Genomic DNA, 56,281 nt, shown 5'->3' with positions numbered 1-56,281 from the left:
GGCTGATCGGACAGCACTATTTCCGCAACGACACATACGTCTATGTCGTGGATGACACCCGCCATCTGCTCCATCACCCGGACAGCAACCGGATCGGCACCGAAGTCACCTTTCCCAATCCTGCCATCGATACTGTCTTGCAGGGCTTATCGGGCGCGCAGCGCATCGTCAACAGCCAGGGCATCGACATGCTGGCGGGCTTTTCCTACGTTCCCGCAGCCAAATGGGGCATCGTCGTTCAGCGCCCCACCCAAGCGACCCTGGCGCGGCTGGATGACCTGATGCACCGGACGCTATGGCTGTCCCTGATCCCGGCGGGCCTGCTGCTGACCGTGCTTTGGTTTCTATCAGGCTGGGTCTCTCGTCCACTGGGCGAATTGGCGCTCATTGTGCAGGACGGCTACAAAGACAGCATGGCGGGCCGCATCCGCTCTGTGCCGTGCTGGTATTTCGAGGCGCAGCGCCTGCAGCGGGCCTTGCTGTTGGGACTGGGAACGGTCGAAGCGCAGCTGGGGCAGCTTCACGACGAGGCTTATCAGGACCCCCTGACGGGCCTGGGCAACCGGCGCGGGCTCAGACTGGCCTTGCAGACTTTCCAGACAATGGACCAGGCCTTTACCGTCATCACGCTGGACATCGATTTCTTCAAGCGCATCAACGACACCTATGGCCACGACACGGGGGACGAAGTGATCCGCCAGATCGGCGACTGGATGCGGACCCAGGCCCGCGAAAGCGACGCGCTGTTTCGCATGGGCGGCGAGGAATTCCTGGCGCTGCTGCCCGGAACGCATCTGGACACGGCGGCGGGCATCGCCGAACGGCTGCGGGCCGGCATCGAACAAGCCAATATCCTGCCTGGGGAGATCGTGACGGTTTCCATCGGGGTGGCCGCCTGGTCGCCCGAGGACGCGACCGACACCACATCTGCCCTGAAAGCCGCCGACCAGGCCCTGTATCGCGCCAAGCAGACAGGCCGCAACCGGGTCGTGGTCAGCGACGATAGTGCTGCACAGACCTAGCCCGTATCTGCAGCCCCAAACGCAAAGGCCCCACCTTTTGGTGGGGCCCTACTGCCACTGGAGCAGTAAGCACTGCATGGGCGCAGTGCAAAGTCGACGCCGTTGAGGCGAAGAATCACTACCACTTGGTAGCGATTCCAGTATAGGCACCTGCCTTTCCAAATACAAGACAGCAAGATCAGGAATTACCCTGACTCAATGTATCCGTGCGTAATCCAGCGCAGCCCGTACCGCCGCCGCCTGGGCGTCATTGCACTGTTCCGGCGTTGCCTGCGGGCTATCCGGGTAGACCTCGGTCGTCGTCCGGTAAGGCGCATCGGTCATGCCGGCACACAGGCCCAGAGGCCGCAAGGCATAGCGGATCACGCCGGGCGACACGACAGGCGAACCGATGATCAGCCCTTGCTCATCGGCGGGGGCGATATGCGTGACCTGGGCAACGGCATCAATGATGGCCTGTTGAAACGCCGGCTGCGGGGCATCCGCATCATCCACCAGGTAAAAGCCGTCGGGAATCCCGCCGGACATGAAGGGCTTGCCGTCGCGCGCCGCCAGGGCGGGACGGAACTCGGACTCGTCCGTGTCGGTCGTCTCGTGCAGATCGATATGCACGCGCACCCGCGCAGCGAAGGGGGCCACCAGATGCATCAGCGCGGCGGATTCCGGCGCCGGGCTGTGGTCGCGGAAAGACCGGTTGGGATCCAGCGCCTGCGGATTCCAGCGATGGATGCGCTCGAACCCCCAGGGGCTGACACACGGCGCGATCAGCAGGTCGAAATGATCTTCGTAAGCCGCTGCATGCTGCGCGGCGAACTGCAAGGCCCCCATGACGCCGCTGGTTTCATAGCCATGCACCCCGCCCGTGACCAAGGCCACCGGGCGATCGCCCTGCCAGCGGCGGCTGCGCAAAGCCATCAGCGGATAGGCATCAGGCGCATAGTCCAGCTCGCCGTATTGGACGATATCGAACAATTCCCGCAGCTCATCAATCCGGCGCAACACCAGGTCTGCGTAACTGCGCTGCCGCGTCCGGCGCCCCAGCCAGGCGGCGATTTCATCCGGCCCCCAGGGAACGCCGGGGGTGCCAATGGGGTAAAAGGACGTCGACATATGCGAGACTCCAGGGCAAAAATTCGGCTGCCACTGTAGCACAAGGGTTCAGGCGGCAGTATCAGGCATCAGGCTCGGGGCGCTTGCCGGCGGCGGGCTTTGCCGAACGCCAGATACCACATCAGGCTGTCGGGATTGGCCATGGCGTCGGGACTGATGATCTTGTCCAGCGATTCGCCCAACAGCAAGCGCTTGATGGGCAGTTCCATTTTCTTGCCGCTCAGGGTGCGCGGCACGGCTGGGACGACCAGGATTTCATCGGGCACATGGTGAACGGACAACTGCGCCCGAATCGCGGCCTTGATCCGTTGGCGCAGATCATCGCCGAGTACCTGGCCGCGACTCAGCGCCACGAACAGTGGCATATAGGATTCGCGCCCCAGGTATTCCAGATCGACGATCATACAGTCCAGGATTTCGGGGAAGGATTCCAGCACCCGATAGAGCTCGGCTGTGCCCATGCGGACACCCTGGCGATTGATGACCGTATCCGAACGACCGTAGATGACGGCGCCGCCATGCGGGGTGATGCGGATCCAGTCGCCATGGCGCCAAACGCCAGGAAAGACGCTGAAATAACTGTCGTAATAGCGGCTGCCTTCCGGATCGTTCCAGAAATACAGCGGCATGCTGGGCATGGGTGCGGTGATCACCAATTCGCCCACCTGGTCGGCGAGCGGACGGCCTTCATCATCATAGACTTGCAGTGCCGCGCCCAGATAACAGCACTGCATCTCGCCCGCGTAAACGGGCAGCACGGGGCATGGCCCCACATAGCCGGCAGCCACGTCGGTCCCGCCGCTCAGGGCGGCGATCAGCACACCCGGAAACTGCTGCGCCAGCCAGCGATAGCCCAGATCAGGCAGCGGCGACCCGGTGGAGCCGACCGTCTTCAGTCGCCCCGGCCGCACCCGCTCGCCCGCCTGGACGCCTGCCTCGCGACACGCTTGGAAATAGGCCGCTCCTGCGCCAAAGAATGTCAGATCCGCTTGATCCGCCACGTCCCACAGCACATTCATGTCCGGGTAACTGGCACTGCCGTCATACAGACAAATCGTGGCGCCGACCAGCAGACCCATCATCTGGACATTCCACATGATCCAGCCGGTGGTGGTGAACCACATGAACCGGTCCTGCGGGCCGATATCCATTTGCAAAGCGATATCCTGCAAGCCTTTTAGCAGAACGCCGCCATGACCATGCACGATGGGCTTGGGCAGGCCGGTGGTGCCCGAGGAATACACGACCCACAAAGGATGGTCGAACGGCACCTGCTCGAAGCGCAAGGCTGCATTGGTATGCGCCGACAGTTCACGCCACGACAGCGCCCTGTCCAGATGCGCATCGGGATTCAGATAAGGCAGCAGCACGACCTTGTTCAAGGTCGGCAAGGCAGCGCGCAATTCCATCACCACCGCCAGGCGATCGAAGTCCTTGCCGTCATACCGGTAGCCATCGACCGCCAGCAATACCTTGGGACCGACCTGACGGAACCGGTCAAGCACGCCGCTGACGCCCATGTCCGGCGAACAACTGGACCAGATGGCCCCCAGGCTGGCCGCCGCCAGAAACGCAACCATGGTTTCAGGCAGATTGGGCAAATAGGCGGCCACGCGGTCCCCCGGCCCCACTCCCAGGGCTTGCAAGCCCTGCGCGACGGCGGCCACCTGGATACGCAAGTCGCCCCAGGACAGCGTCTGCTGGGGCCTGATTTCCGACCGCGACACAATGGCCGGGCGGCCCGGTTCGTCCAGATGAAAACGAAAGACCTGCTCGGCAAGATTGAGACGGGCGCCCTCGAACCACCGCGCCCCCGGCATCACACGACGGTCCAGGACACGCTGATGAGGCGTGGAGCTGCGCAGATCGAAGTATTCCCAGATCGACTCGTAAAAGTCCTCCAGGTGATCGACGGACCACTGCCACAGCGCCGGATAATCCTGAAAGACCTGACTCTTTCGTCGGTGCAGCCACTGCTGATAATCCGTGATGCGAGCCTGGGCGATGCGATTGGCGTCAGGCGTCCACAGGGGGTCGAGTTCAGTGCTGCTCACCGGGTTCTCCTCGCGCCGCACACAGTTTAAGTGACAAGCTTATACCGAATGCATGCATTTCGCCCCTGCCTTGCATTGGCCGCCGCGCCGGTTGCATACTGATCTCTTCTGGAACCGATCTGGAATCGGGCATGGCACACGAACACATCACGTTGGAACAGCGCGCCAGGGGCGCGCTCATGGGCGCTTATATCGGCGATGCGCTGGCGCTGGGGCCGCATTGGTACTACGACCTGGACGCCTTGCGCCACGACTACAGCAGCTGGATCACGGACTACACCGCCCCCCGGCCCGACCGCTACCACGGCGGTCTGAAGGCCGGACAGTCCTCGCAGGCCGGCTACATCCTGGACTTGCTCACGCAGTCTCTGGTCGATCGCGACGGCTACGACGAAGCCGATTTTTGCCGACGGCTGGACCAGGATCTGTTCCCGCAACTGGACGGCACTCCCATGCACGGCCCAGGCGGCTACACCAGCCAATCGATCCGCGAAACGTGGCGCTTGCGGATACGCGAACACCGCCCCTGGGGCCAGGTATCCGGACTGGCCGACACGACCGAGGCCGCTGAACGCACGCTGGTCCTGGCCATCCGCTACGCGCATCAGCCCGCCGAACTGGCGCGACAAATATCCGCCAACACGGCCTTGACTCAGCATGACGCCACGGTCATGGCCATGACCGTGGCCTACGGTTGCGTCCTGGGCAGTCTGGTGCGCGGCGAGCCGCTGGATACCCAGACATCCGCGCGCCTGATGGCGCTGGTGCGCGATGGCGCCCTGCCCTTTCATTCGGTCACGTCCACCGGGGAACAGGTCCCGCCGCCCGGCCCCGAAGCCCCCCGGCACGCCGGTCAATTCCCTTCCCCCGATGCCTTGCTGACCGCCTCCTGCGTTCTGCAAGCGGCCACCGATCCGGATATCCGCATCGAGCCGGCCTGGAAAGCGTCCCTGGTCTACGGCATGCCCTGCGCGGTCTACCACCAGTTCCCTGCCGCTTATTATCTGGCGGGCCGTTTCCAAGGGGATTTCGAATCCGCGGTGCTGCATGCAGTCAATGGCGGCGGCCAGAATCAGGCCAGAGCCATGTTGACCGGGGCGCTGGCCGGAGCCATCGGCGGCATCCAGGCCATTCCGGACCGTTTCCTGAGCGGCCTGGAACACAGCGATCACCGGCTGGCCTGGGCTGAACAGCTGGCCCGTCAGGCGTTTAACGAACGGGTAGAAAATTGAAAAACAGCAGCCCCTGCAGATAGTTGATGCCGATGCGCCGGACGCTTTCGTCCTGCAATTCGGCCACCAGATCCAGGCGGGCGATCATACGACCGAATTCCCGCTCGAAACTCAGGTTGGCCACGCCATCACCCAGTTCGTTGGACAGCAACAAAGGCCGCCCTTGAGCATCCCGGCGGCTGGCCAGCATCCAGGCGGCGATTTCCAGGTTGCGAGCGGCATTGAAGACGTGCTGCGCTTCCACGGCATCGGTCACATGAAAGCGGGTGTGCCCGCCGTGCGCCGTGATGATCATGTCGGATAGCCCCAGCACAAAGGCCGCCACCCGGTCGCCGGGATAGCGGGGGTCCATCGCCACGGACAGCACCTCGATATCCCGCAGGCCTTCCAGTTCTTTAGGCGTCTCGCCGGTGCGAATCCGCGCCGCGCCCTGGGTCAAGGCTGATTCCAGGTCCGTGAAACCCGATTTGCGCCACTCCCCTGGATTGCGCCGGTAGAGCTTTTCCAGCAGCCTAACCAGGCTGTCCAGATTGTCCCGCATGGCCAACGTCTGGACGCGGTTCATGTCGTGCTGCATCAATTGATCAGCAGAAAACGACTCGCCTTTCAGACCGTCCGGCGGCGGGGCGGCACAGGCCCCCAGCAGCCACAGCAGGGCCACGGCCAGAGCGCCTTGCGCAGTCCGGCGCACGACGCCTAACGCAGCCATCAGTACTGCCGCGCCCGGTCCACGATCCCGGTGATGGGCTCACCCCGCACCAAGGTCCGGACCTTGCCAGCGATCTGCTGCACCGTCAAAGAGACCAGACTGGCGCCGGCCACATGCGGCGTCACCTGAATGCGCCGGTCCGACCAGAAACGATGTTCCGGCGGCAGCGGTTCACAGGAAAAGACATCCAGCGCCGCCCCGCGCACTCGCCCGCTGTCCAGGCAGGCCAGCAAGTCGGCTTCGACCAGGTGGTCTCCCCGGGCGATGTTGATCAGGTAGGCATCGGGCCGCAGCTGATCGAACACGGCGCGCGACAGAATCCCCCGCGTATCCGCCGTCAAGGGCAAGGCATTGACCAGCACGCGAGTCCGGGCCAGAAAATCAGCCAGCTGATCCTGCCGGTAGGATTGCGCCCCCGCGACGGGGCGCCCGCTGCGCGACCAGACAGCCACCGGATAATCCAGCGCCGCGCAAGCCTGGGCAACACGGGCGCCCATGACGCCGCCGCCCATGACCCCGACGGTCCAGGCATCCCGATCGATATCCGCCAGCGGCTGCCAGCGCGCCTGCGCCTGCAGGTCCGCGTAACGGCCCAGATCACGGGATTCACGGATCAGGTAGTGCAGCACGTATTCCGCCATCTGCACGGCCATGCCACCGTCTTCCATACGCACCAGCGTGAGCCCATCAGGCAGATCCGGGATCTGCAGCAGGGCATCGACCCCCGCCCCCAAATTGAAAAGATGCGTCAGTCGGGATTCATGCGAGAACAGTTCGGGGGGCGGCGCCCAGACAACGGCGATATCGGCCTGCCCCTGTGGCTGAAGGGTATCCCACACACGCACCCGATGTTCCGGCAACGCCCGCTGCAAGGCGGCCACCCATTCCTGGGGGTTCGATTCGTGGCGAGAGGCGAAAACAATGTCCATACGCACAGATGCACCAATTGAAGCACCGTCCAGGTCAATGGCAAGCCCCGGGCACCCCGGACCCTGCTGGACTGGACAGCGCAAAAATGACCCTCTGGACTGTAGCACAGGGTTCCAGAGAAGCCGCTTCACTCATACCGGCTTGCGTAGAACGACAGCCACTGCGATGATTGCGGGCCATGAGACACCATAGGGACACACGATGACACGGGGAACAGAGGTCTTGGGGAAACTTGTCATATGCCTATCCCTGATCGGCGGGCTATTCGGCTGCGCCGGGTATCCCGCGCCGACGACGGACACGGCACAGTACGAATTCCTGCTGGAAAACGACACGCTCGACATGCGAGACGGCGTGCGCCTGGCCGTGACCTACTACCGGCCCGTGGCCAAAACCCCCGAGGAAACCTTTCCGGTGATCATGGAAATGCTGCCTTATCGCAAGGATGATTTTTTTGCGTTGGGCGACTACGAATATGGCGCCTATTTCGCCAAGCGCGGCTATGTGCTTGCCCGCGTGGACGTGCGCGGCACCGGGGGCAGCGAGGGCGCCATTCCTGAAAGCGAGTATTCCCAAGCGGAAATTTCCGATGCCCAGGAACTGATCGCGCAACTGTCCAAAAAACACTGGTCCAATGGCAATGTGGGCATGTACGGCCTTTCCTGGAGCGCCTTCAACTCACTGATGACGGCCCACAGAAAACCGCCTGCGCTCAAGGCCATCATCGCCGCGCATGGCTCGACCGATCTTTTCTACAACGACGTCCACTACATCGACGGCGCCTTGCATATCGATTCCTATGCGCATCAGATCGATACCGACAATTCGATGCCGCAAAGCCCGGACTATCGCATCGACGCAGCCTATTTCCAGAACCGCTTCGACAGAGAGCCCTGGATATTCACCTGGCTGCGCCAGCAACAGGATGGCGATTTCTGGCGCCAGGAATCCCTGAAGTTCAAAACCCCTCTGGAAGTTCCCAGCTATCTGATCGGCGGCCTGCTTGACGGCTACCGCGATTTCGTCATGGATGTGGAACGAACCAGCAAGGCGCCGGTCATCGCGGAAATCGGCCCCTGGAACCACGCATGGCCTGAATACGGTGTGCCCGGCCCCAACTACGAATGGCGGCAAAAAGCCCTGCGCTGGTGGGATTATTGGCTCAAAGGAATCGATAACGGAATTCTGGATGAACCCCGCCGGATGGCCTTCATGCGCACCGGGCACGCGCCCGCCACAGACCTGGGCACCGTCCCCGGTTATTGGCGTTGCGACCAGCAGTGGCCGGCGGACGGCAGCACTCGCCAACGTCTCTACCCTCGGGCCAAGCAACAACTGAGCGCCGCTCCTGCCGCACGGGCCAGCACCCAAACGCTGCGCTACCGCGCCGGCGCCGGCCTGGCCGCCGGCGGCTGGTGGGGCGAGCAAACGGGCGATATGACCGCGGACGACGCCCATAGCCTGGTCTACGATTCCGCCCCCCTGACTGAAGCCCTGGAGATCATGGGCATGCCGCAAGTGCGCCTGCGCGTGGCGGCGGATGCGCCTTTCTATCAGTGGACCGTACGCCTGGAAGACGTCGCCCCGGATGGCAAGGTGTCCCTGGTCAGCGGCGCCATCATCAATCCTTCTCAGCGGTTTTCACGGCTTGAACCCGTGGCGCTGATTCCCGGCGAACCCACTACACTGGCGACTTCGATTCACTTCACCACCTGGCGCTTCAAGCCCGGTCATCGCATCCGTCTGGCCGTGGCCAATGCGCAATTCCCCATGGTCTGGCCCAGCCCTACGCCCGGTGCCACCAGCCTTTCGCTCAGCAAGGACACATGGCTGGAATTGCCCGTGGTGCCGGTGCAAAACGAAACGGACCCAACGTGCGTCCTGCCCCCGCCGGAACCCAGCGACGCGGCGCCTTTTGGCAAAGGACTGGAAAACAACGGCCCTGTATTCAACAGCGTTCGCAATGAACACACCGGCGATTCGACCTTCACGACAGCCAGCGACATCAGCTGGACCCTTCACGGCAACACCTACCGTTCCAGCGAGTCCTACCGATGGGACGTCAACGACGCCACACCCGCCAACGCCCGCTACCAGGGCGAGCGCCGAAACATTTTCACCATCAAGGGCAGGGAAATAGACCTGTCGACCCAAGCGCAAATCGAATCCGACGCCTCGTCTTTCAACGTCACATTCACCAAGACTCTGCGCCAGAACGGCGAACTGGTCCGAGAAAAGACCTGGACGCAGCGCATTCCGCGCAGGTATCAATGAGGATGCGGCCCCAACCCTGCCGGCCTCGCACCCAACCACTGCCGAAAAAGCATCACTAATCCGAACACCATGACCCGCATCAATTGCATACCTGTCCAAGAGCTCAGCGGCCCTCATCTCGTCGCCGAGTACAGGGAGCTACCCAGGGTGTTCACCCTTGCGCAGAAAGCGGCTGCTCGCGGGGGCCTGTCCCAACCGGCGACCTATACCCTCGGCAAAGGTCATCTGCTCTTCTTCTATACCAGGCTTGGATATCTGGCCAGGCGTCACGCGGAACTGATCGCCGAGATGAAGAAGCGCGGATACAAACCTGCATTCTCCGGCGTTCGCAGAGAGGATTTCCCCGGAACACCCGACGCTTACTGGGGCGACTGGGAGCCGACCGCCGAAGCGCTGGTATTGAATCGAGCCAGAATCCAAGAGCGTAGCGCCTGACTATTGCCCACGACAGGGTCGGAAACCCTCGCGCCCGCCCCCAGCCCACGCCAGACGCCAAATAAAAAGGACCTAGGCTCGCGCCTAAGTCCTTGATAATCCTGGTGGGCTGTGACAGACTCGAACTGTCGACCGACGGATTAAGAGTCCGCTGCTCTACCAACTGAGCTAACAGCCCTTCGCAGATTTTGCGAAGAACGAAACTATACACCCATTCACGTTGCGGCGCAAAAACCCCGGCGCAGCACGAAACCGGCAGGGTGCGCCCCGCCTAACAGGCGGGGGATCCGTGTCCGATCAGATGGCCCGAGCCAACTGAGCGGCCAGCCCGATGTAGCTGCGCGGCGTCATGGCCAGCAGACGGGCCTTGGGTTCAGCCGGCAGATCCAGGCCGGTGATGAACTCGCGCAGGGCGTCCTGGGTGATACCCTTGCCCCGCGTCAGCGCCTTCAGTTGTTCGTAGGGCTGCGGCAGGCCGTAGCGGCGCATGACGGTCTGCACGGGTTCGGCCAGGATTTCCCAGCAGGCGTCGATATCGGCATCGATGACGGCGGCATTCAGCTCTAGTTTGCCCAGACCACGCAGGCAGGCGTCATAGGCGATCAGGCTGTAGCCCAGTGCCACGCCCAGATTGCGCAAGACCGTGGAATCCGTCAGGTCGCGCTGCCAGCGGGACACCGGCAATTTTTCCGACAAGTGACGCAGCATGGCATTGGCCAGGCCCAGGTTGCCTTCGGAGTTTTCGAAGTCGATCGGGTTGACCTTGTGCGGCATGGTGGACGAACCGACCTCGCCGTCCTTCAGGCGCTGCTTGAAATACCCCAGGGAAATGTAGCCCCAGACATCCCGATTCAGGTCCAGCAAAATGGTGTTGGCCTGCCCGATGGCGTCGAACAGGGCCGCCATCCAGTCATGCGGTTCGATCTGGATCGAATACGCATTCTGGGTCAGCCCCAGGCCGCCCAGCACCTCACCCGAAAAGGCGGGCCAGTCGATCTCCGGATAGGCTGCCAGGTGGGCGTTGTAATTGCCGGTGGCGCCGTTCATCTTCGCCAGTGGCTGCACGGCGCGGATGGCGTCCAGAACACGGTCCAGACGGGCGACCACGTTGGCGAATTCCTTGCCCATGGTGCTGGGCGTGGCCGGCTGGCCGTGGGTGCGCGACAGCAAAGGCTGATCCGCGTGCTGGTGGGCCAATTCGCGCAGCCGCGCCACGACTGTTTCCAGCGCCGGCACGAGGGCATGCGCACGCGCCCGGCCCAACATCAGGGCGTGCGAGGTGTTGTTGATGTCTTCCGAGGTGCAGGCAAAGTGGATGAATTCCGCAGCCTGCGACAATTCCGCATCATCGGCCACTTGTTCCTTCAGCCAATACTCCACGGCCTTGACGTCGTGGTTGGTCGTGCGTTCGATGGCCTTGATCCGGGCCGCATCGCTTTCGGAAAAATTCTGCACCAGCGCCTGCAGCCGCGCCCGTGCCGCCGGCGAAAAGGCGGCCAGCTCCGGCAAGCCGGCATCGGACAGGCCGATCAGCCAGGCGATTTCCACTTCGACGCGATGCGCCATGAAACCGGCCTCCGACAGGAAGGGCCGCAAAGAATCGGCTTTCGCCGCATAGCGCCCGTCCAGGGGCGACAGCGCATTCAGGGCGCTCAGGGAGGAATCGATCTGCATCTTGAACAAGTGGAATGAAGGACGCCAGCCAACAGCGCCCGTGGAAGCGGCAAATTCTGCCGCAGACAGGTCAAGCAGCGATTCTAACATTTGCCCCCAGTGTCAAGGCTTTGGGCGGATATACCACACCCGCCCGCCGAATCCACCCAAAAAGGGACGGTATCGGTCGGACTTCCCGGACCGCCCGCCCAGCCCTGATATACTTTTTGAGCCTTAGACTTTCCCCGGTTTGCCATGAGATTGATTGGTTCCCTGTCCAGCCCCTATGTCCGTAAAGTCCGGATTGTGCTGGCAGAGAAAAAGCTCGACTACGAACTGGTGCTGGACAACCCTTGGGATGCCGGCGCGCAGGCTGCCGCCCATAATCCCCTGGGCAAAATCCCCTGTCTGATCCTGGACGAAAACGAAGCGCTGTTCGACTCGCGTGTGATCGTCGAATACCTGGACACGCTCTCGCCCGTCGGGCGCCTGATCTCTCCTCCGGGGCGTGAACGGATTGCCATCAAACACTGGGAAGCCACCGCCGATGGCATCATGGATGCCGCGACCAGCATCGTCCAGGAAAGCCGCCGCCCCCCGGAACAGCAAAGCGCCGCGTGGGTGGACCGCCAAACAGGCAAGATCACTGCGGCGCTAGCCTACATGGACGCCCTGCTGGGCGAGCAAGCCTACTGCACGGGGGTCAATCTATGCCTGGCGGACATCGCCGTGGGCGCCGCCCTGGGCTATCTGGACTTCCGCAATCCGGCCCTGGACTGGCGGTCGCGTCACGCCAATCTGGCCCGTCTGGCCGAAAAGCTGGATGGCAGGCCGTCCTTCGTGTCCACACGCCCCCCCGCCAATTGATGCGCATCAGGCCCCGATACCGGGGCCTGAACATGGATACGCACCGCTAAGCGATCACCCCGCCCCCCAGGCAGACGTCCCCGTCATACAGGACAGCGGACTGGCCCGGCGTCACTGCCCATTGGGGCGCGTCGAACGACAGATCGAAATTCTCGGCATCGCGCACGGCCAGCGCACAGGCGGTGTCGCCTTGACGATAGCGGGTCTTGGCCCCATAAGCGCCGGGCGCGGGTGGCTCTCCGGCCACCCAGCTGGCGGCCTGTGCCGTCAGCGTTGGCGTCAACAGCCAGGGATGATCATGGCCTTGCACCACGTACAGAGTGTTGTTGGCCATATCTTTCCGGGCCACATACCAAGCGTCGGCTGTGCCGTCATCGCGCTGTGCGCCATGCACTCCGCCAATCCCCAGGCCCTTGCGCTGGCCCAGTGTGTAAAAGGCCAGGCCCTGATGCGTCCCCAGCACCCGGCCTTCCGGTGTGCGCATAGGGCCGGGTTTGGTCGGCAGATAACGGTTCAGGAATTCCCGGAACGGCCTTTCACCGATGAAACAGATGCCCGTGGAATCCTTTTTGGCCGCGTTGGGCAAACCGATTTCAAGGGCGATGCGGCGCACTTCGGTCTTGTGGATTTCCCCCAGGGGAAATACCGTGCGCGCCAGCTGCGCCTGATTCAGGCGATGCAGGAAATAGCTCTGGTCCTTGCTGGCATCGACCGCTTTGAGCAACTGGGTGCGCGGGCCCGCCGCAGTCTGCACGCGCCGCACCCGGGCATAGTGCCCCGTGGCGATATAGTCCGCCCCCAGGCCCATGGCATGATCCAGAAAGGCCTTGAACTTGATTTCCGCATTGCACAGCACATCGGGATTGGGCGTGCGGCCCGCCGAATATTCCCGCAGAAATTCAGCGAAGACGCGATCCTTGTATTCGGTGGCGAAATTCACGGCCTCGATATCGACCCCGACCACGTCGGCCACGCTAGCCGCATCCAGCCAGTCCTGCCGCGTCGAGCAGTATTCGCTATCGTCATCGTCTTCCCAGTTCTTCATGAACAGACCGATGACCTGGTAGCCCTGCTGCTTCAGCAGCCAGGCCGTCACAGAGGAATCCACGCCGCCCGACATGCCGACCACGATGCGCGCGCCAGGCTCGGGCATGCCGGCGGCGGCCTGATGACTGTCAAGCATGCATGGCCTCGTCCACGGTTTCGATCCAATGCCGCACCGGGGTATCCGTGCCGCTTTGCAGATGGCAGATGCAGCCGATGTTCGACGACACGATGGTATCGGGCAAGGTGGTCTGGATCGCCTGCAATTTGCGGTCTCTCAGGGTTTTGGACAGCACCGGCTGGGTGATCGAGTAGGTGCCGGCCGACCCGCAGCACAGATGGGCTTCACCGAAGGTCTGCAGATCAAAGCCCAGATCCGCCAGCAGACGTTCGGTCAGCGGACGCAGGCCCTGCCAGTGCTGCAGGGTACAGGGCGGGTGAAAGGCGCTGCGGCCCGGCGCGCGACGCATGGCGGCGCGCACCTCCGCCGCCAGGGGCGCCAGGAATTCGGCGATGTCCTTCACGTAGGGCATCAGCCGGGCGGCGCGCTCGGCGTAGGCCGGATCGTGCTGCAGGTGATGAGCGTAGTCCTTGATCATGCCCCCGCAGCCGGACGCGTTGACCACCACAGCCTCTACCTGCCCTGATTCCAGCAGGGGAAGCCAGGCATCCACATTGGCCCGCATCTGCGCGCGGGCTGCTTCTTGGGCATCCAGGTGAAAATTGATGGCGCCGCAGCAGCCCGAACCCGCTGCAAAGCGCGTGCCCACGCCGACGGCGTCCAGCACGCGCTGCGTGGCGGCATCGATGGACGGCAGCATGGCGGGCTGCACGCAATTGCTGAGCATCAGCACCTGGCGGGCATGGCGCTGCGGCTGCACAGGTAGCGCCCCCGCAGGCCGCGCCACGGCGATCTTGCCCTGCAAAACGGCGGGCAAGGCAGGCCGCACCCAGCGGCCCAGGCGATACAGCGGGCCGAAAGCCGGCGACAGCATCAGACGCCGCAAGGCGCTGCGCAACAGGCGCTGATGCCAGGGACGCTCGACCCGCTCGCTGACCAACTGGCGACCGATGTCCACCAGCTTGCCGTACTCCACGCCCGAAGGACAGGTGGTCTCGCAGTTGCGGCAGGTCAGGCAGCGATCCAGATGCTGCTGGGTCACGTAGGTCGGCTGGACGCCTTCCAGAATCTGCTTGATCTGATAGATCCGGCCACGCGGACTGTCGAGTTCGTCCCCCAGAATCTGGTAGGTGGGACAAGTAGCCAGGCAGAAGCCGCAATGCACGCAGCGCCGCAGGATTTCATCGGCCTCCTGGCCGATGGCCGTGTCTTGCGCCCAGGGGGCAAGTTGGGTTTGCATGATGTGTCCTTAGAATTCCTGCACCAGGCGACGCGGATTGAAGACGCCGCTGGGATCGAATTCCTGCTTCAGCCGTCGGTGGATCTGCATCACGCCGGCAGCCAAGGGATGAAAGGTCGAGACGTCACGGGATACCCCGCCGCGATGATACAGACAGGCGGACCCGCCCAGGGCCTGCACCCTGGCACGCAGAGCGGCGGCGTCCTGATCGCCTGTCAACCAGCGCAGGCCACCGCCCCATTCGTGCAGCGTCGGCCCCAGGCCCAGGGCAGGCGTACGCGGCGGCAGGCTCAGGCGCCACAAAGGGCGGTGACGGAAAAATTCATGTGTCTGATCGCGCAACCCCAGCCAAAATGCCTGCGCCTGATCGTCAGACACGGTTTCGCCGCCGATCTCACCCTGAGCCTGGCGCACTGCGGATTCGTTGCCCGAGAGCCGGACCATCAGGCGCCCCGCCCCGCCCACCTCGTCCGGCACCCAGGCCGTGGCCGAGATCGGCACTGGCCGGGACCGCCACTGCAAGCACTGTTGCAACGCCCCCGCCTCGTCCAACGCCAGCGCCCGGGTCGCCTCGCAGCGCGGTCGGGGCACCACTTTGATGGAGAGTTCCACCAAGGCGCCCAACACCCCCAGCGACCCGGCCAACAGGCGGGAGACATCGTAGCCGGCCACGTTTTTCATGACCTCGCCGCCAAAGCGCAAGACATTGCCATCGGCATTGAGCAGGCGCGCGCCCAGCACGAAATCGGCCAAGCCCCCTGCCGCCAAACGACGCGGACCGGACAGACCGGTCGCCACGCAGCCGCCCAACGTGCCGGTAGCCCCGAAACGCGGCGGCTCGAAAGCCAGCATCTGGCCCTGCGAGGCCAAGAGTTCTTCGATCTGCGCCAGAGAGGTGCCTGCCCGGGCGGTCAGCACCAGCTCGGACGGTTCATATCCCACCACGCCGTGATAGGCCGACAGATCCAGCCAGCCAGTGGCATCCTCGTCGACCACAGGCTCGCCATAAAACAGCCGGGTGCCGCCGCCGCGGATCATCAGGGATTTCTGGGCGGCGCGTGCCGTGACCACCTGCTCGCTCAGTTCAGACAGGACGAATTCCATAGGGTCTCTTCAGAAACGGGGAATGTCGGGAAAGCGCAGCTCGCCCTGATGCACGTGCATCTTGCCGTATTCGGCGCACCGCACCAGCGTGGGGATGAGCTTCAAGGGATTGAGCAGGCCGTAGGGATCGAAGGCACGCTTGAAGGCCGAAAAGGCGTCCAGCTCTTCTCGTGAAAACTGCGTGCACATCTGATTGATCTTTTCCAGACCCACGCCGTGCTCGCCCGTGATGGTGCCGCCCACCTCGACACAGAGTTCCAGGATGGCGGCGCCAAAGGCTTCAGCGCGCTCGATTTCGTCAGGCTGATTGGCATCGAACAGAATCAAGGGATGCAAGTTACCATCCCCCGCGTGAAAGACATTCGAGCAACGCAGACCGAATTGCGTTTCCATCTGGGCGATGGCGCCCAGCACCCGTCCCAAATGACGGCGCGGAATCGTGCCGTCCATGCAGTAGTAATCAGGGGAAATTCGCCCGGCAGCCGGAAAGGCGTTCTTGCGTCCGGCCCAGAACTTCAAGCGTTCGGCCTCGGACGTGGACACCTGCAAGCGGGTGGCGCCGACCTCGCTGAGCAGGGCCTCGACCCGACTGATTTCCTCGGCGACCTCGTCGGGCGTGCCATCGGATTCGCACAGCAAGATGGCCTCGGCATCCAGATCGTAGCCGGCCTGCACAAAGGGTTCGACCATGTGCACGGAACGCTTGTCCATCAGTTCCAGGCCCGCCGGAATGATGCCGTCGGCAATGATGCGCGTCACGCCCTGCCCTGCCAATTCCACACTGGGAAAGCTGGCCATGACGACCCGCGCCAGCTGTGGCCGCGGGATCAGGCGCACCGTGACTTCGGTCACCAGGCCCAGCATGCCCTCGGAACCGATAAAGGATTGCAGCAGATTCAGCCCCGGCGCATCGGGCGCCTCGCCGCCCAGCTCGATGACCTCGCCCTCGATGGTGACCACCCGCACGCGCAGCACATTGTGCACGGTCAGCCCGTATTTCAGGCAGTGCACGCCGCCGGAATTTTCAGCGACGTTGCCGCCGATGGAACAGGCGATCTGGCTGGACGGATCCGGTGCATAGTACAGACCGTGCGGTTCGGCGGCTTCGGAAATCGCCAGGTTGCGCACCCCTGGCCCGACCACGGCGGTGCACGCCTGGGGATCCAGGCGCACGATCTGATTCAATTTGGCCAGGCCGATGACCACGCCCTGCGGGTGCGGCGTGGCGCCGCCGGACAGGCCGGTCCCCGCCCCCCTGGGCACCACCGGGATATTGTGTTCGTGACAGGCTTTCAGCAGCGTAATGACCTGGGCCTCGTTTTCGGGCAACACCACCACCGGCGGCAATTCACGATACAAAGACAGGCCATCGCATTCGTAAACGCGGGTCTGGTCGACGCGCGTCAGAATGCAATGCGCCGGCAGGTCAGCGCCGATACGCGCCAGGAAACCAGAGAAATCCGGCACGGCGGTCTGCGGTTCGATGGCAGGAGAAGCGATGTCCATGAAAGCCCTTTTGAATTCAAGCCGCAGAAGCCGGAGGCAGCATTTTGCCCGGATTGAGGATATTGCGCGGATCCAGCGCGGCCTTCAACGAGCGCATGACATCCAGACCATCGGTGCCGTGTTCGGCCTGCATGAAGGCCTGCTTGTGCAGGCCGACGCCGTGTTCGCCGGTGCAGGTGCCCTCCATGGCGATGGCGCGTTCCACCAGACGATGGTTCAGGCGTTCGGATTCGGCCCATTCGTTCGGATCATCTGGGTCCAGCAGCATCAGGACATGGAAATTGCCGTCTCCGACGTGGCCGACGATGGTGTAGGGAAACGGCGCCTGATCCAGTTCGCGGGCGGTTGCCCCGACGCATTCCGCCAGCCGGGAAATGGGCACGCAGACATCTGTGGTGCTGGCCCGGCAGCCGGGCCGCAAACCCAGGCCGGCAAAATACGCATTATGACGCGCCGTCCACAGACGGCTGCGGTCTTCGGGGCGTTCCGCCCAGTCGAAATCCTGGCCGCCGTGTTCGTGCGTGATCTGCTGGACGGATTCGGCCTGCTCGCGCACTCCGGCGGGGCTGCCGTGGAATTCAAACAGCAGCAAGGGGGATTCCCGCAGCGTCAGGTGGCTGTAGCGGTTCGTCGCCCGGACTGCGCCGGTATCCATGAATTCCACCCGCGCGACCGGAATGCCCATCTGGATGACGTCGATGACGCTGCGCACCGCCGAGTCCAGATCCGGAAAATTGCAGATGGCCGCCGACACGGCTTCGGGCTGGGGATACAGGCGCACCGTGACTTCCACGATGATGCCCAGCGTGCCTTCGCTGCCCACGAACAGGCGGGTCAGATCGTAGCCGGAGGACGACTTCCGCGCCCGGTTGGCGGTTTCGATCACCCGCCCATCCGCCGTGACGACTTTCAGCGACATGACGTTGTCGCGCATGGTGCCGTAGCGCACGGCATTGGTGCCCGACGCCCGAGTCGCCGCCATGCCGCCCAGGCTGGCGTCCGCCCCCGGATCGATCGGAAAGAACAGCCCGGTGTCCCGCAAGGCATCATTCAACTGCTTGCGTGTGACGCCCGCCTGCACGGTGGCGGTGAAATCTTCCGCATGGACCTTCAGTATCCGGTTCATGCGCGACAGATCCAGGCAGACCCCGCCCTGCACGGCCAGCAGATGGCCTTCCAGAGAAGAACCCGCCCCGTAGGGGATCAGCGCGACATTGTGCGCATGACAATGCTGCGTGACCCAGACCACGTCATCGACCGACTCGGCGAACACGACGGCATCGGGCGGCATGGTCGGATACGGCGATTCATCGCGCCCGTGATGCTCGCGCACGGCCTGCGCCACCGAACAACGATCGGCGAAGCGCGCCTGCAAGGCATCCAGAAAACCAGCAGGCAAAGGACGCGGCTGGGGTACGAACTGCAAGATGTCCATCATCGATCCTAAAAACGGGCGGATGCGCCCCCAGCGACCCGCAGGTCGACCGGGGACAGATCAGGCGGCGCTGCCTACGGATTCTGACGGGGCCGAAGCCAGACGCTGGCGGCGGGCCCGGACAGCGGCGGACAAGCGTTCCAGCAGCGACACGGACACATCCCAATCCACGCAGCCGTCGGTGATGCTTTGACCATACACCAGCGTACGCCCCGGGACCAGATCCTGACGCCCCCCCACCAGATGGCTTTCGATCATGACGCCAAACAGACGAGTATCGCCGCCCTCGATCTGCTGGCAGAGGTCTTCGATGACTTCGGGCTGGCGGCTGTAGTCCTTATGGCTGTTGGCGTGGCTGGCGTCGACCATCACGCGCTGGCGCATGCCTGCTTTTTCCAGGGATTCCGCAGCCGCCTGAACGAATTCGGCCTGATAGTTGGGCGTCTTGCCGCCGCGCAGGATCACATGGCAGTCTTCGTTGCCGCGCGTGGCCACGATGGCGGAATGCCCGCCCTTGGTCACCGACAGGAAATAATGGGAATTGGCTGCCGCCTTCAGGGCGTCGATAGCGATGCGGGTATCGCCGGTCGTACCGTTCTTGAAACCCACCGGGCAGGACAGCCCAGACGCCAGCTCACGGTGCACCTGGCTTTCGGTGGTGCGCGCCCCGATCGCCCCCCAGGACACCAGATCAGCGATGTACTGCGGCGTGATCATATCCAGGAATTCGCAGCCGGCGGGCAGCCCCAGGGCATTGACGTCGATCAGCAATTCACGCGCCGTGCGCAGGCCCTGATTGATGTCAAAGCTGCCATCCAGGCCGGGGTCGTTGATCAGCCCCTTCCAGCCCACCGTGGTGCGCGGTTTCTCGAAATACACCCGCATGATGATTTCCAGATCGGCGGCAAAGCGCTGGCGCTGTTCGGCCAGACGACGGGCATAGTCCAGGGCGGCCTTGGTATCGTGAATCGAACAGGGACCGATCACCACCACCAGACGGTCGTCCTGGCCGACCAGCACATTGTGCACAACCTGCCGGGAATCATGCACGGTACGCGAGATCGCCGGCGTGCAGGGGAATTCACGCATCACGTGGGCGGGCGGGGCGAGTTCACGGATTTCTCGGATGCGGATATCGTCGGTATTGTGTGACACGGTCTTGCTCCAATCATGAACCGGATGTTCCAGGCGGCAACAAAAAAGCCGCCTGGCAGCGCCGGCGGCTTTTGGGGAATTTGTTAACTACCTGAATGTACAGCGATTCCCTTCCTCCACCAGCGGCGTTGGAAACGTAAAAAAGTAAAAAAAATACGGGATCGAGTGCATTCGTGAATCCTAGCACAGCAGACCGAAGGTGGCAAGAACCCGCACATCGCGTCCTGTACCAGTGCTCATCAGCCCGAAACTCATTTCTGTCTATTGATTACTCATGAATTGATTAGTGTTCTAATCATTCTATAATTCATCATTCACTCATCAATCATTTGATATGAATGCATAAGGCTGCGATGCCATCGCTGCACAAGGATCAGCCCTGTGCGCGCCTTTCCCACAGAACCGGAGACTCACATGAAAAAAACCCTGCACACCTGCCTGCTGGCCGCCGCCACTGTCGCACTGGGCCTTGGGGCATCCGCCCAGGCGGCCGATCTGGCGGCCATCCAAAAATCCGGCACGATCCGCATCGCCGTCGCCAACGAAATCCCCTACGGATACATGGATCTGGATGGCCAGGCCAAGGGCGTCGGCCCCGATGTCGCCAAACACATCGCCAAAGCGCTGGGCATCCAGAACATCACCTGGACCACCACCAACTTCGGTTCGCTGATCCCCGGCCTGCAGGCCGACCGATACGATATGGTGGCCGCCGAAATGGCCATCCTGCCGCAGCGCTGCAAGCAGGTGATCTATTCCGAACCCAACAGCTCTTACGGCGAGGGCCTGCTGGTCGCACAAGGCAATCCGAAGAACCTCCACGATTACGCCAGCTTTGCCACATCGGGCAACAAGATCGCCATCATGGCAGGCGCCGATCAGCTGGAAATGCTGCAGGCCCTGAAAGTGCCCGCCGACCAGATCGTGACGATCGCCAGCAACGCGGACGCCATTTCCACGGTCTCGACCGGCAGGGCCGACGGCTATGCCGCCACCAGCCTGACGGTCGGCCAGTTGGCGGACAAGAGCAAAGGCAAAGCCGAAGCGGCCAAGGATTTCAAAGACCCCGTAGTGGACGGGAAACCGGTACGCAGCTGGGGCGGCTTCACCTTCGCGCAAAACGCCACCGCGTTGCGCGATGCCGTCAACCAGGAACTGGCCGCATTCAAGAAAACCGATGACTGGAAACAGATCATGAACCAGTATGGCTTTTCCGCCGAGGATGCCTCCGAATCTTTTGCGCGCACCACCGCGCAATTGTGCAAAGGCTAAGATCGCCGAGTCATGGACTGGCTGAGCTATCTGCGCCCCTTGATGGTGGGGGCCGGGGTCACGCTTGAACTGACCTTGTATTCCACCATCCTGGGGGGCCTGTTTTCCTTTCTGTTCGGGATCGGTCGCTTATCCCGTTCCCGGCTCTGGCGCTGGGCTTCCATCACCCTGATCGAGATCTTTCGCGGCACATCCCTGCTGGTGCAGCTGTTCTGGCTATTCTTCGCCCTGCCCGTGCTGGGGCAGGCCCTGGGCATCGATCTGCGGCTGCCGCCGGTGGTCGCCGGCACCCTGGCCCTGAGCCTGAACATCGGCGCCTACGGAGCCGAAATCGTGCGCGGCGCCATCCAGGCAGTCCCGCGCAATCAGTACGAAGCAGCCAAAGCGCTGGATTTCACCCCCCGCCAGACTCTGTGGCGCATCGCCCTGCCCCAGGCCATCCCGGAAATGATGCCCAGTTTCTGCAATCTGGCCGTGCAGAACCTGAAGGACACGGCGCTGGTATCGCTGATCGGTCTGGGCGACATGGCGTTTCAAGCAGAGCGAATCCGTAATTTCACCCAGGACAGCGTGTCCGTCTACACCCTGCTGCTGCTGATGTATTTCGGCATGGCCCTGGTGCTGTCGGGCATGATGCGCCTCCTGGAATCCCGCGTCGGTCGCTGGCGCAGTCGAGGGGCTTGATCATGCTGTTCGGTATCGAATGGAACACCGCCAACGACTGGGTCTTCGCCTGGTCGATCCTGCCCATCCTGTTGCGCGGCATGGTCGTCACGATCCAGGCGACCCTGCTGGGTTTTCTGGTGGGCGCCGTGCTGGGGCTGGTCCTGGCCGCGCTGAAATCCGCCCGCCTGCGTCTGATCGCCTGGCCGGCGAAGGTTTTCACGGAATTTCTGCGGGACACGCCGCTGCTGGTGCAGCTGTTCTTCCTGTATTACGTGCTGCCCGAATATGGTCTGGTGCTGCCGGCCTTTCTGACCGGCGCGCTGGCCCTGGGCGTGCAGTACAGCGCCTATATGTCGGAAGTCTACCGGGCCGGCCTGGAGTCCATCACGCACGGCCAGACCGAGGCCGCCCGCGCCCTGGACATTTCCCCGCTGCGGACCTTCGGCGTGATCATCCTGCCCCAGGCCATTCCGCGCATCATCCCCGCCCTGGGCAACTATCTGGTGTCCATCATGAAGGACGTGCCCGTGCTCTCGGTGGTGGCCATCCTGGAAATGCTGAACGTCGCCCGCATCATCGGCGACCGCAGCTTCAACTACATGGTGCCGCTGACGATGGTCGGCGCGCTCTACCTGATCCTGACCCTGATCGCCTCCGCAGGCGTGCGCTATCTGGACACGCACCTGCCCAAACGCGGCATCCCCCTGCGTGGATAGCGCCGTCCCTTCCATTCGACCCAGGAGACTCTTGCCATGCATGTTCCCGACCTTCCTCCCGCCACGACCCCAGGCGCCGACACCTCCGAGCCGATCATCGTGATGGACAAGGTCGTCAAGCGTTTCGGCGACGCCATCGTGCTGGATCAACTGGATTTCCAGGTGGCCAAGGGTGAAAAAGTCACCATCATCGGCCCCTCGGGATCCGGCAAATCGACGGTGCTGCGCATTCTGATGACCCTGGAGAACATCGACGGCGGCCTGATCCATGTGGCGGGCAAACCGCTATGGCATGAATACCGCGACGGCCATCCCGTGCCCGCCAGCGAAGCCCACCTGCGCTCCATGCGCAAGGAAATGGGCATGGTGTTTCAGCAGTTCAATCTGTTTCCCCACATGACGGTGCTGCGCAACATCACCGAATCCCCGATCCACGTCCTGGGCCTGTCGCGCGAAGAAGCCCGTCAGCGAGCCTACGACTACCTGGACCTGGTCGGCATGACGGACCACGCCGACAAATTCCCCAGCCAGCTATCCGGTGGACAGCAACAGCGGGTCGCCATCGCCCGCGCCCTGGCGACCCGCCCCAACATCATGCTGTTCGATGAGCCGACATCCGCCCTGGACCCGGAGCTGGTCGGCGAGGTGCTCACCGTCATCCAGCGCCTGTCGGAAGAACACGATCTGACCATGCTGCTGGTCACGCACGAAATGGAATTCGCCCGGCAGATTTCCGATCGGGTGTGCTTTTTTGACAAGGGCGTTGTAGTCGAACAGGCACCGCCCGAACAGATGTTCACGAACCCGCAAGAAGCGCGCACTCAGGATTTCCTGAAGAACTTCCTGCAAACTCGGCAAGCGGGCAACTGAACGGCGGGCGGCCAACAAACTGACGTCCGCCGCCCTCGAGCCCCAGCGCCCTCTTCGTCTGATCCGTGCAGGAAACGCTAGGCCGTCACAGACAGAGGGGTCAGCGCTTCCGCCCGGCGCCGCGCCGCAATATGCTCCGGGCGCGGCTTCATGCCATGAAACGGCGCCAGCAGGCGATTGTCCACGCTGTTGTAGACCATGAACACATTGCTGCGCGGCCACGGCGACAGATTGCCGCCCGATCCATGCAGCGTATTGCAGTCAAAAAACACCACCGACCCCGCCGGGGCCGTCACCGCCTGCAGACCGCCCTGCTCGGCCAGCAGACGCAGGCTGAGCGGGTCCGGCACCCCCACCTCCTGACGCCGCAGGGACTGCCGGTAGTTGTCCTCGGGGGTGTCCCCCACGCAGGCGACGAACTGCCGATGCGAACCGGGGATCAGCATCAAGGGGCCATTGAACGGCGTATTGTCCGTCAACAGGACAGAGCAGCTCAGCGCGCGCATGGCCGGCATGCCGTCCTCCACATGCCAGGTCTCGAAATCCGAGTGCCAGTAGAATTCCTTGCCGTCCAGCGCCGGTTTCATATTGACCCGCGACTGATGGATGTACACCTCGGACCCCAGAATCTGCCGCGCAACGGAGAGCAGACGCGGATCCCTGGGCAGGTCCGCCAGACGGGCGCCCAATTCATGCACCCGGAAGATCGAGCGCAAGGCCTGCCCGCCGGGCTCACGGATGACCTCCTCGCCTTCGCGCACCGCCGGGTCGTGTTCCAGATCGAGAGCCTCCTGGCGCAAGGCCTGGATCTCTGCAGCATCGAACAGATCGGGCATCACCAGAAACCCGTCCCGCTCGTAGGCCTGCAGTTGGGCGGCATCCAGGGCCCGATCATAATGGCCGTCGTCATACACAACGGGATCGCAGCGTGCGATCAAGGCCGCCGAGCGGCCCGTACGAGAAACATAACAATCCTTCATTGCAACACTCCTGCTCGGCGCCAGAACCCACTGTCGGGGGCAGGCGCCACATGCTTCGATTCAGTGCGCGGCCTCTAGCGGATACACACCCGATTCATCGTGCACCTCACGCCCCGTCAAGGGCGGATTGAAGACGCAGATCACCCGTAACGGCTGACGCCCGCCGCGCAGCCAATGCTCGTCATGCTGATCCAGGGCATAGACCACGCCGGGACCCAGTGCGTATTTCTCACCATCGGCAATGGTCTCGATTTCACCATCGCCCTCGATGCACCAGACGGCTTCCAGATGGTTCTGGTAGTGGATATGCGTCTCGGTACCCGGCGCAATGACGGTCTCGTGAAACGAAAATCCCATCCCATCGCCCGCCAGCAGCACGCGGCGGCTGGTCCAGTTTTCCGTCACGATTTCGTGCTCGGTACCGATCACCTCATTGACATGGCGCACGATCATGAGGCGCCTCCGGCGATCTTCAGCACCCTGGGCTGGCGGCCCAGCGAGGCCAGGATCTCGTTGGCGCTGCGCTCGATGACTTCCAGGCCCTGCTCCAACTGCTCGTAGGGAATCGTCAGGGCCGGCAGGACCTTCAGGACTTCGTCATGCGCACCCGAAGTCTCGATCACGACGCCCTGCTCGAATGCGCGACGAGCGATCCGGTTGGCCAGATCATCGCCCACCGGAGTCACCAGCCCCTGGATCAATCCCCGGCCTCGCACGCCGAACCCGGCGGATCGGCAACTATGCGCCAGGTTTTCCAGCCAATCGCGCACCAGCTGTTCCTTGGCGGCTACGCTATCCGAGAGCGCCGGACTGGACCAATAGGTTTCCATGGCCTGCGCCGCCGTGACGAAAGCCAGGTTATTGCCCCGGAAAGTGCCGCTATGCGCGCCGGGTTCCCAGATGTCCAGTTCGGGCTTGAGCAGCACCAGCGACATGGGCAAGCCAAAGCCCGAGAGCGATTTTGACAAGGTCACGATATCGGGCGAAATACCGGCGGTCTCGAAACTGAAGAAATGCCCTGTGCGCCCGCAACCGACCTGGATGTCATCGACGATCAGCAGCATGTCGTGACGCCGGCACAGGCGCTCCAGCTCGCGCAGCCAGCGCTGGGATGCCACATTGACCCCGCCTTCCCCCTGAACGGTTTCCACGATGACGGCGGCGGGATGATCCAGTCCGCTGCTAGGGTCGTCGAGCATGCGCTCGAGATAGGCCATGGTGTTCACATCCGGCCCGAAATAGCCGTCAAACGGCATGAAGCTGGCATTGCCCAGCGCCACGCCGGCGGCTTTGCGAAATTTCCGATTGGCCGTGGCCGCCAGCGAACCGCCCGATACGCCATGAAAGCCGTGCGTAAATGAAATGACGTTTTGCCGGCCCTTGACCTGGCGCGCCAGCTTTAGCGCTGCTTCCACCGCATTGGTTCCGGTGGGGCCGGTGAACTGCAAGATATAGTCCAGCTTGCGCGGTTTCAGGATCAGCCGATCCATGGTCTGCAGAAAGTACTTTTTTGCGCTGGTCGCCATGTCCAGGCCATGCACCACGCCATCCGATGCCAGGTAATCCACCATGCGCTCGCGCAGGGCGGGATTGTTGTGGCCGTAGTTCAGGGTACCCGCGCCGCTGAAAAAATCGATGTAGCGCCGACCGCTCTCATCAAACAGTTCCGACCCGCGGGCTTTGGTGAAAATCACCGGGAACGACCGAATGTAGCCCCTGACCTCCGACTCCATCCGGTCAAAAATTTTCAAGTCCATGATTCCTCCTTGTTGACGTTCGAATAGACGACAGCAACTCAGTTCACTGCCGACAAGGAAAACGGGCCAATGCGCAACAGCGGTTCCGCTTCATGCGCCTGGGCACCGAAAAGCGCCGCATCGAACAGCGCCGATTCCCGCATAGGGGCCTGCAAATGATCCGCCAAACGGGCGAACAAACGCCGGGATGCCTGATTGCCAGGCCCCACGGTGGTTTCCACCCAACGGATCGGGCGCAAGCCACGGCGCTGCAACAATTGCCGCAGCATCCGCAGACCCAGGCCCAGGCCCCTGGCACGGGGATGAACAGCTACCTGCCAGACAAACAACACCTCGTCCTGCTGGGGAGGCAGGTACGCCGACACCATGCCCAGGACGCCACGGTCGTCCTCGGCCACGATGCAAGTTTGGGGAAAGTGTTCCGTCAGCAGCAGATAGAGATAGACGGAATTGAGATCCAGCGGCGGGCAGTGCGCCACCAGAAGATGCAAGGCGGGCCCATCAGCCCGGTCGGGCGGGCGCAGCCGGATAGGCGGCGCCCCAAGTGAGTCTGACCCCTGGGTCAAACCACCAACCCGGATTCGGGCGCCACCCCGGTGACAGGCACATCCAGCATGGGGGACTGCGCATCGGCGACCGGCGCCAAGCCCGTGCCGGATTCGATCAGATCGACGACGCGTTCAAGCGATAGCGTGATCGTCGCCTGTTCGAGTTCGGGCAGCGCCTGCAGGGATTCCGCCAGCTTCTGCTGCAAGGGCGACGGCGTATCCTGCGCCAACTGCCGACCGGCATCGGTGGCGCTGACAAAGACGATCCGGCGATCCGCGCGCCCACGTTCGCGGACGATCAGGCCTTTGTCTTCCAGGCGATCCAGAATGCCGACCACGGTGCTGGCGCTGACATGGACTTCCCGGCTGATGGCCGTGGCGGTCATCGGCCCTTTTTCAATGACCGTCCGTAAACAGACGAGCTGCGGGCCGGTAATGCGGCTGCACGCCGACAGCTGCCGGGAATGCAGGGCGACTGCGCGGGTGATCCGGCGCAGTGCCCTCAAGATACGCAGGTCGTAAGCCTGCTGCGCATCCAACTGGGTGTCCATAGTGATTCAGGGTCCTTAAAAATTCATTTCAGTTGAAATGATAAGGCCCTGAATCATATCGGTCAAGAACTACTGGGCAATTCAGACCGGCAGGGGCACCAGGGGATTGCCGAACATCGGGTCGTCTTTTTTGGATGCCAGCGCCTTTTTGAGGTCCAGCCCCAACGCCTTGGCGACACCCGCCCCATAGGCCGGATCTGCCGCATGGCAATTGCGGATATGGCGGAATTTGACGAATTCGGGCGCGTCGCCCATCCCTCGGGCCGTATTGCCAAACAAGGCTTCCTGTTGATCAGCCGTCATCAGGCGGAATAATTTGCCGGGCTGTTCGAAGTAATCGCTGTCGTCCTGGTGGTAGCTCCAGAAATCCGCATCGCCGTGGATATGCAACGGCGGTTCCGCGAAATCCGGCTGCCCCTGCCATTGGCCAAAGCTGTTGGGTTCATAGTGCAGGGTGCCGCCGTAATTGCCATCGACGCGGCCCTGACCGTCTCGGTGATTGCTGTGCACCGGACATCGCGCCTGGTTGACGGGAATCTGATGGTAGTTGGCGCCCAGACGGTAGCGCTGCGCATCAGCGTAGTTGAACAAGCGCGCCTGCAGCATGCGGTCTGGGCTGACGCCGATACCGGGCACCAGATTGCTGGGGGCAAAAGCGCTCTGTTCAACGTCGGCAAAGAAATTGTCGGGATTGCGGTTCAGTTCGAATTCACCGACCTCGATCAGAGGATAGTCGCTCTTGTACCAGACCTTGGTCAGGTCAAAGGGGTGCACGCGGTAGGTCTCCGCGTCCTTTTCCGGCATCACCTGCACATACAGCGTCCATTTGGGGAAATCACCGCGATCGATGGCCTGGTAGAGGTCGCGCTGGTGGCTTTCGCGGTCCTGCGCGACCAATTCAGCGGCCTGCACGTCCGTCAGGTTGCGGATGCCCTGCTGCGCCTTGAAATGCAGTTTGATCCAGAAACGTTCGCCGGATGCATTCCAGAAGCTGTAGGTATGCGAGGAAAAACCGTGCATGTGGCGGTAGGACGCCGGAATGCCCCGATCGCTCATGACGATGGTGATCTGGTGCAGCGCCTCGGGCAACAGCGTCCAGTAATCCCAGTTGTGTGTCGCCGAGCGCAGATTGGTGCGAGGGTCTCGTTTGACGGCTTTGTTCAGGTCGGGGAACTGGCGCGGATCGCGGATGAAGAACACCGGCGTGTTGTTGCCCACCAAGTCCCAGTTGCCTTCTTCGGTGTAGAACTTCAGGGCGAAACCCCGGATATCGCGCTCTGCATCGGCGGCGCCGCGTTCACCGGCCACAGTGGTAAAACGGGCGAAAAGCTCTGTCTTTTTGCCGATTTTTTCGAATAGTTTGGCTCGCGTATAACGCGTGATGTCATGCGTCACGGTAAAGGTGCCGAAAGCGCCGGAGCCTTTGGCATGCATCCGGCGTTCCGGGATGACTTCACGCACAAAACCCGCCAGCTTTTCATTCAGCCAGACGTCTTGCGACAGCAAGGGGCCACGAGCGCCGGCGGTCAGGCTATCGCGGTTGGTGGGGACAGGCGCGCCGAAATCCGTGGTCAGAGAATTAACGGGGCAGCGCTGTGTATCGTTTTTTGACATCGTGATCTCCTGGGCTTTGCCTGGGATCCGTCCGATACGGCGACAAAGCCGCCTTCACTGTGGCATAAACCTCGATCTCGTTCAAGCAGGTTTCCGGCAGGGCCTCCCCTGCCGGAAAATCAGGCTCAGTGCCCGGAATTCGGGTCGATGGCCTCGTCGCTATGGAAGATCGTATGATCCGCCTTGCCCTCTACGGTCAGGAAGCCGGCTACGCCTTTTTCCACCCGCGACAGCGCATGATCCACCAACAGGTAGCGGCCCGGATAATCGGTCTTGAATTCCACCATCGTGGCGCCGCCCGGAGGCACCAGGGTGGTCTGCACGTCGGTCAGCGGCTTGCTGGTCAGCGACGCCTGATCGTAGACCCGGTCGAAGACCTCGCCGATGACGTGGAAGCTGGAGATCAGGTTCGGGCCGCCCACGCCAAAGAAGATGCGCACCGTGTCGCCCACGTTCGACTTCATGTTGTAGACCTTGGTCAGGGCGTCCATGGAGCCGTTGAACATCACGTGTTCGGGGTTTTCCGCCAACAGTTTTTCCAGCGAGAATTCCTGCAGCCCGCTGGCCCCGTGCGTCTGGGCCGTATAAAGCTCACCTTGCATCACGTAGAACTCGTGGTCGACCTTGGGCAGACCGCCCTCGGGTTCTACCAGGATCATGCCGTACATGCCGTTGGTGACGTGCTGCGCCACCATGGGGGTTGCGCAGTGGTAGACGAACAGCCCGACATGATTGGCCTTGAAGGTAAACGCCTTCGTTTGGCCGGGCGCCACCTGGGTGACGGCAGCACCGCCGCCAGGCCCCGTCACGGCATGCAGGTCGATCGAGTGGATGTGCGTGCTGTCCTTGGCGTTGGTGATGTTCATCGTCACCGTGTCACCGACCCGGACGCGGACGAAGGGACCGGGAACCTTGTTGTTGAAGGTCCAGAAACGATATGTGCTGTTGTCGCCCAGACGCCCTTCGACTTCCGTGGTCAGCAGGTCGATCGTGACTTTCTGCGGGCCGCGCTTGCCCACCGGCTTGCCGACTTCGGTAGGATCATGGGCGATCTGCGGCGCCTTGGCGACGACTTCGTCGGACGGCTCGCCGACGATGATCTTGCCCACCATACCGGCTGCCTTGTGGCCCGGCAATGTGCACAGATATTCAAAGGTGCCGTTCTTGGTCGCCCGAAAGACGATGGCGGTGGCGGCGTTCTTGCCCGAAATTTCATCCGATTTCGACTTGAATTCCGGCACGGCGATATCGTGCGTCGCGCCATCGCCGTTGACCAGGTTGATCTGTACGACCGCGCCTTCGGGTACCTTCAGATCGGGATTGACCTGGCCTTCCAGGTCGCCTCGCTCACCGATGAAGACCAGCTTGCCTTCGGCAATCGCGGTGCGCAAGGTAAAGGTGATATCCGGCTTGTAGGTGACGTCCTGACTGCCGGGAGGCGTGGCAGTTTCGCCGTGTTCAGCCCAGACCGGGCTGAATCCCAAACCAATCCCCAACAGTAGAAATCCGCTCAACAGGTATCGGATCAACGCCATGACTCCCTCCAGATACGATCAAAATCGAAACACTTGCCTGCTTAATAATATAGGCATGAACATTACGATTCTATACCGTAACAATTTCCAGCCAAGAGCAGACTGACAAAGTCGGCAGAAAGCCGACAAACCGCAAGATCCAGCGGGGAAAATCCGGCAAAAGGATGATGCAAGCCCCAAATATCCTGACAGAGAACTTATAATCCTTGTCAAAGTGTAGGGTTTCTCTCTGCTTGATTTTTAACGGATTTGAATTTTGCTGGCTGATTCCTCCTCATCCGGACCGACCTTCAGGACTTCCGCCCTCAGGCGCATTCCTGTCGCTGCCGAGTCCACGCGATGTTCCACCTGCATGCTGAATGCCATCTGCCTGCCCCTGGGGATGGTGCGGCAGGACGTCGTCAAAATGGACGAACTGATCAAAGAACGCATCCGCCTGCCCAAAGGGGGCACGCTGTATCGTCAGGGCGATACCGCCGAGGCCATCTACGGCCTGCGTTCAGGGTCGGTCAAAACGCAGATTGAAGACGCCAGCGGCCAGGTGCAGATCACGGGATTTCTGCTGCCCGGCGAAATCCTGGGCATGGATGGCCTGATGAACGCCCAACAAGTATCGCACGCCATCGCTCTGGAAGACGCGGAAGTCTGTGTCATCCGCCTGGACGAGATGGACAGTCTGGCGACACAGTTGCCGACGCTGAACCTGCAACTGCGGCGTCTCATGAGCAAGGAAATCAACCGGTCCCATGAACAATTGCTGTCCCTGGGCAGTTTGCGATCGGAACAGCGCCTGGCTGCGTTCCTGCTGAATCTGTCTCAGCGCCTGCAGACCCTGGGCTATTCGCCCTACGAATTCATCCTGCGCATGAGCCGCGAGGAAATCGGCAATTTCCTGGGATTGACTCTGGAAACGGTCAGCCGGCTGTTTTCACGCTTTGCCCGCGAAGGCCTGATCCGCGTCCAGCAGCGCGAAGTCCATATCCTGGATATCGCCAGCCTGCAGTCATTGTCCGGCGCCGACTGCGGCTAGGATTTATCAGTCCACCGGATCGTCGAACTCATCCAGTATGACGCCCCTGGGAGCAATCCGCAGGGTCAGGGCGCTGGACAGCGCAGCAACCGTCCAAAACAGGAAGAACCCCAAGGTGTAGACCGTCAGGCGGCTGGCGCTGAACTGCCCCAGGAACACCAGATCCAGGGGATCCACCAGCGCGAACACGACGCCGCTCGCCACTCCGCCCATCAGAAAAGAGGGCCACAAAATCCACATCAGATTGCGTGTGCTCAAAGCCGTTCTCCTGAGTTGAAGTCTGAACTCACTTCCCTGCCTGCGCGGGCGGCGACACGACCAAGCCCTGCTTCACGCCGCCATCCTGGATTTCCTGATCGCCATAGGCCTGAACGGCCAGCACGATGGTGATCACACAACCCACGATGGCCACCGCCGGCCCCAGCAACAGCAGCCAGGGCCAACGGTGCTGCCACCAGGGGCGGCCTTCGGACAGATGTTCTCGGTTCATGGATGACATGATGGTTTCCGGATCATTGTGGCACATAGAAGCTGGACTGTTCGATCACCTGAGTGACGACACCGCCAGGCCGCGTCCCCGTCGTTTCAAAGCGGATATCATAAAGCCCCGGTTTCAATTCGCTGGCCGGCGCCTGCAACACGATCGGCACCAGGCGATTGGACGAACCCTCGACCCGGACCCGGTCCGTGCCCTGGTCGGCGGTCTGCAGCCGCAAGCCGGGTACGCCGCTGGCGCTCAGGTCCAATTCCACGGGCTCTTCGGCTGAATTGATGATCTGCAGACGATACACGTTTTCGATCTGGCCACCAGGCACTTCCCGGCCCAGCGCCCCCCGGTCGCGAATCACATCCACACGCAAGGTCGTCCGATTCGCCAGCGAAAAGACGAAGCCGATCGCGATCGCGCCCAGCAGGGCCGAATAGGCCAGGACGCGCGGGCGCAGCATGCGGCGGCGCACCTGCGGCTGCGTCAGGCGCTCGGTGATGGCATTGCCCGACGTGTAACGGATCAGGCCAGGCTCGTAGCCCATCTTGTCCATGACCGAATCGCAGGCATCCACACAGGCGCCGCAGCCGATGCACATGTACTGCAGGCCGTCGCGGATATCGATCCCGGTCGGACACACCTGCACGCACAGACTGCAATCCACGCAGTCGCCCATGCCGGCTTCTTTATGGTCGATCTTCCGGGATCGACCGCCGCGCGGTTCGCCGCGCACATGATCGTAGGTCACGACAAAGGTGTCGTCATCGACCATGACGCTCTGGAAGCGCGCATAGGGGCACATGTATTTGCACACGGCCTCGCGCATGAACCCGGCGTTGCCCCAGGTGGCAAAAGCATAGAACAGCATCCAGAACCACTGCCAGGGCCCCAGATCAAACGCCAGCAAGTGCGCGCCCAGGTCGCGGATGGGGGCGAAATAGCCAATGAAGGTATACCCCGTCCACAGCGCCAGCAAAATCCATAGCGTATGTTTGCTGGCTTTCAGGCGCAGTTTCCGGGCGTTCCAGGGCTGTTCGTCCAGACGGATACGCGCCAGCCGGTCTCCTTCGATCTTGGCCTCGATCCACATGAACAGTTCCGTGTAGACCGTCTGCGGGCAGGCATATCCGCAGAACAGGCGCCCGGCCATCGCGGTGAACAGAAACAAGGCGAAGGCCGACAGCACCAGCAGCACCGCCAGGTAGATCACATCCTGGGGCCACAGCACCATGCCGAACAAATAGAATTTGCGCGCCCCCAGGTCGAACAGCACCGCCTGGCGGTCGTTCCACTGGATCCAGGGCAAGCCGTAGAACACCGCCTGCGTCAGAAAGACCATCAGCACCCGGATGCGGGCAAAGTGGCCCTGCACCGAGCGTGGGTGGATCTTGGAACGAACCTCTGCCAGCGCTTTTTCGACCTGAGGAGACGTGCCGCCCCCCGAGCCCTTGCGAATTCTTCGTACGGGCTGCCAGGCCGGGTCGTCACGCGGCGGTTGCGTGGCGGCCTGTTGGGAGGGTTCCTTCTGCATGATGTCCTCTGTATTGCTGACTGGTCTGTATAACAGGCCCTTCTGGATGAAGCAGTGATGTTGCCGGACCGGCCACCCCGCTCAGGGGCGGCCGACCGGGCTCAGCGGTTGGACTGCCCCCAGACCCAGGCCGCCAGCAGACGAATCTGTTCCGGCGTCAGGTAGGTTTCCTGGGCAGGCATCTTGTTGTCGCGACCATTCAGAATGGTGTCGACGATGGTGGCTTCGGAGCTGCCATACAACCAGGTGCCGTCCGTCAGATTGGGTGCGCCCAGCAGCGGATTGCCCTTGCCCTCGGCGCCGTGGCAAGCGATACAGTACGTATCGAAGCCGCGCTTGCCCGCGTTCACCCGCAGGGGGTCATGAGCCAGGCCCGACAGGGACCGCACGTACTGAGCGATGGCCGAGGCGTCTTCCGGTTTCACCACGGCGCCCCAGGGCGGCATCATGCCGTGACGACCCTTGGTGATGGTCTCCATGATCTGCTCGGGTTCGCCGCCCCACAGCCAGTCGGCATCCGTCAGGTTGGGAAAACCACGGCTGCCCTTGGCATCCGATCCGTGACACTGCGCACAGTTGTTCAGGAACAAACGCTGGCCGATATCAATCGCCTGGTTGTCGCGGGCGATGTCCGGAATCGGCATCTCGCGGAAACGCTCGTACACGGGCTGAATCTGCGCATTCAGGGCGTCCTGTTGTTGCAGGACCTGCTTGCCGGCCGTGAAGCCGAGCGTCCCCTTCCAAGTCCCCAAGCCGGGATACAGCACCAGATAGCCCAGCGCAAAGACGCACAGCAACAGGTACATCACCGTCCACCAGCGCGGCACGGGGTTGTTCAGCTCGGTCAGGTCCTCGTCCCAGACGTGGCCGGTGGTATCCACGACCTTGACGTCGCGCTTGAGCCAGGCGCGCTGGGAAAACAGCAAGTACACGCACCAGGCGATGCCGCCCAGGGCGATCACGGCGATGTAGTAGCTCCAGAAACTGCTGATGAAATCACTCATGGGTATCCCCGGCACTCTTGTCGTTCTGATATTCCTCGGGCAGGGCGAAGGGCAGCTGCGCCGCCTGCTGGTTGGCCTCGACGCGGCGCGCCGACCAGGCCCACCAGACGATGCCGGCGAAAGTCAGCATCGCCAGCCCCGTCACCAGTCCATTGATCATGGCAAGCATCTCATTACTCCCCGCTCTGCATGGCTTTCTCAGCTGCGGCGCGGCCCCCCACACCCAGACCCTGCAGGTATGCCACGATGGCATCTTCCTCGGTCTTGCCTTTCAGCTTGTCGGGGGCGGCGGCGATGTCCTCGTCGGTATAGGGCACACCCAGCGTGCGCAGGACCTTCATGCGCGCCTGCACGTCGGCGCCTTCCACCGTGTTGTGCTGCAACCAGGCATAGGCCGGCATATTGGATTCCTTCACCACGTCGCGCGGGTTGCGCAGGTGGATGCGGTGCCATTCATCGGAATAGCGCTGCCCCACACGGGCCAGGTCCGGGCCGGTGCGCTTGGAACCCCACAGGAACGGGCGGTCATAGACCGATTCCGCTGCGATGGAATACGGACCATAGCGCTGGACTTCGGACTGCAATTTGCGGATCTGCTGCGAGTGGCAACCAACGCAGCCTTCGCGGATGTAGACATCGCGCCCGACCAGGCTCAAGGCCTCGTAGGGCCGCACGCCCTCGACCGCCGTGGTCGTGGAATGCTGAAAGAACAGCGGGATGATTTGCACCAGGCCGGAAAAGGACACCACCAGAATGCTGAAGATGATCAGCAGACCGACGTTGCGCTCCAGCATTTCATGCGAAAAACGTTTCTTGGTACCAGACATGGTCAACTCCTTAGGCCGATGCCGGCACAGCGGTTGCGGGGGCGGCATGGATGGCATCCGGGCTGTCCAGCGGCACCAGGGGATTGACCCGCTGCTGGCCGCGCACGGTCAACCAGGTGTTCCAGGCCATCAGGCACATGCCCGCCAGGAAGAACAGCCCACCGACCATGCGAATGAAGTAGAACGGATACGTCGCCTTGACCGCCTCGACGAAGCTGTAGGTCAGCGTGCCATCCACTTCGGTGGCGCGCCACATCAGCCCCTGCATCACGCCGGCGATCCACATGGCGGCGATGTACAGCACCACCCCCAGCGTCGCCAGCCAGAAGTGCAGATTGATGAAGTCCGGACGAGCCATGCTCTCGCGGCCATACAGACGCGGGATCAGGTAGTACAGGGAACCAAAGGTGATCATGGCGACCCAGCCCAGAGCCCCCGCATGCACGTGGCCCACCGTCCAGTCGGTGTAGTGCGACAGGGCGTTGACGGTGCGGATCGACATCATGGAACCCTCGAAGGTCGCCATGCCGTAGAAGGACAGCGCCACCACCAGGAATTTCAGGATCGGATCGGTGCGCAGTTTGTGCCAGGCGCCCGACACCGTCATGATGCCGTTGATCATGCCGCCCCAGGACGGCGCCAGCAGGATCAGCGAGAACGCCATGCCCAGCGACTGAGTCCAGTCGGGCAGCGAGGTATACAGCAGATGGTGCGGACCCGCCCACATATAGGTGAAGGCCAGCGCCCAGAAGTGCACGATGGACAGGCGATAGGAATAGATCGGGCGACCGGCCTGCTTGGGCACGAAGTAGTACATCATGCCCAGGAAGCTGGTGGTCAGGAAAAAGCCGACCGCATTATGCCCATACCACCATTGCACCATGGCGTCCTGCACCCCGGCATAGGCGGAATAGGACTTCCACATCGACACCGGCAGTTCCAGGTTGTTGAAGATGTGCAAGATGGCGATGGTCAGGATGTAGGACCCGAAGAACCAGTTCGCCACATAGATGTGCTTGACGCGGCGCTTGGCGATGGTGCCGAAGAACACCACGGCATAGGCCACCCAGACCAGGGTGATCAGGATGTCGATGGGCCATTCGAGTTCGGCGTATTCCTTGGTGGACGTATAGCCCAGCGGCAAGGTGATGACAGCGCCGACCAGCACGGCCTGCCAGCCCCAAAAGGTGAACGCGGCCAGCTTGTCGGAAAACAGCCGCACCTGACAGGTACGCTGCACTACATAGTAGGACGTCGCAAATAGGGCGCTGCCGCCGAAGGCGAAGATCACCCCATTAGTATGTAGCGGACGCAGCCGCCCATAGCTAAGCCACGGGGTATTGAAGTTCAATTCCGGCCAGATCAGCTGCGAAGCGATCAACACGCCGACCGCCATCCCCACTACGCCCCAAAAAATCGTAGCGATGGTGAACTGTCGGACGACGCCGTAATTGAAGGTTTCGGCCGGTGTTCCGGTATGCCCGGTCGTGCCCATAAACGTTCCCCTCAGAACAAGGTTAAAACATGAATTTTTGAAAACCTGAATAATCCATGAAGCACTCGAAATCAGCCTTGATTTAAATCAATCTGGACCCGAACGCCCCTGGTCATCATCTTTCAGGATCGCGACCGCCGCATCCTGGGTGTCGTCAAACTGGCCGGAAAAAATAGCCCACCAGAACGCCACCCCGATCCCCAGGACAAACAACAGGGAAATCGGCAACAGTAAAAAAAGAGCATCCATGACTGCTTCTCGGATCAGGCTGGATCCGCCGCCAGCGGCGCCGCATCGACCTGCCCGCCCTGCGCCAGCCGCCAGGCGTTGGCAGCCACCGCCAGCGAAGACACCAGCATCGTGATGGCCGCCAGCCAGGGCTGCACCCACCCGAATGCCGCCAGCGGCGTCACCAGCACATGCCAGACCAGGGAGCCCGCCAAGTTTTGCTTGGCCACGCGCCGCATGGCCAGATCCGCCGACGAGTCACCGTCGCTATGGCTGAGACCGTCGCGCAACAACGCCGCCCGGCGGGCCGCCAGCGCCGCCGGCACCGACATGGACAGCGCACAAGGGCAGCTCATGACCAGCAGGGCCACCGTGACCGCCAGCGCCTGTTCAGGCTGCGTCTGCCACCAGTACGCGCCCACCAGCCCGGCCAGCAAGATCTGTATGCACACGAACCAAAACGCCAAGCGATCGGACAGGCGCAGCAAGGCCGCATCTGCGGCATGGCGTTCGGCCACTGCCTGACGGGCGCACAGTTCCAGAAAACGGGCGCTGAGCAAAAAGGCGACGAACATGGAGACGGAATCGAAATAGACTTCGCCCTGATCGCGCCAGGTGGCGATGACACTGGGAATAAAGGCAGCCAGGATACCCAGCGCCACCGGCACGTCCATGCCGACCTTGCCTCGATTGAGACTGCGCCAGGCGCCTTGCCACACCGGCCATGCGCAATACAGCACCAGCGGCACGCACAAGATCAGGCTGAGCCAGTTCATCAGGACGATGGCCTGTTCCAACGCCTGCTGAGCGTCCGCCGCCCGCGCCCCATGACGCAGATAGCCAGGAAACGCCAGCATCATGACCTGCATCATGATCAGCCACGCCAGCCCGGTACGCGCCAGCATATGCCTGCGTGCGCTGCGCATGGCATCGGTCATATCAGGGGGCGGCGTCAATAGAGAACGGGGGTTCATGGCATAGACTATAGCCAGCCCATTTCCGACGGACTTTGACCCAGATCAAAAATCACCATCAAGCCGTTGTATTTCAATGGCTTTCAAAACGGTTTTCAAAAAAAGGGAAGGCTTGCGCCTTCCCAAAACACTTCTCAGGGGGCCCCTCATCCCCCTGCCCTCTCAATATTTCATGCTCAGGCGACCTTGGCCGCCGGTGCCTGGTCAAACTGGGCTTCCTCGGTCGAACCGCTCAGCGCCGTGGTCGAGGACTGGCCGCCTTCGATGGCCTGCGTCACGGCATCGAAATAGCCGACACCGACCTCGCGCTGGTGCTTGACGGCGGTAAAGCCCTTGTCGGCAGCAGCGAATTCCTTTTGCTGCAATTCGACGAAAGCGCTCATCTGCGTGCGGGCATAGCCATGAGCCAGCTCGAACATGCCGTAGTTCAAGGAATGGAAGCCAGCCAGCGTGATGAACTGGAATTTGTAGCCCATGGCGCCCAGTTCACGCTGGAACTTCGCCACCGTAGCGTCATCCAGATTTTTCTTCCAGTTGAAGGACGGCGAGCAGTTGTAGGCCAGCATCTTGCCGGGGAACTGGCGGTGGACGGCCTCGGCGAACCGACGGGCGTATTCCAGGTTGGGGGTGGACGTCTCGCACCAGATCAGATCCGCATACGGCGCATAGGCCAGTCCGCGCGAGATCGCCTGATCCAGACCCGCACGGGTGCGGTAAAAGCCTTCCACCGTGCGCTCGCCTGTCACGAAAGGCGCGTCGTTCTCGTCGATGTTGCTGGTCAGCAGATCGGCGGCTTCGGCATCGGTGCGCGCCACGACCAGCGTCGGCACGTTCAGCACATCGGCGGCCAGACGGGCCGACACCAGTTTGGCGACGGCTTCGCGCGTCGGCACCAGGACTTTGCCGCCCATGTGGCCGCATTTTTTGACGGAAGCCAACTGATCTTCGAAGTGCACGCCGGCAGCGCCCGCCTCGATCATGGATTTCATCAGTTCGAAGGCATTCAGCACCCCGCCGAAACCGGCCTCGGCATCCGCCACGATCGGCGCAAAATAGTCGATATAGTCCGCATCGCCGGGGTTCTTGCCTTCCATCCACTGGATCTGGTCGCAGCGGGTCAGGGAATTATTGATGCGCTTGACGACGCTAGGCACGGAATTGGCCGGGTACAGCGACTGGTCCGGATACATTTCACCGGCGATATTGGCATCGCCCGCCACCTGCCAACCCGACAGATAAATGGCTTTGAGACCGGCTTTGACCTGCTGCATGGCCTGATTACCCGTCAGGGCGCCCAGCGCATTGACGAAATCTTCCGTGTGCAGCAAATCCCACAGCTTTTCCGCCCCGCGGCGGGCCAGCGTGTGTTCCACCACCACGGAACCACGCAGGCGCACGACTTCGTCGGCACTGTAGCCCCGTTTGATACCTTGCCAACGGGCGTCTTCGGCCCAGCTGCGTTGCAGATTGCGCACTTCCGTTTCGCGAGAGGTCATGGTGTTGCTCCTGAGTAGGTAAAACAAGAAACCGTTGAAAACAGTCTACGCTCATGCTGCAGTGCACACATGACTTATATCTTATATAAGATAGAAAATATTATTCATTATATTCAATAGGTTACAAAACTAATTCCATGTTATGAAATAAATTACCTGATTATGAAAACATCATCAATGCAACGCAGCACGAATTTTTCATATCCTAAAACCAAGCTTTCATCATGTGAAATCCTGCTCACCCACCCAGTACAATGATTCCTGTCGCCCCCTGATCTACGACGCCAAGAGAAAAGTCATGGAAATATCCGCACTCGCACACAGCCCTCTAGGGCGCAACACAGCAGGGTCGAATCACTGTGATCCGGCGCTGCTGTATCCCATCGCCCGCGCCGACACGCGCGCCGGCCTGGATCTGCCCCAGGCGCCCCACGGCGCCGACATCTGGAACGCCTATGAATTGTCCTGGCTGAACGCCAAAGGCCGCCCGGTCGTTGCCATGGGAAGATTCACCTTTCCCGCCGACAGCTCGCACCTGATCGAATCGAAATCCTTCAAGCTTTACCTGAATAGCCTCAACGACGAACGCTTCGAATACCCGGACATCGTGCGCCAACGCCTATACACGGATCTCAGTCGCGCCTGCGGCAAGCCCGTGCATGTGGAAGTACTGTCCGTGAGACCGGCATTCGAACTCAGCTGCGCGCCCCTGCGCGGCACGTGCATCGACGATCAGGACATCGACTTTCCCCCGACGGACGCCCCGACCCCGGACACCTTGGTCCTGTCGCAACCGGCCCCCTTCGTGCGCGAAACCCTGGTGACGGAATTGATGAAATCCAACTGCCCCGTCACCGGCCAACCTGACTGGGCCAGCCTGCAGATCCAGTATGCGGGGCCGCGCATCGACCATGCCGGCCTGCTGCGCTACATCGTGTCCCTGCGCCATCAGGGCGAATTCCACGAACTGTGCGTGGAAAAAATCTATGGGGAAATCATGGCGCACTGCGCGCCGGAAGAATTGCTGGTGTATGCCCGTTACACCCGTCGTGGCGGGCTGGACATCAATCCCTGGCGGGCGAATGTCCCCATCAAAGATCTGGGACAGACCCGGACGCTGCGGCAGTAAACAGGGCGGCGCGCCCCATTTCAGCAGACATGGCGTGCCATCCTGCCGCCACCGCCGCGCCGCCAGATTTCGCGGCTAGCGGCGGCCCTTGGCCGCCGCCATGAACGCATCGGCCACGGCGACCGGCGCCGTGCTCAGCCAGCTGACCCCGACAAACAGAGCCGCCGAGACCGGCAACACCCACACGCCAGCCGACAACCCCAGGGGTTGGATGCCAGTGGCAAACAGGATCAGCACGATGGCGCTACCGCCCAGAATGCTGGCCAGCGCGCCGGCGGCGGTGCCCCGCCGCCAATAGAACGCACCGACGATGGCCGGCACGACGACCGCCAGACCGGTGGACGCCGCCACCGACAGCACGGCGATCAGATCGAGACGCAATTCGGCAAACAGCAGCGCCAGCACGGCGATCAGGGCCAGCACCCATTTACCGAAGCGCACCTGGCGCGCCTCGCTGGGACGATCAGCGGCATGAGCGTAGACGTCGCGCGACAGCATGGACGACAAAGTCAGCATGATGGAATCAATCGTTGAAATGGCGGCGGCCAGAATACCGATCATCACGATCTCTGCCAGAATGGGCGGCACCATGTCCGACCCCAGCAGACGCGGGGTCGCCAGATCCGGAGAGGACAAGCCCGGCAACGCAATCAGTGCGCTAAAGCCCCAGGTGACGGACACCAGGGTGTAGATCAGTCCGAAACACAGAAAACCGATCAGCATGCGACGCAAGGCCGACAGGTTTCGAGGCATGAACAAGCGCTGGCTGACCTGGGGATTCGACAAGCTGAAGAAAAACCAGGGCAGCGTCAGGCCCAAAAAGGTAGCAAACGAGAAGAACCCCGGCCCGGGTACCGTCAGCACATTGCCCGGTTCCTGACTGAGCTGCTCGAACAAAGCGCCCGGCCCGCCCAGATGATGCACCACCAGCCAGGCCACGGCAGTCGCCGAGACCAGCATGAACAAGGCCTGCAGGGCATCCGTCCACATGATGGAGCGCATGCCGGCGATGTATGAAAAGACCAGCGCCACGACGGTGGCAAACACGGTGCCGGTGCTGAAGCTGATGGCGCCGTCGCTCATGCCCGCCAGCAGATAGCCCACGCCGGCCAGCTGCACGGCGGCATAGGGAATCAGGAACAGACAGTTGGTCAACGCCATGGAGACGGCGACCGGCTTGCTCTGATAGCGATGACCCAGCATTTCGCTGGGCGTGATGAAGTCGTAGGTCTTGCCCACGTGCCAGAACCGGGGCCCGAAGACGGCGACCAGAGACACCCCCACGAAATAGACGATCTCGAAGCCGAAGGCCCCGACGCCGCCTTTGTAGGTCAGGCCTGCCAGCCCCACCAACATGAAAGCGCTGTAGGTGGTGGCGCTGTAGCTAAGCGCCGACACGAACCCGCCGAAGCTGCGCGCGCCCAAAAAATAGCCTGACATGCTGGGCGTGCTGCCATTGGCGGATTCGTCTCGCGACAGCCAGGCGACATACAGGGCAATGACGAGATAGATGGCGACGCCGATCCAGAGCGATGCGGCGCTCATTCGTCACGCCCCCGCAAATCGCGGGTGGCCACCAGGTTAAGCAGGATCACCAGGGCGCCCGTCACAGCCCAGAACAGGAAACTGCCATACCAGGCATTCACCTGATCCAGGAACAGGTATGGAACCACATAGCACAGCAGCGCCAGTATCCAGATGCCAGCGAGACTCAGTTTTCTAACCATGACGACGGGAAGTGAGGTTGCAGATCAGCTGCGGCGCTGAATTTCCGGCCACGCCTTTTTCAGGTAGTAGCACATGGACCAGACCGTCAGGATGGCCGCTACCACGATCAGGATGGAGCCGACCAGGCGGGTGGACACGCCTTCGATGGGTTGCCAGTACAGCAGGCAGGGGATGGCGACCATCTGGGCGGCTGTTTTGAATTTTCCCAACCAGTGCACCGCCACGCTGCTGCTGGCGCCGATTTTCGCCATCCATTCGCGCAAGGCGGAGATGGTCAACTCGCGCCCGATGATGACCAGGGCGATCAGCAGATCCACCCGGCCCAGGTTCAACAGGATCAACAGCGCCGCCACCACCATGAGTTTGTCGGCGACGGGGTCCAGAAAGGCGCCGAACGCCGAGGTCTGATTCCAGCGCCGGGCCAGATACCCGTCGAACCAGTCGGTCACAGCCGCCACGATGAAGGCAAGCGCCGCCACGCAGTCGCGCCAGCCGGATGCGGTCCAGGCTTCGGGCAAGTAGAACAATCCCACGAGCAGCGGGATCATAGCTATGCGCAGCCAAGTCAGGGCGATGGGGATATTGAACGGCATGATAAATGTAATACTACCCCAAGCAGATGTCCGGCATGCGGTCCAGACCGGGGAAAACCAGGACATTCCGGCCAAATGAGGCCGACAAGCCGCATTCTTCAGCGCAAGGCGTGGTAAATACGCTCGGCCAGTTGGCGGGAAATGCCATCCACGCTCGCCAGCTCATCGATGCTGGCATCCACCACCCCGGAAAACCCGCCGAAGCGGGCCAGCAGGTTGCGGCGCCGGTGCTGCCCGACCCCCTCGATGTCTTCCAGACGCGAAACATTACGTGCCTTGGCGCGACGCGCCCGCATCCCGGTGATGGCAAAGCGGTGCGCCTCATCGCGCACTTCGGCCACCAGCATCAAGGCAGCGGATTCCACCCCCAGCGCCACGGCAGGCCGGCCATCGACGAACACCAGGGTTTCCAGACCGACCTTGCGGTGGTCGCCTTTCTTCACGCCCACGATGCAGCGGGTATCCAGACCCAATTCCTCGAACACCTGGCGGGCCACTCCCACCTGCCCTTCCCCGCCATCGATCAGGACGATGTCGGGCATCGTTACATCGCCATCCGCCACTCGGCTGTAGCGCCGGGTCAGCGCCTGACGCATGGCGGCATAATCATCGCCCGGCTCGATGCCCGCAATATTGAAACGGCGGTACAAGGAATGCTGCATGGCGTGATTCTTGTACACCACGCAAGACGCCTGGGTGGCTTCACCCGCCGTGTGACTGATGTCGAAGCACTCGATATGCAGGGCCGCCAGGGTATCCGGATCCGTATCCAGATCCAGCTCCACCGCCAAAGCCAGCGTACGCGCCTCGCGGGCGCTGGATTCCGACAGGCGCTGCGCCAGAGCCATCCGGGCATTGCGTTGCGCCTGCTCCAGCCAGGCCCGACGAGCGCCCTGCGGACGCGACAGGGCGCGCACCTTGTGCCCATGCTGTTCCGCCAGCATGGAAATCAAATCCGGGTCGGGCAAGGCATGCGAACAGACCAGCACCGGCGGCACCGGGTTGTCGGCATAGTGCTGCGCGATGAACGCCGACAGCACCTCTTCGGCGGATTCGTCCTGGGCCTGGGTCGGAAACAGCGGCTTGTCCCCCAGGTGACGCCCGGCCCGCACCATCGCCAGATTGACGCACACGCGTCCGCCGGAGATTTCCACCGCGATGATGTCGGCGCTGTCCTCGCCCACCTGCTCCATGGTCTGTTGCTGCAGGACTTTCGCCAGCGCCCGCATCTGGTCGCGCAGCACCGCCGCCTGCTCGAAATCCTGCCGCTCGGCAGCAGCCGTCATGCGCTGTTCAATATCCTGCAGGACTTCCGTGGTGCGGCCTTCCAGGAAACGGATGGCGCGATCCACATCGGCGCGATAGTCCTCCAGGGAAATCTTACCCACGCAAGGCGCCGAGCAGCGCCCGATCTGATACAGCAGGCAGGGACGCGTGCGGTGTGCGTAGACGCTGTCCTCGCAGGTGCGCAGCTTGAAGACTTTCTGCAGGATCTGGATGGTCTCGCGCACCGCCCAGGAATTGGGGTAGGGACCGAAAAAATGGCCTTTGCCCTGGGTGCTCCCCCGGTAATAGACGATGCGCGGGGCTTCGTGATCCGTGATGTGCAGGTAGGGGTAGGACTTGTCATCCCGGAACAGGATGTTGTAGCGCGGCTTCAGGCGCTTGATCAGGTTGTTTTCCAGGATCAGCGCTTCGGCCTCGGTACGCGTCACCGTGACCTCGGTGCGTGCCACGCGGGCCAGCATGTGCGCGATGCGCGGACCATGGCCGGTTTTTTGGAAATACGAACTGACGCGGCGCTTCAGGTCACGCGCCTTGCCTACATACAGTACCTCTCCCTGCGCATCGATATGCCGGTAGACGCCTGGCAGATGCGGCAGATCAGATAGAAAGGTTTTCAGATCGAAGGCTTCGGGCACGGAGATACCTGGGGTCGGACAGAAGAGCCGCCCAGTCCGGAGACGGTAGAGTCGGCATCAGGCGCCGGATACGGCGCACCGCCTGGGGATCCAGCGGGCGGCCATCCAGGGTCGTCAGCAGTTCATCCGCCAGGTCGGGGCGATTGCAGACCAGCACCATATCGCAGCCGGCATCCAGGGCGGCGCGGGCGCGGGCATGGATGTCGCCCGCCACACTGGCGCCTTCCATGGTCAGATCGTCGGAGAACACCACGCCATCGTAGGCAAACTGCTCACGCAGAATGCCGCTTACCCAGCGGCGTGAAAACCCGGCGGGTTCGGGCGCCACCTGGGGATAGATGACATGCGCAGGCATGACGGCGGGCAGGACCAGATCGCCCAACCAGAGGTAGGGGGACGCATCGGCGTCCAGAATATCGGCCAGCGACCGGTCATCCACCGGAATCGCGTGATGGGAATCCGCCGCGACGGCCCCATGCCCTGGGAAATGCTTGCCGCAGGCCGCCATGCCGGCCTGCGCCAGCCCCTGAACCAGGGCGCGGGCCAGCAGAGACACCACGACAGGATCTTCGTGAAAGGCGCGGTTGCCGATCACCTGACTGACCCCGTAATCCAGATCCAGCACAGGCGTGAAGCTGAAATCCACCCCGCAGGCGCGCAGTTCGCTGGCCAGCACGAAGCCGACCGCAGTCGCTCCGTGAAGCGCCGCTTGCGGGTCCTGTTCGTACCACTGACCTAGCGTTCTCATGGCGGGCAGCGGCGTGAATCCGTCGGTGCGAAACCGCTGCACACGCCCCCCTTCGTGATCGACGGCGATCAGCAGGGGTTCCTGGCGCGCGGCGTGGATCGCGGCGCACAAGGCGGTCAACTGTTCGCGGTCAGCGAAATTGCGGGCGAACAGAATGACGCCGCCCACCTGCGGATGGCGCAGGCGCGCGAGTTCTTCAGTCGTCAGTTCCAGACCGGCGACATCGACCATGACGGGTCCGGGAGGCAAGGGATTCTGCATGAAGGCTCTAGTGACTGTGTAAGGGTTGAGCATCGGGCGCTGCCGCGGGCGGACGGCCTTCCACCACGACGAAGGCCGCCACCATGTCGGATTCATCCGTCATCGACACATGCGCCTGCCCGAAGCGGGCATCGTACCAGTCCTTTAACGGGCCGGACAGATGGATTTCCGGCGCTCCGCCCCGGCGGTTCAGGATCTGCACCCGCGACCAGGTCATGGGCATGTGGATGCCCAGGCCGATGGCTTTGGAAAAGGCTTCTTTGGCGGCAAAGCGCGTGGCCAGATACAGGATGCCGCGCCGGGGATCCCGGGCTGCGCGTCGCGCATGGACCAGCTGTTCATCGGCCCCCAGCACGCGCTGGACAAAACGTTCGCCGTGCCGCGCATAGACGCGCTCGATGCGATCCACCCGCAACAAATCCGTGCCGATGCCGGCGATGCCTGCGCCTGTCATCTCATGTCTCCTATAGGCGCAGGAAGTGTTCGCGGTAGTGCTTCAGTTCATTGATGGATTCCTGGATGTCGGCCAGGGCTTCGTGCTTGCTGGCTTTGGTGAAGCTGCGGTAGACCTCGGGCTTCCAGCGCAACGACAGTTCCTTCAAGGTGCTGACGTCCAGGTTGCGGTAGTGGAAATAGGCTTCCAGGCGCGGCATGTATTTCACCATGAAGCGCCGATCCTGGCCGATGGTGTTGCCGCACATGGGCGACTTGCCCGCCGGCACCAGAGGGGCCAGAAATTCCAACAGGATGTCTTCGACCTGGGTTTCCGTCAGGGTGGAGGCCTTGACCCGATCGATCAGGCCGCTTTTGCCATGTGTGGACTGGTTCCATTTATCCATGCCGTCGAGCACCGCGGCATCCTGATGCACCACCAGCACCGGCGCCTGTGCGACTTCGGTCAGATCGGGTTCAGTGACAATCAGGGCAATTTCCAGAATGCGTTCTTTTTCAGGATCCAAGCCGGACATTTCCATATCCAGCCAAATCAGGCGCTGATCATTCGCAGCCATCACCTATAATCCTTTCAACTAAAAACCTGATTTTCGCATATTGGCCGCACGGACATGCTGACCTCTCTGTTTCTCGCCTGCCTGATCGGCGATCTGCTGATCCGCTACTGGCTGGCCCGCCGGCAGATCCGTCACGTCCTGGCCCATCGCGACAGCGTCCCGACGGCCTTCCTCGACCATATCAGCCTGCGCAGCCATCAGCGCGCCGCCGACTACACCGTCGCCCGCTGCCAGTTGGCGATGGTCGAACGCATCACCGAAGCCGCCATCCTGCTGGCCCTGACCCTGCTGGGCGGGCTGCAGGCCCTGGACCTGACGCTGGGCCGCCTGATCGAACACGAGCTATGGCGTCAACTGGCGCTGGTCGGCTGCGTGCTGGCCCTGCTGGGCGCCATCGGCCTGATCTTTGCCGCCTGGCGCACATTTCACCTGGAAGCCCGCTACGGATTCAACCGCATGACGCCGCGCCTGTTCATCGCCGACGCGCTGAAGATGCTGCTCGTCACCCTGGCGCTGGGGACGCCCCTGCTGGCTGCCATCCTGTGGGTCATGGGAGCCACCGGGACCGGCTGGGCCTGGTGGGCCTGGGGACTGTGGGTAGCCTTCAATCTGCTGGTGCTCTGGCTGTACCCCAGCTTCATCGCGCCGCTCTTCAACCGCTTCACCCCGCTCGACGACCCGGCGCTCAGTGCCCGCATCCACGCCCTGGCGCAACGCTGTCATTTCGGCCTGTCCGGTCTATTCGTGATGGACGGCTCGCGCCGTTCGGCGCACGGCAACGCCTATTTCACCGGTTTCGGGCGCCACCGCCGCATCGTCTTTTTCGATACCCTGCTCTCGCGCCTGAATGCCGACGAGGTCGAAGCCGTCCTGGCCCATGAATTAGGGCACTTCGCCCATCATCATATTCTGCGGCGCATCGTGGTCAGTTTCATCACGGCAGGCATCTTCCTGCAACTGCTGGCCTGGCTGTCCACCCAGCTATGGTTTTATACCGGGCTGGGCGTCTTCCCCCAGCTAGGGCGGCCCAATGACGGCCTGGCGCTGATGCTGTTCATGCTGACGCTGCCGGTGTTCACTTTCTGGGCGACGCCGCTGGCCAGTCTGATGTCGCGCCGAGACGAATTTCAGGCGGACCGCTATGCCGTCCAGCAATGCGGCGCAGCCCCCCTGGAAAGCGCCCTGGTCAAACTGTACGACGATAATGCCGCCACACTGACCCCGGATCCCATCCACTCCGCCTGGTACGACAGCCACCCTTCGGCTGCCGTGCGCATCGCTCACCTGCACGATGGCTAAAGACCCGCTGCAAGGCCGCGTCACTGCTGTCCACGGGCGTCACTATCGCGTGACCATCGACCACACCGATCAGTCGCGCCACTGCTACCCCCGAGGCAAAAAGGCCGGTATCGCGGTGGGCGATCACGTGCTGATCTTGCCGGAAGGCGAGCACGAAGGCGTCATCACCGAGGTCCTGCCGCGCCGCAACCTGTTCTACCGATCCGATATCCAGCGCAGCAAACTGTTTGCGGCCAATATCGACCAACTGCTGCTGGTGCTGGCTGCCGAGCCGGAATTTTCCGACGACCTGTTGGGCCGGGCGCTGGTCGCCGCCAGCAGCGCCGATATTCCAGCCCACATCGTGCTGAACAAGGCCGACTTGCCCACGACCGCGGCGGCACGCCAACGCCTGGGCGCCACCGAAGCCCTGGGCGTGCCGGTGCACATGCTAAGCGCCCTGAATGCCGCTCAGGTGCACGAACAGTTGCTGCCCCTGCTGCAAGACCGCTGCACCCTGTTGCTAGGCCAAAGCGGCATGGGAAAATCCACGCTGCTCAATGCCCTGGTGCCCGATGCGCTGGCCGCCACCCAGGCGCATTCTGAAGCGCTGGGCACTGGCCGCCACACGACTACCCTCACCCGTCTGTATGCCCTGCCCGGAGGCGGCGATCTGATCGATTCTCCGGGCTTTCAGGCCTTTGGCTTGCAGCATCTGGACCCCCGGGAAATCGAGCATGGCTTCCCGGAGTTCGCCCCGGCGATCGCCCAATGCCGCTTCTACAACTGCACGCACCGCCATGAACCAGGGTGCGGAGTATTGGCGGCGATCACTCAGGGCGCCATTTCCGCTCAACGGCACGCACTGTACCTGCGCATCCTGGCAGAAAACGAAGCAGCCAAACGCTACTGAGCGCTGATGGCCACCCCGGCTGAAGCGGCCAGAAAATAATAGAAATTACGGATCAGAATGGCCGTCGCTCCCCAGATGAAATACGACTGCCAGCTGACCGAAAAATAGCAGCGGCCATGTCCCCATGCGGTCTGCAACTGGTGCAGATGGTGCTGGGTCGGGTCCATCAGCACGCCAAGGGGCACTTCGAACACCTCGGCGACCTCAGACTGATCCGCCGCGATGCGGAAACCCGGCAGCAATTCCCCCACGACCGGCGTCATCACGAAATGCGTGGTGGTCAGCAAGGAAGGCTGCACCCCCATGACCTGCACAAAACGCTGATCCACGCCGATTTCTTCGCGGGTCTCGCGAATGGCTGCAGCCACTGCATCGGCATCGCTGGATTCGATACGCCCCCCCGGAAAGCTGATCTGTCCGGCATGATCATGCAAATGGGCGGCTCGCCGGGTGAACAAGACATGCAAGCCGGTGTCTCGCTGCACCAGCGGCATCAACACGGCGGCCTGGCGCGCCTGCGCCAGCGCAGGATTGTCCGGCAAGAAGGCCTGAGCGAATAGAGGTTCGACCCGCCAGTCGACCGAGCGAGCAAACGCCTGACGGATATAGTCCAGCTGCAGACATTCCGAAGGCAAGGGCGGCAAAAGCGCCCCCGGCAAGATCGGCTGGGCCGTGGGATCAAACCCTGTAGGTTTTATCAGACCCGGAGAAGGAATCAGCTGCGTCATGACATCCAGAAAAAATAAGCCGGTAGGCCTGTTTCTGCATCACCCGCACGATCCGCCCCACTGACGCAATGGCCAGCCTCAGGCCGATGCATCCAGGACACCAAAGAAAAAGGCACCCTGACGGGTGCCTTTTTGTTCATGCGATCCAAACCGATTAGGCGGATTTGCGAACCAGCTTTTCCTTGATGCGAGCAGCCTTACCCGTACGGCCGCGCAGGTAGTACAGCTTAGCACGGCGGACATCGCCGCGACGCTTGACTTCGATGGCAGCGATCTGCGGGGAATACAGCTGGAAGGTGCGTTCCACGGCTTCGCCGGAGGAGATCTTGCGCACGGTGAAAGCGGAATTCAGACCCCGATTGCGGCGGGCGATGACCACACCTTCGTAAGCCTGGGCGCGCTTGCGCGTGCCTTCGACGACGTTCACGCTGACGATCACGGTGTCGCCCGGACCAAAGTCGGGGATGACACGGCCTTCGGTCAGGCGCGCGATTTCTTCTTGTTCAATGGTTTCGATGAGATTCACGGTAGCTCCGAAGCATCTTGGAAACGGCTATGAAATAGGATTGGTGCCGTTACAGAGGATGCGGTAAACACGAGATTATATCAGAAGCCCGCGACCGCCCCCAACCACATCATGCCCGGAATCATGGCGGCCCACACCAGCACCATGAGTACGTCGCCGGTCAGCGCCGCCAGGCGGCGCCAGGCGATGCGAGGCCGGTGCGCATGGCTGCGCGGCGCAGTCAAGGCAGCCGGTGTCCGTTCTGTTTTCGGGCTGGTACGCCGGCCAGTCCGACGACCGCCCCATGCCCCGCCCGGGACCCAGGGTCCCTGCAAGACGCCCGACACGCCCCAGCGGGATGCCCCGGCGCCATGCCCTGCCCATGTTTCCCACCCGATTGATCCAGCCATATTGATCCCCTGTGTACCTGGCCGAAACCGGCCATAGCTGTGTTTTCATCCAGTAATGTGAATACTGTACAAATAAACAGCCAATCATGCAAGAGGAAAAATAAAACGCCGGCTCCCGTTTCGGGAGCCGGCGCGCCACAGCAAGCCGATGATCAGAGATTCGGCTGCGGCGTGGTACGCAGATACGGGCGCACTTCTTTGTAGCCCTTGGGGAATTTTTCCTTCAGCACAGCCGGGTCCTTGAGCGACGGGGCAATGATGACGTCCTCGCCCGGTTTCCAGTTCACCGGGGTGGCCACGCTGTAGTTGTCGGTCAATTGGATGGAATCCAGCGCGCGCAGGATTTCATCGAAGTTGCGACCGGTGCTGGCCGGATAGGTCAGGATCAGGCGGATCTTCTTGTGCGGGTCGATCACGAACACCGAACGCACCGTCGCGGTGGTACTGGCGTTCGGGTGGATCATGTCGTACAGCGTGGCGACCTTGCGGTCTTCATCGGCCAGGATCGGGTACTGGACATTCGTCTTTTGCGTCTCGTTGATGTCCTTGATCCAGTCGATGTGGGACTGCTTGCCGTCGACGGAGACCGCGATCACTTTCGCGCCGCGTTTGGCGAAATCGCCCGAAACGATGGCGGTATAGCCCAATTCGGTGGTGCAGACCGGGGTGAAATCCGCCGGATGGGAAAACAACACCCCCCAGCCATCGCCCAGCCATTCATGGAATTTGATTTTCCCCAGCGAGGATTCTTGTTCGAAATCGGGGGCGATATCGCCCAGACGCAGTGTGGCCATCAATAACTCCTGTTCCAAGTGACAGCCGCCTGGACACCCAGGCGGCGAATTGGTTTAGACACTTAAGATTCTTGCAGAATATAGGGAGCTATTGAAATACAACTAAGTTATAACTATATCTGCATCTGCGGCACATAGCGGTCCGCCAGACCGCCCTCCTGGATCGCGGCATTCAGCGCGGCAGCACGCGGCAGGACCTGCACGGCATACTGCACGGCGGTGGCGATCTTGTTGACGTAGAACGGGTCGGACGACCCGTCCTGAATCGCCGCAGCCGCCGCCAGCGCGGCACGCCCCAGCTGCCAGCCCGCATGCGCCGTGCCGGCCAGCATCAGGCAGGACACGCTGCCGGTGAACACGCCCCGAATATCCTCGCGGATATTCTCCAGGACGAACTGCACGGCAGACTCATATGCCTGGGCAGCGTCTTCCAGGCGCCGCCCGATCAGCCCCAGCGCGTCGGCATGCGTCCCCACCGCCGCCCGCAAGGACGCTGCAGTGGCGCGGATACCGGCAATCTGTTCCTGCGCGACCTTGCCGCCATCGCGCACAATCTTGCGCCCGATGAAATCATTGGCCTGAATCGCCGTAGTGCCCTCGTAGATCGGCAAGATGCGGGCATCCCGGTAATACTGAGCTGCCCCGGTTTCCTCGATGAACCCCATGCCGCCATGCACCTGCACCCCCAGGGATGCAACCTCGACGGACGCTTCCGTGGAAAACCCCTTGACGATGGGCACGCAGTATTCGTAGATCGCCTTGAAATGCGCCCGGTCGGCGTCGCTGGCCGCATGTGCAGCCTTGTCCCGGTAGCCGGCAGCCACATAGGCGACGGCTCGGGCGCCCTCGCTCAGGCCCCGCATCGTGCCCAGCATGCGAGCCACATCCGGGTGACGGGCAATCGGCACCGGCCCGTCGGAGCCTTCCAGCGCATTGCCCTGCACCCGCTCGGCGGCATAGGCCGCAGCATGCTGCAAGGCGCGTTCAGACACCGCCACCCCCTGTAAACCCACCGCATAGCGGGCGGCGTTCATCATGATGAACATGTATTCCAGACCGCGATTTTCCTCGCCGATCAGGTAGCCAATCGCGCCCTCGCCGACCTGGCCCTTGTCGGACCCGTACAGCAACACGGCGGTCGGGCTGCCGTGGATACCCAATTTGTGTTCCAGCGACGCGCAATAGACATCGTTGCGCTTGCCCAGGCTGCCGTCCTCGTTCACCAGGAATTTCGGCACGATGAACAGGGAAATCCCCTTGATGCCCTTGGGCGCGTCCGGGGTGCGGGCCAGCACCAGATGGATGATGTTCTCGGCCAGGTCATGATCCCCGTAGGTAATGAAGATCTTCTGGCCACTGATGCGGTAGCTGCCGTCATCCTGACGCACGGCGCGCGTCTTCAACAAAGCCAGGTCGGAACCCGCCTGGGGTTCTGTCAGGTTCATGGTGCCAGTCCAGCGGCCTTCCAGCAGCGGCGGAATGAAGCGGGACTTCTGTTCCGCCGTCCCGACCATGGACAGGGCTTCGATCACGCCATCGGTCAGCAGCGGACACAGGGAAAAGGACAGATTGCCGGCATTCAGGCTTTCGGTCACAGGCGCCGACACCAGCTTGGGCAGCCCCTGGCCGCCGAATTCGACCTCGTGCGGCAGCCCCTGCCAGCCCCCTTGCGCGAAAGCCTGGAACGCCGCCTGAAAGCCGGGCGTGGTCCGTACCATGCCATCCTGCCACTGAGCCGGTTGGGTATCGCCCACGCGATTCAGCGGAACGATCTCCTGCTCGACGAAACGGGCGTTTTCTTCCAGAACGGCATCCACCAGATCGTCCGAGACTTCTTCAAAGCCGGGCAAGGCCAACACGCCGGACAAATCGGCTAGTTCGCGCAGAATGAAGCGGATATCCTGAGTAGGGACCTGATATGTCATGACAATTCCTGTGAGGGGCAGAATCCGGCCGCCAACCGGTCATTCTGCGGGAAGCAGGACGGGCCTCTGAGAGGCCCGTCGTTTGGTTGAGGATCAGAGCGCCTTGACCAGTTCCGGCACGGCCTCGAACAGATCGGCCACCAGGCCGTAGTCCGCCACACCAAAGATCGGCGCCTCGGCGTCCTTGTTGATGGCGACGATGACCTTGGAGTCCTTCATCCCGGCCAGATGCTGGATGGCGCCGGAAATCCCCACCGCCACGTACAACTGCGGCGCCACGATCTTGCCCGTCTGGCCCACCTGCCAGTCGTTGGGCGCGTAGCCCGCGTCCACCGCCGCGCGCGAAGCGCCCAGCGCAGCGCCCAGCTTGTCGGCCAGCGGATCCAGGATCTTGAAATTTTCCGCGCTGCCCAGGCCGCGGCCCCCCGAAATCACCACGGACGCCGCCGTCAGATCGGGGCGATCGCTCTTGGCAAGTTCCCGGCCCACGAAGGACGATTGGCCGGCATCCGCCACCGCCGCCACGGATTCGACCGCCGCGCCACCGCCACTGGCCGCCACCGGATCGAACGCCGTGGTGCGCACGGTGAGGACCTTTTTCGCATCCGCCGATTGCACGGTCGCCAGCGCATTGCCCGCATAGATCGGACGCACGAAGGTATCCGCCGATTCGACCGCCACGATATCGGAGATCTGCGCCACATCGAGTTTGGCCGCCACGCGCGGGGCAACGTTCTTGCCCGACGCCGTCGCTGCAAACAGAATGTGGCTGTAGCCGTCGGCAATCGCCAGCACCTGAGCAGCCAGATTTTCCGCCAGCGCATCGGCCAGGGCCGGACCATCGGCCAGCAGCACCTTGGCCACGGATGCCGTCTGCGCGGCCTCCTGGGCCACCGCCTGAGCGCCAGAGCCCGCCACCAGCACGTGCACATCGCCCCCCAGGGCCGCAGCCGCCGCCACGACGTTGCGGGTCGCCACGCCCAATCGGGCGTTGTCGTGTTCAGCAATAACCAGAACGCTCATTCAGATCACCTTCGCTTCGTTTTTCAGTTTATCCACCAGCGCCGCCACATCGGGCACGATCACGCCCGCCGACCGGCTGGGCGGTTCCGTGACCTTCAGCGTCTTCAGGCGCGGCGCGGGATCCACATTCAGATCCGCCGGCAAGACCGTATCCAGCGGCTTTTTCTTGGCCTTCATGATGTTGGGCAGCGTCACGTAGCGCGGCTCGTTTAGCCGCAGGTCGGTGGTGATGACCGCCGGCAGCGCCAGGCTGAGCGTCTCCAGCCCACCGTCGACTTCACGCGTGACCTGCACCCGATCGCCCTGCACCTCGACCTGGCTGGCATTGGTGGCCTGGGGCCAGTCCAGCAAGGCCGCCAGCATCTGGCCGGTCTGGTTGGCATCGTCGTCGATGGCCTGCTTGCCCAGCACGATCAGCTGCGGCTGCTCTTTTTGCGCCAGCGCCGCCAGCATTTTCGCCACCGCCAGGGGCTGCAGCTCGACATCGGTCTGCACCAGAATGCCGCGATCCGCGCCGATCGCCATCGCCGTGCGCAAGGTTTCCTGGCATTGCGCCACCCCGCAAGACACGGCCACGACTTCGGCCACCACGCCCTTCTCCTTCAGACGGACGGCTTCCTCGACGGCGATCTCGTCGAACGGGTTCATGGACATTTTGACGTTGGCGATGTCCACGCCAGTGTGATCGGATTTGACGCGGACCTTGACGTTGAAGTCAACGACGCGCTTGACCGGTACCAGGACCTTCATCGAGCTGCTCCAGAATGAAAAGAAAAGAGAATGCAGGCGCCGCACTGCGGCAAGAAATCAGATGCCATACACATCAATCAATACCCCCCTAATGCCCGCACATGTGCGACTACACTGCGCCCCAGGGCGGACAGATCGTACCCGCCTTCCAGGAAACTGACGATCCGCCCCTGAGCGGATTCGGCGGCCACCTCGACCAGGCGTTCCGTGATCCAGGCGTAATCCGCCTCGACCAGCTTCAGACTGCCCATATCGTCTTCGCGATGGGCATCGAACCCCGCCGACACCAGGATCAGTTCCGGCTGAAAGCGGCGAAGCGCCGGCAACCAGTGCTGTGTAGCCAGATCACGCACCACCTGGCCATCGGAATAGGCATCCACGGGGATATTGATCATATTCGCTCCGGGATGATCCTGACGCGTATCCGGGAACAGGGGATACTGATAGAAGCTACACATCATGACACGGTCTTCGTGCAGGAAAACTTCCTCGGTGCCATTACCATGATGCACGTCAAAATCGACGATGGCGACGCGCTGCAACCCATGATGATCCAGCGCATACCGGGCTGCCACAGCGACATTATTAAAAAAACAGAACCCCAGCGCCTGAGCGGGCCGGGCATGATGCCCCGGCGGCCGAATGGCGCAAAACGCCGTCTGCGCGTGTCCTGCCAGAATTTCATCCAGCGCTGTCAGTCCCGCGCCCGCGGCGGCCCACGCCGCCTGCAGGGTGTCCGGGTTCATGATCGTGTCGGAATCCACCGGAAAGTACCCATGCGCGGGGGCATGTTGCCGCAAAAAGGCCAGGTATTCCGGGGAATGCACCCGCAGCACATCGTCCGGGGAAGCGGGCCGGGCCTGCTTTTGCGATAGAAAATCCATCAGCCCGCTCGCGACCAGCTGGTCGGCCACTGCGTCCAAGCGCTGCGGGGATTCGGGATGCCAGGAACCCATTTCATGCAGGCGGCAGGCGGGATGAGTAATATAGAGCGTCTCCATAAGGGCGATTATGTTCAGACCAACCCGTATTTTGCAAGTTGCCGTAGCGTCGCTTTTTATATCCGGCTGCGCCAGCAGCCACAGCGGTTCC

Annotated in this window: 55 protein-coding genes, 1 tRNA gene and 1 pseudogene (1 of these 57 cut by a window edge); 13 read left to right on the top strand and 44 right to left on the bottom strand. The window is 62.3% G+C overall.

What is annotated here, in order from left to right; genetic code table 11:
- Positions 1-1,022, top strand: partial view of a sensor domain-containing diguanylate cyclase gene (locus tag WBF69_RS06385; RefSeq protein ID WP_424262371.1) — the 3' portion only. The gene continues 568 nt to the left of window position 1, outside the view; the window shows 1,022 of its 1,590 coding nt (coding positions 569-1,590); the start codon falls outside the window, past its left edge; its stop codon occupies positions 1,020-1,022.
- A gap of 195 nt (positions 1,023-1,217) precedes the next feature.
- Here WBF69_RS06385 and WBF69_RS06380 read toward each other — a convergent pair whose 3' ends face one another.
- The gene (locus WBF69_RS06380; RefSeq protein WP_424262369.1) at positions 1,218-2,132 is read right to left on the bottom strand and encodes a M14 family metallopeptidase; all 915 of its coding nucleotides are present in this window, start codon (positions 2,130-2,132) and stop codon (positions 1,218-1,220) included.
- 68 nt (positions 2,133-2,200) lie between these two features.
- The gene (locus WBF69_RS06375) at positions 2,201-4,186 is read right to left on the bottom strand and encodes an acetoacetate--CoA ligase (protein WP_424262367.1); all 1,986 of its coding nucleotides are present in this window, start codon (positions 4,184-4,186) and stop codon (positions 2,201-2,203) included.
- A gap of 131 nt (positions 4,187-4,317) precedes the next feature.
- On the opposite strand from WBF69_RS06375, the gene WBF69_RS06370 reads away from it, so the two are divergent.
- On the top strand, positions 4,318-5,418 hold the full coding sequence (locus tag WBF69_RS06370) for an ADP-ribosylglycohydrolase family protein (protein ID WP_424262365.1): 1,101 nt from the start codon (positions 4,318-4,320) through the stop codon (positions 5,416-5,418).
- On the opposite strand, the gene WBF69_RS06365 is transcribed toward WBF69_RS06370, so the two are convergent.
- Positions 5,396-6,127 carry a hypothetical protein gene (locus WBF69_RS06365; protein WP_424262363.1) on the bottom strand — a complete coding sequence of 244 codons (732 nt, stop codon included), beginning with the start codon at positions 6,125-6,127 and terminating at the stop codon, positions 5,396-5,398. The genes WBF69_RS06370 and WBF69_RS06365 overlap by 23 nt on opposite strands.
- Entirely contained in the window at positions 6,127-7,056 is a 930-nt protein-coding gene (locus tag WBF69_RS06360) for a 2-hydroxyacid dehydrogenase (protein ID WP_424262361.1), read from the bottom strand. Before WBF69_RS06360 ends, WBF69_RS06365 begins: the two co-directional genes overlap by 1 nt.
- 223 nt (positions 7,057-7,279) lie before the next feature.
- Here WBF69_RS06360 and WBF69_RS06355 point away from each other — a divergent pair, with 223 nt between their 5' ends.
- Positions 7,280-9,331 (top strand): CocE/NonD family hydrolase, encoded by a 2,052-nt coding sequence (locus tag WBF69_RS06355; RefSeq protein WP_424262359.1) that lies wholly within the window; start codon positions 7,280-7,282, stop codon positions 9,329-9,331.
- Positions 9,332-9,400: 69 nt separating this feature from the next.
- Positions 9,401-9,766, top strand: coding sequence for a pyrimidine dimer DNA glycosylase/endonuclease V (locus WBF69_RS06350; protein ID WP_424262357.1), 366 nt, complete (start codon positions 9,401-9,403; stop codon positions 9,764-9,766).
- A 102-nt stretch (positions 9,767-9,868) separates the two neighbouring features.
- Here WBF69_RS06350 and WBF69_RS06345 read toward each other — a convergent pair.
- A tRNA-Lys gene (locus WBF69_RS06345) sits at positions 9,869-9,944 on the bottom strand.
- Between the two features lie 119 nt (positions 9,945-10,063).
- Complete coding sequence (gene purB / locus WBF69_RS06340; protein WP_424262355.1) at positions 10,064-11,440, bottom strand: adenylosuccinate lyase; 1,377 nt, start codon at positions 11,438-11,440, stop codon at positions 10,064-10,066.
- Positions 11,441-11,674: 234 nt separating this feature from the next.
- Between purB and WBF69_RS06335 the strand changes: the two genes are divergently transcribed.
- Positions 11,675-12,286, top strand: coding sequence for a glutathione S-transferase N-terminal domain-containing protein (locus WBF69_RS06335; protein WP_424262353.1), 612 nt, complete (start codon positions 11,675-11,677; stop codon positions 12,284-12,286).
- Positions 12,287-12,332: 46 nt separating this feature from the next.
- Here WBF69_RS06335 and mnmA read toward each other — a convergent pair whose 3' ends face one another.
- From mnmA to aroG, 6 genes are read right to left on the bottom strand one after another with little or no spacing between them, the layout of a single operon-like run.
- Positions 12,333-13,439 (bottom strand): tRNA 2-thiouridine(34) synthase MnmA, encoded by a 1,107-nt coding sequence (gene mnmA / locus WBF69_RS06330; RefSeq protein WP_424262411.1) that lies wholly within the window; start codon positions 13,437-13,439, stop codon positions 12,333-12,335.
- Positions 13,440-13,461: 22 nt separating this feature from the next.
- Positions 13,462-14,691 (bottom strand): glycolate oxidase subunit GlcF, encoded by a 1,230-nt coding sequence (glcF, locus tag WBF69_RS06325; protein ID WP_424262351.1) that lies wholly within the window; start codon positions 14,689-14,691, stop codon positions 13,462-13,464.
- Positions 14,692-14,700: 9 nt separating this feature from the next.
- Positions 14,701-15,795 carry a glycolate oxidase subunit GlcE gene (glcE, locus tag WBF69_RS06320; protein WP_424262349.1) on the bottom strand — a complete coding sequence of 365 codons (1,095 nt, stop codon included), beginning with the start codon at positions 15,793-15,795 and terminating at the stop codon, positions 14,701-14,703.
- Positions 15,796-15,804: 9 nt separating this feature from the next.
- Positions 15,805-17,301 carry an FAD-linked oxidase C-terminal domain-containing protein gene (locus tag WBF69_RS06315; protein ID WP_424262347.1) on the bottom strand — a complete coding sequence of 499 codons (1,497 nt, stop codon included), beginning with the start codon at positions 17,299-17,301 and terminating at the stop codon, positions 15,805-15,807.
- Positions 17,302-17,317: 16 nt separating this feature from the next.
- Positions 17,318-18,739 (bottom strand): FAD-binding oxidoreductase, encoded by a 1,422-nt coding sequence (locus tag WBF69_RS06310; RefSeq protein ID WP_424262345.1) that lies wholly within the window; start codon positions 18,737-18,739, stop codon positions 17,318-17,320.
- 57 nt (positions 18,740-18,796) lie between these two features.
- Positions 18,797-19,891 (bottom strand): 3-deoxy-7-phosphoheptulonate synthase AroG, encoded by a 1,095-nt coding sequence (aroG, locus tag WBF69_RS06305; RefSeq protein ID WP_424262343.1) that lies wholly within the window; start codon positions 19,889-19,891, stop codon positions 18,797-18,799.
- A 414-nt stretch (positions 19,892-20,305) separates the two neighbouring features.
- Between aroG and ehuB the strand changes: the two genes are divergently transcribed.
- The 4 genes from ehuB to ehuA are packed head-to-tail and all read left to right on the top strand — an operon-like array spanning position 20,306 to position 23,415.
- Positions 20,306-21,163 (top strand): ectoine/hydroxyectoine ABC transporter substrate-binding protein EhuB, encoded by an 858-nt coding sequence (gene ehuB / locus WBF69_RS06300; RefSeq protein ID WP_424262341.1) that lies wholly within the window; start codon positions 20,306-20,308, stop codon positions 21,161-21,163.
- Between the two features lie 12 nt (positions 21,164-21,175).
- A complete protein-coding gene (gene ehuC, locus WBF69_RS06295; RefSeq protein WP_424262339.1) occupies positions 21,176-21,847 on the top strand; it encodes an ectoine/hydroxyectoine ABC transporter permease subunit EhuC in 672 nt (223 codons plus the stop codon).
- A 2-nt stretch (positions 21,848-21,849) separates the two neighbouring features.
- Positions 21,850-22,545 carry an ectoine/hydroxyectoine ABC transporter permease subunit EhuD gene (gene ehuD / locus WBF69_RS06290; protein WP_424262337.1) on the top strand — a complete coding sequence of 232 codons (696 nt, stop codon included), beginning with the start codon at positions 21,850-21,852 and terminating at the stop codon, positions 22,543-22,545.
- A gap of 36 nt (positions 22,546-22,581) precedes the next feature.
- The gene (ehuA, locus tag WBF69_RS06285; protein ID WP_424262335.1) at positions 22,582-23,415 is read left to right on the top strand and encodes an ectoine/hydroxyectoine ABC transporter ATP-binding protein EhuA; all 834 of its coding nucleotides are present in this window, start codon (positions 22,582-22,584) and stop codon (positions 23,413-23,415) included.
- A gap of 77 nt (positions 23,416-23,492) precedes the next feature.
- Here the strand turns inward: ehuA and thpD are convergent, their stop codons facing one another.
- From thpD to nirK, 7 genes are all read right to left on the bottom strand, one after another.
- Positions 23,493-24,395: an ectoine hydroxylase gene (thpD, locus tag WBF69_RS06280; RefSeq protein WP_424262334.1), complete on the bottom strand. Its 903-nt coding sequence runs from the start codon at positions 24,393-24,395 to the stop codon at positions 23,493-23,495.
- A gap of 60 nt (positions 24,396-24,455) precedes the next feature.
- The gene (locus WBF69_RS06275; RefSeq protein ID WP_424262332.1) at positions 24,456-24,848 is read right to left on the bottom strand and encodes an ectoine synthase; all 393 of its coding nucleotides are present in this window, start codon (positions 24,846-24,848) and stop codon (positions 24,456-24,458) included.
- A complete protein-coding gene (gene ectB, locus WBF69_RS06270) occupies positions 24,845-26,152 on the bottom strand; it encodes a diaminobutyrate--2-oxoglutarate transaminase (RefSeq protein ID WP_424262330.1) in 1,308 nt (435 codons plus the stop codon). Before ectB ends, WBF69_RS06275 begins: the two co-directional genes overlap by 4 nt.
- A gap of 38 nt (positions 26,153-26,190) precedes the next feature.
- Positions 26,191-26,718, bottom strand: a complete 528-nt coding sequence (gene ectA, locus WBF69_RS06265) for a diaminobutyrate acetyltransferase (protein WP_424262328.1) — start codon at positions 26,716-26,718, stop codon at positions 26,191-26,193.
- Positions 26,715-27,251 (bottom strand): MarR family winged helix-turn-helix transcriptional regulator, encoded by a 537-nt coding sequence (locus WBF69_RS06260; RefSeq protein WP_424262326.1) that lies wholly within the window; start codon positions 27,249-27,251, stop codon positions 26,715-26,717. Before WBF69_RS06260 ends, ectA begins: the two co-directional genes overlap by 4 nt.
- A gap of 81 nt (positions 27,252-27,332) precedes the next feature.
- Complete coding sequence (locus tag WBF69_RS06255; RefSeq protein ID WP_424262324.1) at positions 27,333-28,865, bottom strand: catalase; 1,533 nt, start codon at positions 28,863-28,865, stop codon at positions 27,333-27,335.
- Between the two features lie 125 nt (positions 28,866-28,990).
- Positions 28,991-30,400 (bottom strand): copper-containing nitrite reductase, encoded by a 1,410-nt coding sequence (gene nirK / locus WBF69_RS06250; protein WP_424262322.1) that lies wholly within the window; start codon positions 30,398-30,400, stop codon positions 28,991-28,993.
- A 352-nt stretch (positions 30,401-30,752) separates the two neighbouring features.
- Between nirK and WBF69_RS06245 the strand changes: the two genes are divergently transcribed.
- The gene (locus WBF69_RS06245; RefSeq protein ID WP_424262320.1) at positions 30,753-31,430 is read left to right on the top strand and encodes a helix-turn-helix domain-containing protein; all 678 of its coding nucleotides are present in this window, start codon (positions 30,753-30,755) and stop codon (positions 31,428-31,430) included.
- A 6-nt stretch (positions 31,431-31,436) separates the two neighbouring features.
- Here the strand turns inward: WBF69_RS06245 and WBF69_RS06240 are convergent, their stop codons facing one another.
- The 10 genes from WBF69_RS06240 to aceA all read right to left on the bottom strand — a co-directional run bounded on the left by WBF69_RS06240 (position 31,437) and on the right by aceA (position 39,472).
- Positions 31,437-31,670: a hypothetical protein gene (locus WBF69_RS06240; RefSeq protein ID WP_424262409.1), complete on the bottom strand. Its 234-nt coding sequence runs from the start codon at positions 31,668-31,670 to the stop codon at positions 31,437-31,439.
- A gap of 46 nt (positions 31,671-31,716) precedes the next feature.
- A complete protein-coding gene (locus tag WBF69_RS06235; protein ID WP_424262318.1) occupies positions 31,717-31,920 on the bottom strand; it encodes a hypothetical protein in 204 nt (67 codons plus the stop codon).
- Between the two features lie 22 nt (positions 31,921-31,942).
- Complete coding sequence (ccoG, locus tag WBF69_RS06230) at positions 31,943-33,448, bottom strand: cytochrome c oxidase accessory protein CcoG (RefSeq protein WP_424262316.1); 1,506 nt, start codon at positions 33,446-33,448, stop codon at positions 31,943-31,945.
- A gap of 101 nt (positions 33,449-33,549) precedes the next feature.
- On the bottom strand, positions 33,550-34,452 hold the full coding sequence (ccoP, locus tag WBF69_RS06225; RefSeq protein ID WP_424262314.1) for a cytochrome-c oxidase, cbb3-type subunit III: 903 nt from the start codon (positions 34,450-34,452) through the stop codon (positions 33,550-33,552).
- Positions 34,445-34,612, bottom strand: a complete 168-nt coding sequence (locus WBF69_RS06220) for a cbb3-type cytochrome oxidase subunit 3 (RefSeq protein WP_424262312.1) — start codon at positions 34,610-34,612, stop codon at positions 34,445-34,447. The genes ccoP and WBF69_RS06220 overlap by 8 nt, the downstream gene beginning before the upstream one ends.
- Positions 34,613-34,625: 13 nt before the next feature.
- Positions 34,626-35,279: a cytochrome-c oxidase, cbb3-type subunit II gene (gene ccoO / locus WBF69_RS06215; RefSeq protein WP_424262310.1), complete on the bottom strand. Its 654-nt coding sequence runs from the start codon at positions 35,277-35,279 to the stop codon at positions 34,626-34,628.
- Positions 35,280-35,289: 10 nt separating this feature from the next.
- Entirely contained in the window at positions 35,290-36,774 is a 1,485-nt protein-coding gene (gene ccoN / locus WBF69_RS06210) for a cytochrome-c oxidase, cbb3-type subunit I (RefSeq protein WP_424262308.1), read from the bottom strand.
- A gap of 87 nt (positions 36,775-36,861) precedes the next feature.
- Complete coding sequence (ccoS, locus tag WBF69_RS06205) at positions 36,862-37,023, bottom strand: cbb3-type cytochrome oxidase assembly protein CcoS (RefSeq protein ID WP_424262306.1); 162 nt, start codon at positions 37,021-37,023, stop codon at positions 36,862-36,864.
- A 14-nt stretch (positions 37,024-37,037) separates the two neighbouring features.
- Complete coding sequence (locus WBF69_RS06200; RefSeq protein WP_424262304.1) at positions 37,038-37,976, bottom strand: hypothetical protein; 939 nt, start codon at positions 37,974-37,976, stop codon at positions 37,038-37,040.
- A 176-nt stretch (positions 37,977-38,152) separates the two neighbouring features.
- Positions 38,153-39,472: an isocitrate lyase gene (gene aceA / locus WBF69_RS06195; protein WP_424262302.1), complete on the bottom strand. Its 1,320-nt coding sequence runs from the start codon at positions 39,470-39,472 to the stop codon at positions 38,153-38,155.
- 298 nt (positions 39,473-39,770) lie between these two features.
- Here aceA and queF point away from each other — a divergent pair, with 298 nt between their 5' ends.
- Positions 39,771-40,601 carry an NADPH-dependent 7-cyano-7-deazaguanine reductase QueF gene (queF, locus tag WBF69_RS06190; RefSeq protein WP_424262300.1) on the top strand — a complete coding sequence of 277 codons (831 nt, stop codon included), beginning with the start codon at positions 39,771-39,773 and terminating at the stop codon, positions 40,599-40,601.
- Between the two features lie 75 nt (positions 40,602-40,676).
- On the opposite strand, the gene WBF69_RS06185 is transcribed toward queF, so the two are convergent.
- The 7 genes from WBF69_RS06185 to orn form a co-directional block, all read right to left on the bottom strand.
- Complete coding sequence (locus tag WBF69_RS06185) at positions 40,677-42,146, bottom strand: sodium:solute symporter family protein (RefSeq protein ID WP_424262298.1); 1,470 nt, start codon at positions 42,144-42,146, stop codon at positions 40,677-40,679.
- A complete protein-coding gene (locus WBF69_RS06180) occupies positions 42,143-42,328 on the bottom strand; it encodes a hypothetical protein (RefSeq protein ID WP_424262296.1) in 186 nt (61 codons plus the stop codon). The genes WBF69_RS06185 and WBF69_RS06180 overlap by 4 nt, the downstream gene beginning before the upstream one ends.
- Before the next feature lie 24 nt (positions 42,329-42,352).
- Positions 42,353-42,922 carry a CDP-diacylglycerol--glycerol-3-phosphate 3-phosphatidyltransferase gene (pgsA, locus tag WBF69_RS06175; RefSeq protein WP_424262294.1) on the bottom strand — a complete coding sequence of 190 codons (570 nt, stop codon included), beginning with the start codon at positions 42,920-42,922 and terminating at the stop codon, positions 42,353-42,355.
- Positions 42,923-43,020: 98 nt separating this feature from the next.
- Positions 43,021-44,844: an excinuclease ABC subunit UvrC gene (gene uvrC, locus WBF69_RS06170; protein WP_424262292.1), complete on the bottom strand. Its 1,824-nt coding sequence runs from the start codon at positions 44,842-44,844 to the stop codon at positions 43,021-43,023.
- Positions 44,807-45,853 carry a beta-N-acetylhexosaminidase gene (gene nagZ / locus WBF69_RS06165; protein ID WP_424262290.1) on the bottom strand — a complete coding sequence of 349 codons (1,047 nt, stop codon included), beginning with the start codon at positions 45,851-45,853 and terminating at the stop codon, positions 44,807-44,809. The genes uvrC and nagZ overlap by 38 nt, the downstream gene beginning before the upstream one ends.
- A gap of 7 nt (positions 45,854-45,860) precedes the next feature.
- Complete coding sequence (gene acpS / locus WBF69_RS06160) at positions 45,861-46,307, bottom strand: holo-ACP synthase (RefSeq protein WP_424262288.1); 447 nt, start codon at positions 46,305-46,307, stop codon at positions 45,861-45,863.
- A gap of 10 nt (positions 46,308-46,317) precedes the next feature.
- A complete protein-coding gene (orn, locus tag WBF69_RS06155) occupies positions 46,318-46,863 on the bottom strand; it encodes an oligoribonuclease (protein ID WP_424262286.1) in 546 nt (181 codons plus the stop codon).
- A gap of 54 nt (positions 46,864-46,917) precedes the next feature.
- Here orn and WBF69_RS06150 point away from each other — a divergent pair, with 54 nt between their 5' ends.
- The gene (locus WBF69_RS06150) at positions 46,918-48,162 is read left to right on the top strand and encodes a M48 family metallopeptidase (protein WP_424262284.1); all 1,245 of its coding nucleotides are present in this window, start codon (positions 46,918-46,920) and stop codon (positions 48,160-48,162) included.
- Positions 48,155-49,054 (top strand): ribosome small subunit-dependent GTPase A, encoded by a 900-nt coding sequence (gene rsgA, locus WBF69_RS06145; RefSeq protein ID WP_424262282.1) that lies wholly within the window; start codon positions 48,155-48,157, stop codon positions 49,052-49,054. Before WBF69_RS06150 ends, rsgA begins: the two co-directional genes overlap by 8 nt.
- Here rsgA and WBF69_RS06140 read toward each other — a convergent pair.
- The 8 genes and pseudogenes from WBF69_RS06140 to WBF69_RS06105 all read right to left on the bottom strand — a co-directional run bounded on the left by WBF69_RS06140 (position 49,048) and on the right by WBF69_RS06105 (position 56,190).
- Positions 49,048-49,782 carry a CoA pyrophosphatase gene (locus WBF69_RS06140; RefSeq protein WP_424262280.1) on the bottom strand — a complete coding sequence of 245 codons (735 nt, stop codon included), beginning with the start codon at positions 49,780-49,782 and terminating at the stop codon, positions 49,048-49,050. The two genes, rsgA and WBF69_RS06140, sit on opposite strands and share 7 nt — an antisense overlap.
- Positions 49,783-49,936: 154 nt before the next feature.
- Complete coding sequence (rplS, locus tag WBF69_RS06135; RefSeq protein WP_424262277.1) at positions 49,937-50,308, bottom strand: 50S ribosomal protein L19; 372 nt, start codon at positions 50,306-50,308, stop codon at positions 49,937-49,939.
- A gap of 80 nt (positions 50,309-50,388) precedes the next feature.
- Positions 50,389-50,697, bottom strand: a complete 309-nt coding sequence (locus WBF69_RS06130) for a hypothetical protein (protein WP_424262275.1) — start codon at positions 50,695-50,697, stop codon at positions 50,389-50,391.
- A gap of 152 nt (positions 50,698-50,849) precedes the next feature.
- The gene (locus tag WBF69_RS06125) at positions 50,850-51,491 is read right to left on the bottom strand and encodes a peroxiredoxin (protein WP_424262273.1); all 642 of its coding nucleotides are present in this window, start codon (positions 51,489-51,491) and stop codon (positions 50,850-50,852) included.
- Between the two features lie 102 nt (positions 51,492-51,593).
- Positions 51,594-53,416: pseudogene (locus tag WBF69_RS06120) on the bottom strand (acyl-CoA dehydrogenase).
- Positions 53,417-53,509: 93 nt separating this feature from the next.
- Complete coding sequence (locus WBF69_RS06115; protein WP_424262271.1) at positions 53,510-54,439, bottom strand: electron transfer flavoprotein subunit alpha/FixB family protein; 930 nt, start codon at positions 54,437-54,439, stop codon at positions 53,510-53,512.
- Positions 54,440-55,189, bottom strand: a complete 750-nt coding sequence (locus WBF69_RS06110) for an electron transfer flavoprotein subunit beta/FixA family protein (RefSeq protein WP_424262269.1) — start codon at positions 55,187-55,189, stop codon at positions 54,440-54,442.
- A 77-nt stretch (positions 55,190-55,266) separates the two neighbouring features.
- Positions 55,267-56,190 (bottom strand): histone deacetylase family protein, encoded by a 924-nt coding sequence (locus WBF69_RS06105; protein WP_424262267.1) that lies wholly within the window; start codon positions 56,188-56,190, stop codon positions 55,267-55,269.
- Positions 56,191-56,281 lie beyond the last annotated feature (91 nt).

Source organism: Castellaniella sp. (assembly GCF_049673105.1).
Taxonomy (GTDB): Bacteria; Pseudomonadota; Gammaproteobacteria; order Burkholderiales; family Burkholderiaceae_B; genus Castellaniella.
This window is presented reverse-complemented; position numbering and strand designations above follow the sequence as displayed.

What these genes read in the sequence shown, in the direction of transcription:
- WBF69_RS06380 (WP_424262369.1), bottom strand. Translation starts at nt 2,132, where the DNA reads ATGTCGACGTCCTTTTACCCCATTGGCACCCCCGGCGTTCCCTGGGGG.
- WBF69_RS06370 (WP_424262365.1), top strand. Translation starts at nt 4,318, where the DNA reads ATGGCACACGAACACATCACGTTGGAACAGCGCGCCAGGGGCGCGCTC.
- WBF69_RS06365 (WP_424262363.1), bottom strand. Translation starts at nt 6,127, where the DNA reads ATGGCTGCGTTAGGCGTCGTGCGCCGGACTGCGCAAGGCGCTCTGGCC.
- WBF69_RS06360 (WP_424262361.1), bottom strand. Translation starts at nt 7,056, where the DNA reads ATGGACATTGTTTTCGCCTCTCGCCACGAATCGAACCCCCAGGAATGG.
- WBF69_RS06350 (WP_424262357.1), top strand. Translation starts at nt 9,401, where the DNA reads ATGACCCGCATCAATTGCATACCTGTCCAAGAGCTCAGCGGCCCTCAT.
- purB (WP_424262355.1), bottom strand. Translation starts at nt 11,440, where the DNA reads ATGCAGATCGATTCCTCCCTGAGCGCCCTGAATGCGCTGTCGCCCCTG.
- WBF69_RS06335 (WP_424262353.1), top strand. Translation starts at nt 11,675, where the DNA reads ATGAGATTGATTGGTTCCCTGTCCAGCCCCTATGTCCGTAAAGTCCGG.
- mnmA (WP_424262411.1), bottom strand. Translation starts at nt 13,439, where the DNA reads ATGCCCGAGCCTGGCGCGCGCATCGTGGTCGGCATGTCGGGCGGCGTG.
- glcF (WP_424262351.1), bottom strand. Translation starts at nt 14,691, where the DNA reads ATGCAAACCCAACTTGCCCCCTGGGCGCAAGACACGGCCATCGGCCAG.
- glcE (WP_424262349.1), bottom strand. Translation starts at nt 15,795, where the DNA reads ATGGAATTCGTCCTGTCTGAACTGAGCGAGCAGGTGGTCACGGCACGC.
- WBF69_RS06315 (WP_424262347.1), bottom strand. Translation starts at nt 17,301, where the DNA reads ATGGACATCGCTTCTCCTGCCATCGAACCGCAGACCGCCGTGCCGGAT.
- WBF69_RS06310 (WP_424262345.1), bottom strand. Translation starts at nt 18,739, where the DNA reads ATGATGGACATCTTGCAGTTCGTACCCCAGCCGCGTCCTTTGCCTGCT.
- ehuB (WP_424262341.1), top strand. Translation starts at nt 20,306, where the DNA reads ATGAAAAAAACCCTGCACACCTGCCTGCTGGCCGCCGCCACTGTCGCA.
- ehuC (WP_424262339.1), top strand. Translation starts at nt 21,176, where the DNA reads ATGGACTGGCTGAGCTATCTGCGCCCCTTGATGGTGGGGGCCGGGGTC.
- ehuD (WP_424262337.1), top strand. Translation starts at nt 21,850, where the DNA reads ATGCTGTTCGGTATCGAATGGAACACCGCCAACGACTGGGTCTTCGCC.
- ehuA (WP_424262335.1), top strand. Translation starts at nt 22,582, where the DNA reads ATGCATGTTCCCGACCTTCCTCCCGCCACGACCCCAGGCGCCGACACC.
- thpD (WP_424262334.1), bottom strand. Translation starts at nt 24,395, where the DNA reads ATGAAGGATTGTTATGTTTCTCGTACGGGCCGCTCGGCGGCCTTGATC.
- WBF69_RS06275 (WP_424262332.1), bottom strand. Translation starts at nt 24,848, where the DNA reads ATGATCGTGCGCCATGTCAATGAGGTGATCGGTACCGAGCACGAAATC.
- ectB (WP_424262330.1), bottom strand. Translation starts at nt 26,152, where the DNA reads ATGGACTTGAAAATTTTTGACCGGATGGAGTCGGAGGTCAGGGGCTAC.
- WBF69_RS06260 (WP_424262326.1), bottom strand. Translation starts at nt 27,251, where the DNA reads ATGGACACCCAGTTGGATGCGCAGCAGGCTTACGACCTGCGTATCTTG.
- WBF69_RS06255 (WP_424262324.1), bottom strand. Translation starts at nt 28,865, where the DNA reads ATGTCAAAAAACGATACACAGCGCTGCCCCGTTAATTCTCTGACCACG.
- nirK (WP_424262322.1), bottom strand. Translation starts at nt 30,400, where the DNA reads ATGGCGTTGATCCGATACCTGTTGAGCGGATTTCTACTGTTGGGGATT.
- WBF69_RS06245 (WP_424262320.1), top strand. Translation starts at nt 30,753, where the DNA reads ATGCTGAATGCCATCTGCCTGCCCCTGGGGATGGTGCGGCAGGACGTC.
- WBF69_RS06240 (WP_424262409.1), bottom strand. Translation starts at nt 31,670, where the DNA reads ATGTGGATTTTGTGGCCCTCTTTTCTGATGGGCGGAGTGGCGAGCGGC.
- WBF69_RS06235 (WP_424262318.1), bottom strand. Translation starts at nt 31,920, where the DNA reads ATGAACCGAGAACATCTGTCCGAAGGCCGCCCCTGGTGGCAGCACCGT.
- ccoG (WP_424262316.1), bottom strand. Translation starts at nt 33,448, where the DNA reads ATGCAGAAGGAACCCTCCCAACAGGCCGCCACGCAACCGCCGCGTGAC.
- ccoP (WP_424262314.1), bottom strand. Translation starts at nt 34,452, where the DNA reads ATGAGTGATTTCATCAGCAGTTTCTGGAGCTACTACATCGCCGTGATC.
- WBF69_RS06220 (WP_424262312.1), bottom strand. Translation starts at nt 34,612, where the DNA reads ATGATCAATGGACTGGTGACGGGGCTGGCGATGCTGACTTTCGCCGGC.
- ccoO (WP_424262310.1), bottom strand. Translation starts at nt 35,279, where the DNA reads ATGTCTGGTACCAAGAAACGTTTTTCGCATGAAATGCTGGAGCGCAAC.
- ccoN (WP_424262308.1), bottom strand. Translation starts at nt 36,774, where the DNA reads ATGGGCACGACCGGGCATACCGGAACACCGGCCGAAACCTTCAATTAC.
- ccoS (WP_424262306.1), bottom strand. Translation starts at nt 37,023, where the DNA reads ATGGATGCTCTTTTTTTACTGTTGCCGATTTCCCTGTTGTTTGTCCTG.
- WBF69_RS06200 (WP_424262304.1), bottom strand. Translation starts at nt 37,976, where the DNA reads ATGAACCCCCGTTCTCTATTGACGCCGCCCCCTGATATGACCGATGCC.
- aceA (WP_424262302.1), bottom strand. Translation starts at nt 39,472, where the DNA reads ATGACCTCTCGCGAAACGGAAGTGCGCAATCTGCAACGCAGCTGGGCC.
- queF (WP_424262300.1), top strand. Translation starts at nt 39,771, where the DNA reads ATGGAAATATCCGCACTCGCACACAGCCCTCTAGGGCGCAACACAGCA.
- WBF69_RS06185 (WP_424262298.1), bottom strand. Translation starts at nt 42,146, where the DNA reads ATGAGCGCCGCATCGCTCTGGATCGGCGTCGCCATCTATCTCGTCATT.
- WBF69_RS06180 (WP_424262296.1), bottom strand. Translation starts at nt 42,328, where the DNA reads ATGGTTAGAAAACTGAGTCTCGCTGGCATCTGGATACTGGCGCTGCTG.
- pgsA (WP_424262294.1), bottom strand. Translation starts at nt 42,922, where the DNA reads ATGCCGTTCAATATCCCCATCGCCCTGACTTGGCTGCGCATAGCTATG.
- nagZ (WP_424262290.1), bottom strand. Translation starts at nt 45,853, where the DNA reads ATGCAGAATCCCTTGCCTCCCGGACCCGTCATGGTCGATGTCGCCGGT.
- acpS (WP_424262288.1), bottom strand. Translation starts at nt 46,307, where the DNA reads ATGACAGGCGCAGGCATCGCCGGCATCGGCACGGATTTGTTGCGGGTG.
- orn (WP_424262286.1), bottom strand. Translation starts at nt 46,863, where the DNA reads ATGGCTGCGAATGATCAGCGCCTGATTTGGCTGGATATGGAAATGTCC.
- WBF69_RS06150 (WP_424262284.1), top strand. Translation starts at nt 46,918, where the DNA reads ATGCTGACCTCTCTGTTTCTCGCCTGCCTGATCGGCGATCTGCTGATC.
- rsgA (WP_424262282.1), top strand. Translation starts at nt 48,155, where the DNA reads ATGGCTAAAGACCCGCTGCAAGGCCGCGTCACTGCTGTCCACGGGCGT.
- WBF69_RS06140 (WP_424262280.1), bottom strand. Translation starts at nt 49,782, where the DNA reads ATGACGCAGCTGATTCCTTCTCCGGGTCTGATAAAACCTACAGGGTTT.
- WBF69_RS06130 (WP_424262275.1), bottom strand. Translation starts at nt 50,697, where the DNA reads ATGGCTGGATCAATCGGGTGGGAAACATGGGCAGGGCATGGCGCCGGG.
- WBF69_RS06125 (WP_424262273.1), bottom strand. Translation starts at nt 51,491, where the DNA reads ATGGCCACACTGCGTCTGGGCGATATCGCCCCCGATTTCGAACAAGAA.
- WBF69_RS06115 (WP_424262271.1), bottom strand. Translation starts at nt 54,439, where the DNA reads ATGAGCGTTCTGGTTATTGCTGAACACGACAACGCCCGATTGGGCGTG.
- WBF69_RS06110 (WP_424262269.1), bottom strand. Translation starts at nt 55,189, where the DNA reads ATGAAGGTCCTGGTACCGGTCAAGCGCGTCGTTGACTTCAACGTCAAG.
- WBF69_RS06105 (WP_424262267.1), bottom strand. Translation starts at nt 56,190, where the DNA reads ATGGAGACGCTCTATATTACTCATCCCGCCTGCCGCCTGCATGAAATG.